This window comes from Lysinibacillus sp. FSL M8-0216, from assembly GCF_038595555.1.
GTDB classification, from domain to species: domain Bacteria; phylum Bacillota; class Bacilli; order Bacillales_A; family Planococcaceae; genus Lysinibacillus; species Lysinibacillus fusiformis.
Map to the genome: position 1 here is coordinate 1,614,285 of NZ_CP152007.1, position 57,671 is coordinate 1,671,955.

General features: G+C 38.2%; 52 protein-coding genes, 1 other RNA gene and 2 pseudogenes (2 of these 55 cut by a window edge). 46 read left to right on the forward strand and 9 right to left on the reverse strand.

Features of this window, described 5'->3' with window-relative positions:
• From MKX57_RS07575 to MKX57_RS07595, 5 genes are all read left to right on the forward strand, one after another.
• Window positions 1-160 carry the final stretch of a DUF1116 domain-containing protein gene (locus MKX57_RS07575; protein WP_107921785.1) on the forward strand. 1,268 nt of this gene lie to the left of the window's left edge, so only the last 160 of its 1,428 coding nucleotides appear in the window; its start codon lies beyond the left edge, outside the window; the stop codon is at window positions 158-160.
• A gap of 31 nt (window positions 161-191) precedes the next feature.
• Window positions 192-1,670: a cytosine permease gene (locus tag MKX57_RS07580; protein ID WP_342550878.1), complete on the forward strand. Its 1,479-nt coding sequence runs from the start codon at window positions 192-194 to the stop codon at window positions 1,668-1,670.
• Between the two features lie 2 nt (window positions 1,671-1,672).
• Window positions 1,673-2,623 carry a carbamate kinase gene (gene arcC / locus MKX57_RS07585; RefSeq protein WP_008176523.1) on the forward strand — a complete coding sequence of 317 codons (951 nt, stop codon included), beginning with the start codon at window positions 1,673-1,675 and terminating at the stop codon, window positions 2,621-2,623.
• Between the two features lie 18 nt (window positions 2,624-2,641).
• Window positions 2,642-3,100: a nucleoside deaminase gene (locus MKX57_RS07590; RefSeq protein WP_008176521.1), complete on the forward strand. Its 459-nt coding sequence runs from the start codon at window positions 2,642-2,644 to the stop codon at window positions 3,098-3,100.
• A gap of 163 nt (window positions 3,101-3,263) precedes the next feature.
• Window positions 3,264-4,499 (forward strand): M20 family metallo-hydrolase, encoded by a 1,236-nt coding sequence (locus MKX57_RS07595; RefSeq protein ID WP_089985131.1) that lies wholly within the window; start codon window positions 3,264-3,266, stop codon window positions 4,497-4,499.
• Window positions 4,500-4,739: 240 nt separating this feature from the next.
• On the opposite strand, the gene MKX57_RS07600 is transcribed toward MKX57_RS07595, so the two are convergent.
• Window positions 4,740-5,912, reverse strand: a complete 1,173-nt coding sequence (locus tag MKX57_RS07600) for an MFS transporter (RefSeq protein WP_089985130.1) — start codon at window positions 5,910-5,912, stop codon at window positions 4,740-4,742.
• A 127-nt stretch (window positions 5,913-6,039) separates the two neighbouring features.
• Between MKX57_RS07600 and MKX57_RS07605 the strand changes: the two genes are divergently transcribed.
• On the forward strand, window positions 6,040-6,918 hold the full coding sequence (locus MKX57_RS07605) for a LysR substrate-binding domain-containing protein (protein ID WP_089985128.1): 879 nt from the start codon (window positions 6,040-6,042) through the stop codon (window positions 6,916-6,918).
• A 190-nt stretch (window positions 6,919-7,108) separates the two neighbouring features.
• Complete coding sequence (locus tag MKX57_RS07610) at window positions 7,109-8,356, forward strand: MFS transporter (RefSeq protein ID WP_008176514.1); 1,248 nt, start codon at window positions 7,109-7,111, stop codon at window positions 8,354-8,356.
• 51 nt (window positions 8,357-8,407) lie between these two features.
• Here MKX57_RS07610 and MKX57_RS07615 read toward each other — a convergent pair whose 3' ends face one another.
• Window positions 8,408-10,267, reverse strand: a complete 1,860-nt coding sequence (locus MKX57_RS07615) for a multicopper oxidase (RefSeq protein WP_107921787.1) — start codon at window positions 10,265-10,267, stop codon at window positions 8,408-8,410.
• 286 nt (window positions 10,268-10,553) lie between these two features.
• Between MKX57_RS07615 and MKX57_RS07620 the strand changes: the two genes are divergently transcribed.
• From MKX57_RS07620 to MKX57_RS07650, 7 genes are all read left to right on the forward strand, one after another.
• On the forward strand, window positions 10,554-11,975 hold the full coding sequence (locus tag MKX57_RS07620) for a tetratricopeptide repeat-containing diguanylate cyclase (protein ID WP_043990148.1): 1,422 nt from the start codon (window positions 10,554-10,556) through the stop codon (window positions 11,973-11,975).
• A 344-nt stretch (window positions 11,976-12,319) separates the two neighbouring features.
• Window positions 12,320-12,802 (forward strand): DUF5590 domain-containing protein, encoded by a 483-nt coding sequence (locus MKX57_RS07625; protein ID WP_008176506.1) that lies wholly within the window; start codon window positions 12,320-12,322, stop codon window positions 12,800-12,802.
• Between the two features lie 16 nt (window positions 12,803-12,818).
• Window positions 12,819-14,012, forward strand: a complete 1,194-nt coding sequence (locus tag MKX57_RS07630) for a pyridoxal phosphate-dependent aminotransferase (protein WP_008176505.1) — start codon at window positions 12,819-12,821, stop codon at window positions 14,010-14,012.
• Between the two features lie 28 nt (window positions 14,013-14,040).
• Entirely contained in the window at window positions 14,041-15,336 is a 1,296-nt protein-coding gene (gene asnS, locus MKX57_RS07635) for an asparagine--tRNA ligase (RefSeq protein ID WP_089985123.1), read from the forward strand.
• Window positions 15,337-15,413: 77 nt separating this feature from the next.
• The gene (locus MKX57_RS07640; protein WP_008176501.1) at window positions 15,414-16,142 is read left to right on the forward strand and encodes a DnaD domain-containing protein; all 729 of its coding nucleotides are present in this window, start codon (window positions 15,414-15,416) and stop codon (window positions 16,140-16,142) included.
• Window positions 16,143-16,154: 12 nt separating this feature from the next.
• Window positions 16,155-16,817 carry an endonuclease III gene (gene nth / locus MKX57_RS07645; RefSeq protein WP_089985122.1) on the forward strand — a complete coding sequence of 221 codons (663 nt, stop codon included), beginning with the start codon at window positions 16,155-16,157 and terminating at the stop codon, window positions 16,815-16,817.
• The gene (locus tag MKX57_RS07650; protein ID WP_089985120.1) at window positions 16,814-17,128 is read left to right on the forward strand and encodes a YpoC family protein; all 315 of its coding nucleotides are present in this window, start codon (window positions 16,814-16,816) and stop codon (window positions 17,126-17,128) included. Before nth ends, MKX57_RS07650 begins: the two co-directional genes overlap by 4 nt.
• Window positions 17,129-17,197: 69 nt before the next feature.
• Here MKX57_RS07650 and MKX57_RS07655 read toward each other — a convergent pair whose 3' ends face one another.
• Both MKX57_RS07655 and recU read right to left on the reverse strand, forming a co-directional pair.
• Complete coding sequence (locus MKX57_RS07655; RefSeq protein ID WP_089985119.1) at window positions 17,198-19,879, reverse strand: penicillin-binding protein 1A; 2,682 nt, start codon at window positions 19,877-19,879, stop codon at window positions 17,198-17,200.
• A gap of 1 nt (window position 19,880) precedes the next feature.
• On the reverse strand, window positions 19,881-20,525 hold the full coding sequence (recU, locus tag MKX57_RS07660) for a Holliday junction resolvase RecU (RefSeq protein WP_008176494.1): 645 nt from the start codon (window positions 20,523-20,525) through the stop codon (window positions 19,881-19,883).
• 381 nt (window positions 20,526-20,906) lie between these two features.
• Between recU and MKX57_RS07665 the strand changes: the two genes are divergently transcribed.
• The 5 genes and pseudogenes from MKX57_RS07665 to MKX57_RS07685 form a co-directional block, all read left to right on the forward strand.
• The gene (locus MKX57_RS07665) at window positions 20,907-21,101 is read left to right on the forward strand and encodes a hypothetical protein (protein ID WP_008176489.1); all 195 of its coding nucleotides are present in this window, start codon (window positions 20,907-20,909) and stop codon (window positions 21,099-21,101) included.
• A gap of 209 nt (window positions 21,102-21,310) precedes the next feature.
• The gene (locus MKX57_RS07670) at window positions 21,311-21,703 is read left to right on the forward strand and encodes a YppE family protein (RefSeq protein ID WP_239354402.1); all 393 of its coding nucleotides are present in this window, start codon (window positions 21,311-21,313) and stop codon (window positions 21,701-21,703) included.
• Entirely contained in the window at window positions 21,678-23,948 is a 2,271-nt protein-coding gene (locus tag MKX57_RS07675) for a DEAD/DEAH box helicase (protein ID WP_342550879.1), read from the forward strand. The genes MKX57_RS07670 and MKX57_RS07675 overlap by 26 nt, the downstream gene beginning before the upstream one ends.
• 667 nt (window positions 23,949-24,615) lie before the next feature.
• The gene (locus MKX57_RS07680) at window positions 24,616-25,401 is read left to right on the forward strand and encodes a hypothetical protein (RefSeq protein WP_043990145.1); all 786 of its coding nucleotides are present in this window, start codon (window positions 24,616-24,618) and stop codon (window positions 25,399-25,401) included.
• A gap of 433 nt (window positions 25,402-25,834) precedes the next feature.
• Window positions 25,835-26,082, forward strand: a pseudogene (locus MKX57_RS07685) (IS3 family transposase); the annotation flags it as partial.
• Window positions 26,083-26,325: 243 nt separating this feature from the next.
• On the opposite strand, the gene MKX57_RS07690 reads toward MKX57_RS07685, so the two are convergent.
• A complete protein-coding gene (locus MKX57_RS07690) occupies window positions 26,326-26,991 on the reverse strand; it encodes a DUF5710 domain-containing protein (protein WP_008176477.1) in 666 nt (221 codons plus the stop codon).
• 131 nt (window positions 26,992-27,122) lie between these two features.
• Entirely contained in the window at window positions 27,123-27,689 is a 567-nt protein-coding gene (locus tag MKX57_RS07695; RefSeq protein ID WP_043990143.1) for a DUF5067 domain-containing protein, read from the reverse strand.
• A 501-nt stretch (window positions 27,690-28,190) separates the two neighbouring features.
• Between MKX57_RS07695 and MKX57_RS07700 the strand changes: the two are divergent.
• Window positions 28,191-28,658: pseudogene (locus MKX57_RS07700) on the forward strand (DUF1998 domain-containing protein); the annotation flags it as partial.
• Between the two features lie 136 nt (window positions 28,659-28,794).
• On the opposite strand, the gene MKX57_RS07705 reads toward MKX57_RS07700, so the two are convergent.
• Window positions 28,795-29,151: a hypothetical protein gene (locus tag MKX57_RS07705; protein WP_107921791.1), complete on the reverse strand. Its 357-nt coding sequence runs from the start codon at window positions 29,149-29,151 to the stop codon at window positions 28,795-28,797.
• Window positions 29,152-29,645: 494 nt separating this feature from the next.
• On the opposite strand from MKX57_RS07705, the gene MKX57_RS07710 reads away from it, so the two are divergent.
• The 26 genes from MKX57_RS07710 to MKX57_RS07835 all read left to right on the forward strand — a co-directional run bounded on the left by MKX57_RS07710 (window position 29,646) and on the right by MKX57_RS07835 (window position 55,930).
• Window positions 29,646-30,896, forward strand: a complete 1,251-nt coding sequence (locus MKX57_RS07710) for a ribonuclease H-like domain-containing protein (protein ID WP_239354405.1) — start codon at window positions 29,646-29,648, stop codon at window positions 30,894-30,896.
• Window positions 30,897-31,017: 121 nt separating this feature from the next.
• A complete protein-coding gene (gene gpsB, locus MKX57_RS07715; protein ID WP_036124847.1) occupies window positions 31,018-31,317 on the forward strand; it encodes a cell division regulator GpsB in 300 nt (99 codons plus the stop codon).
• A 60-nt stretch (window positions 31,318-31,377) separates the two neighbouring features.
• Window positions 31,378-31,757: RNase P RNA component class B (gene rnpB / locus MKX57_RS07720), an RNA gene on the forward strand.
• A 492-nt stretch (window positions 31,758-32,249) separates the two neighbouring features.
• The gene (locus MKX57_RS07725; RefSeq protein WP_342550880.1) at window positions 32,250-33,995 is read left to right on the forward strand and encodes an EAL domain-containing protein; all 1,746 of its coding nucleotides are present in this window, start codon (window positions 32,250-32,252) and stop codon (window positions 33,993-33,995) included.
• Window positions 33,996-33,998: 3 nt separating this feature from the next.
• On the forward strand, window positions 33,999-35,135 hold the full coding sequence (locus MKX57_RS07730) for a class I SAM-dependent RNA methyltransferase (protein WP_342550881.1): 1,137 nt from the start codon (window positions 33,999-34,001) through the stop codon (window positions 35,133-35,135).
• An 85-nt stretch (window positions 35,136-35,220) separates the two neighbouring features.
• Window positions 35,221-37,128, forward strand: a complete 1,908-nt coding sequence (locus MKX57_RS07735) for an ATP-dependent DNA helicase (protein ID WP_008176459.1) — start codon at window positions 35,221-35,223, stop codon at window positions 37,126-37,128.
• A 247-nt stretch (window positions 37,129-37,375) separates the two neighbouring features.
• Entirely contained in the window at window positions 37,376-38,815 is a 1,440-nt protein-coding gene (locus tag MKX57_RS07740; protein ID WP_342532435.1) for a sensor histidine kinase, read from the forward strand.
• A complete protein-coding gene (locus tag MKX57_RS07745; RefSeq protein ID WP_025115126.1) occupies window positions 38,808-39,386 on the forward strand; it encodes a response regulator in 579 nt (192 codons plus the stop codon). The genes MKX57_RS07740 and MKX57_RS07745 overlap by 8 nt, the downstream gene beginning before the upstream one ends.
• Window positions 39,387-39,469: 83 nt before the next feature.
• Window positions 39,470-40,711 (forward strand): ethanolamine utilization protein EutH, encoded by a 1,242-nt coding sequence (eutH, locus tag MKX57_RS07750; RefSeq protein WP_008176453.1) that lies wholly within the window; start codon window positions 39,470-39,472, stop codon window positions 40,709-40,711.
• 25 nt (window positions 40,712-40,736) lie between these two features.
• Window positions 40,737-41,078, forward strand: a complete 342-nt coding sequence (locus tag MKX57_RS07755; protein WP_008176451.1) for a BMC domain-containing protein — start codon at window positions 40,737-40,739, stop codon at window positions 41,076-41,078.
• A gap of 10 nt (window positions 41,079-41,088) precedes the next feature.
• The gene (locus MKX57_RS07760; protein WP_008176450.1) at window positions 41,089-41,589 is read left to right on the forward strand and encodes a EutP/PduV family microcompartment system protein; all 501 of its coding nucleotides are present in this window, start codon (window positions 41,089-41,091) and stop codon (window positions 41,587-41,589) included.
• Window positions 41,590-41,606: 17 nt separating this feature from the next.
• Window positions 41,607-43,031, forward strand: a complete 1,425-nt coding sequence (locus MKX57_RS07765) for an ethanolamine ammonia-lyase reactivating factor EutA (protein WP_008176448.1) — start codon at window positions 41,607-41,609, stop codon at window positions 43,029-43,031.
• Window positions 43,032-43,036: 5 nt separating this feature from the next.
• The gene (locus MKX57_RS07770; RefSeq protein ID WP_008176446.1) at window positions 43,037-44,407 is read left to right on the forward strand and encodes an ethanolamine ammonia-lyase subunit EutB; all 1,371 of its coding nucleotides are present in this window, start codon (window positions 43,037-43,039) and stop codon (window positions 44,405-44,407) included.
• Window positions 44,408-44,416: 9 nt separating this feature from the next.
• Complete coding sequence (gene eutC / locus MKX57_RS07775; RefSeq protein WP_089985108.1) at window positions 44,417-45,427, forward strand: ethanolamine ammonia-lyase subunit EutC; 1,011 nt, start codon at window positions 44,417-44,419, stop codon at window positions 45,425-45,427.
• A gap of 11 nt (window positions 45,428-45,438) precedes the next feature.
• Window positions 45,439-46,089 carry an ethanolamine utilization microcompartment protein EutL gene (eutL, locus tag MKX57_RS07780; RefSeq protein WP_089985106.1) on the forward strand — a complete coding sequence of 217 codons (651 nt, stop codon included), beginning with the start codon at window positions 45,439-45,441 and terminating at the stop codon, window positions 46,087-46,089.
• A gap of 15 nt (window positions 46,090-46,104) precedes the next feature.
• Window positions 46,105-47,595 carry an aldehyde dehydrogenase family protein gene (locus MKX57_RS07785; RefSeq protein WP_089985105.1) on the forward strand — a complete coding sequence of 497 codons (1,491 nt, stop codon included), beginning with the start codon at window positions 46,105-46,107 and terminating at the stop codon, window positions 47,593-47,595.
• Window positions 47,596-47,611: 16 nt separating this feature from the next.
• On the forward strand, window positions 47,612-47,890 hold the full coding sequence (locus MKX57_RS07790) for a BMC domain-containing protein (RefSeq protein WP_008176438.1): 279 nt from the start codon (window positions 47,612-47,614) through the stop codon (window positions 47,888-47,890).
• A 90-nt stretch (window positions 47,891-47,980) separates the two neighbouring features.
• Window positions 47,981-48,571, forward strand: a complete 591-nt coding sequence (locus tag MKX57_RS07795) for a phosphate propanoyltransferase (RefSeq protein ID WP_342532443.1) — start codon at window positions 47,981-47,983, stop codon at window positions 48,569-48,571.
• Between the two features lie 12 nt (window positions 48,572-48,583).
• Window positions 48,584-49,453, forward strand: a complete 870-nt coding sequence (locus MKX57_RS07800; protein WP_008176435.1) for a phosphate propanoyltransferase — start codon at window positions 48,584-48,586, stop codon at window positions 49,451-49,453.
• A gap of 36 nt (window positions 49,454-49,489) precedes the next feature.
• The gene (locus MKX57_RS07805; protein ID WP_008176433.1) at window positions 49,490-49,774 is read left to right on the forward strand and encodes a EutN/CcmL family microcompartment protein; all 285 of its coding nucleotides are present in this window, start codon (window positions 49,490-49,492) and stop codon (window positions 49,772-49,774) included.
• Window positions 49,767-50,135, forward strand: a complete 369-nt coding sequence (locus MKX57_RS07810; protein ID WP_342532447.1) for a BMC domain-containing protein — start codon at window positions 49,767-49,769, stop codon at window positions 50,133-50,135. Before MKX57_RS07805 ends, MKX57_RS07810 begins: the two co-directional genes overlap by 8 nt.
• Window positions 50,135-51,082: a malate dehydrogenase gene (mdh, locus tag MKX57_RS07815; RefSeq protein WP_239354408.1), complete on the forward strand. Its 948-nt coding sequence runs from the start codon at window positions 50,135-50,137 to the stop codon at window positions 51,080-51,082. Before MKX57_RS07810 ends, mdh begins: the two co-directional genes overlap by 1 nt.
• Window positions 51,083-51,382: 300 nt before the next feature.
• On the forward strand, window positions 51,383-52,207 hold the full coding sequence (locus tag MKX57_RS07820) for a MerR family transcriptional regulator (protein ID WP_107922002.1): 825 nt from the start codon (window positions 51,383-51,385) through the stop codon (window positions 52,205-52,207).
• Window positions 52,208-52,220: 13 nt separating this feature from the next.
• Window positions 52,221-53,201: a serine hydrolase gene (locus MKX57_RS07825; RefSeq protein ID WP_239354409.1), complete on the forward strand. Its 981-nt coding sequence runs from the start codon at window positions 52,221-52,223 to the stop codon at window positions 53,199-53,201.
• A 64-nt stretch (window positions 53,202-53,265) separates the two neighbouring features.
• Window positions 53,266-54,360 carry an AraC family transcriptional regulator gene (locus MKX57_RS07830; protein ID WP_342532450.1) on the forward strand — a complete coding sequence of 365 codons (1,095 nt, stop codon included), beginning with the start codon at window positions 53,266-53,268 and terminating at the stop codon, window positions 54,358-54,360.
• 73 nt (window positions 54,361-54,433) lie between these two features.
• Window positions 54,434-55,930, forward strand: coding sequence for a carboxypeptidase M32 (locus tag MKX57_RS07835; protein ID WP_342550882.1), 1,497 nt, complete (start codon window positions 54,434-54,436; stop codon window positions 55,928-55,930).
• A gap of 49 nt (window positions 55,931-55,979) precedes the next feature.
• Here the strand turns inward: MKX57_RS07835 and MKX57_RS07840 are convergent, their stop codons facing one another.
• On the reverse strand, window positions 55,980-57,641 hold the full coding sequence (locus tag MKX57_RS07840; protein ID WP_089985098.1) for a b(o/a)3-type cytochrome-c oxidase subunit 1: 1,662 nt from the start codon (window positions 57,639-57,641) through the stop codon (window positions 55,980-55,982).
• Window positions 57,628-57,671: the end of a cytochrome B5 gene (locus MKX57_RS07845; protein WP_312144378.1), read on the reverse strand. 448 nt of this gene lie beyond the right edge of the window; the window shows 44 of its 492 coding nt (coding positions 449-492); its start codon lies beyond the right edge, outside the window — the gene reads right to left on this strand; its stop codon occupies window positions 57,628-57,630. The genes MKX57_RS07840 and MKX57_RS07845 overlap by 14 nt, the downstream gene beginning before the upstream one ends.

Below are 57,671 nucleotides of genomic sequence, written 5' to 3' on the forward strand. Positions count from 1 at the left end.
TGATATCCGTAAAGTAATTCAAACTGGTATTCTTCCAATTATTAATACAGCGATCGCACACAAAGACGCGGGTATTGGTATGATTGGTGCCGGTATTACTCACCCTCCAATGGAAGCTTTTGAGAAAGCATTAATCACAATTAGTGAGAAGTGGGCTTAAGCCCGCTTCCTATAAGTAGGAGGAGCTTTAGATGGAACATGCAAAAATTGAACAGTCCTATCAAGACTATAGAGCACTAGGCTATTCGGAAGAACTATTACCAAAGGGTCCTCAGGAAAGAGACTGGGGAATCACTAACTACATCACAGTTTGGATGGGTGCAGTTCACAATATTATGTCTTATATGACGGTTGCAGGATTTTTTATCTTGGGATTATCTGTTAATCAAGTTTTCTTAGCCATCATGCTATCAGCAGTGATTGTTTCTGCAGGCTACGCCTTAAATGGATATTCTGCCTCTAAATATGGTATACCATTTGCCATATTATTGAGAGATACATTCGGAGTAAAGGGTTCCATTCTTCCAGCGTTATGTCGTGGATTAATTGCTGGGGTTGTTTTCTTTGGTACAACCACAGTAGTGGGGGCTCAATCTCTAAATGTTTTATTCACTAGATTTATTCCGAACTATATGTCTATTGGTGGGGACTTTACTCTTTTTGGCTTAGATGTTCCGACAATGATTTCTTATAGTATTTTATGGGTAGTTACAGTTTTACTATTTTTAGGCGGTATGAATATGCTCACTGTTTTTGGGAAATATTCTTCACCAATCGTTTATATTTTCATCATTGGCGCAGCGATTTGGGCAATCAATATTGCTGGTGGTATCGGTCCAATTTTAGAATACACACCGGCAACAAAAATGGAAAGTCCGCTAGTATTTATTGCTTGTGTCAGCGCATTGGTATCCAATTGGGCTGGTCCAATTGTTAATATTGCAGATTTTACAAATAGAGCTAAGTCACCAAAAGCTATGGTCTATGGTTTATCTATTGGCATGATCGGTTCGTATCTACTATTTGCCATCACTTGTATTAGTTTAATAGCTGGGACAGAAATTGCATTCGGACAACCAATTTTTAATATTGTCGATGCAATCGATAAAATCCAAAATCCATTTTCTGTTATTGTATTAATTTTAGCATTAAATGTTGGGGCAACTGCATTTGTCGTATTCGGTAATTTACTACCATCAGGATTACAAATGACAACGTTATTCCCTAAAGTATTTACAGTAAAAACAGCAGGAATTTTAACAGCCATTGTTGGAACAATGATTTTGCCTTGGAAACTAGTATCTAGTACAGAAACTTTATTCTTCTTCTATAGTTTTATCGGCTCTATGTTTGGTCCAATTGCAGGCATTATGTTGTCTAGTTTTTATATCGAACGTAAACGTCGAATTGAGTTATCTACAATTTATGTGGAAGACGGTAACAATGGGGCTTATAAATCTGGCTATAACATCGTAGCATGTGTCGTGCTATTGATTAGTTTTATGCTACCAATGTCAGGTGCTTTCCTTAAAGGTGTGCCTTTCCTAGTGAAGCTAAATGATTTCGCCTTCTTTAGCGGACTAATCGTATCGTTCATTTTATATACAGTGTTATATCGATTTAATAACCAAAAAATTCAAAATAATGTGGAAAATGAAGTAGGGGTGTAGTTGTGAGTAAATTAGTAATTGTAGCAATCGGAGGCAACTCGTTAGTAAAAGATAGCGGTAGTGAATCTATTCATAGCCAGCAGGAAGCTGTTGCTCAAACTGTCGAACATATTGCAGATATGATTCAAGAAGGCTATAAAGTGGTTGTCACTCATGGCAATGGTCCTCAAGTAGGTTTTACGCTACAAAGAAGTGAAATTGCTAATGAAATATCTGGCATGCCAGCGGTACCTTTAGTGAACTGTGTTGCCGATACACAAGGCGGAATTGGCTATTTAATTCAACAAGCCCTAATCAATGAACTGGCGAAGCGTCAAATTAATAAAAAGGTAGTTAGTGTGATTACACAAGTGGAAATCAATGAAAATGATCCGAACTTTGTTAATCCTACTAAGCCAGTAGGTTCATTCTTTACGAAAGAGCAAGCGGACGCTATGTTAGTGGAACATCCAGATTGGAAAATGATAGAAGATTCAGGACGTGGTTATCGTCGTGTGGTGCCTTCACCACTACCAATTGATATTGTGGAAAAGGATGCAATCAAATCACTTATTGACAATGACTATGTAGTCATCGCGGTAGGCGGAGGCGGTATCCCAGTGATTAGAAAAGAAAACAATATCTACGAAGGTGTAGATGCTGTTATTGACAAAGACTTTGCAACAAGTCTGTTAGCAGCTCAAGTAAATGCGGATTCATTAATTATTACAACAGGCGTTCCACGAGTATTCATTAACTTTGGGAAGCCAGAACAACAAGCACTTGAAGAAATTACAATTGAAGAAACAAAGAAACATGTTTTAGACAATCAATTCCCACCAGGAAGTATGCTACCAAAAATCGAAGCAAGTTTGAGCTTCTTAGAAAATGGTGGTCACCGAGTTATTATTACAAATCCTGAGAGTCTAAAAGAGGCAATCAATAATCAGGCGGGTACTCATATTATAAATTAACATAGGGGGAATCACGGTATGGATTATATTCAATTAGCAGTTGACAAAACTAAAGACGGTATCGATCAAAATATTGGTGGACCTTTTGGTGCAACGATTGTAAGAGGTGATGAAATCATCGCTGTTGTCGGAAATACGATGATGCGTGATACAGACATAACTGCACATGCAGAAATAGTAGCTATTCGCGAAGCTTCTAAAAAGCTTGGCACAATGGATTTATCCGATTGTGTCATCTACGCAACATGTGAACCATGTCCGATGTGTGTTTCAGCAATCATTTGGTCAGGAATTAAAGAAGTGCATTATTGCAATACAGCAGAAGATGCTCATGTACATGGCTTCTCTGATATGCATATACGTGATTACTTAACTGGAAAAGATAAAAGTGTGCTAAACATGCATAAAATGGAGACGCCAGAAGAATGTGATGCACTATTCCATCATTTCAATAACAAAATGGCTAATAGCAAATAATAGCCTATGATCAAGATTAGAGTAGGGATCTCGTTTTCGAGAATCCCTTTTCTACTTTTCATCCAATAAGCATGAAATAATTGGTACAATTAAAATAGATACAGGGCAAAAGCAAATTTGGTTTGATTTTCATCTTCGTAATTCTTAAGAAGGAGTTGTTTACATGGTTGGCAAAGAACGTTATCAACAATTACTAAATAAAATGAATCAATATAATTCAGGTGAGAAAGGAATTACGAGAGTTGCTTATACAAATGAAGAGCAGGCTTGTTTACATGCCTTCATTCGTTTATGTAAAGATGAACATCTTCAAATTCATATTGACCCATGTGGAAATCTTATTGCTCGAAGAGAAGGTAAAGTACCAGGATTACAGCCTGTAGTCATGGGCTCTCATTTAGACACAGTTTATCAAGGTGGAAAGTATGATGGAGTTGTTGGCGTAACGGCAGCCCTAGAAGTAATCAAACGATTAAATGAGAAGTCAATCGTGACCAAGCATCCAATTGAAATTATTGCATTTGCCTGTGAGGAGTCTTCTCGTTTTGGTGTATCAACGGTCGGCAGTAAAGCAATGGCAGGGCTTATAGATAAAGAAAAATATCGTCATCTCGTAGATCGCGATGGCATTTCCATGGAACAGGCTTTTGCCCACTGTGGGCTAGATTTTAGTAGTGTGGATCAGGCAAATAGAGCAGGGGAAGGTTTCCATGCCTTTTTTGAGTTACATATTGAGCAAGGTCCAATGCTAATTAGCTATGAGAAAAAAATTGGAATTGTTACGGGGGTGGCGGCACCAGTCCGTTTATTAATGACATTAAACGGGAAAGCCTCCCATTCAGGTACAACACCGATGAATATGAGGAAGGACGCACTTTTAGGGGCATCAGAATTGGCATTAGAATTGGAGAAAGCAGCGATAGCCGAGCAAGAGTTTGGAACAGTGGCAACAGTAGGTATTTTAGACGTTGTTGCAGGATCCATGAACGTTGTCCCAGGACAGGTGGAGCTTACAGTCGACATTCGTTCCTCCTCAGTACAATCAAGGGATCGAGTTCTTCAGCAATTCTATACTGCCATCGCAAATGTCCAACAAAAGCGACTGCTTGCTATTGACTATAAAGTCATTAGCTCGGAGGAGCCTGTCCTACTTTCACATAGTCTAATGAAAGGGTTGGAAAGTATTTGTATAGATAAAAATCTCTCCTATCAATATATGCAAAGTGGTGCGGGACACGATTCAATGAACATGATTAGACTCGGACCAGTTGGCCTTATTTTTATCCCATCAGTGGACGGCTTAAGTCACCATCCTGATGAACATACAGACCTTGAAGATATTTTATTAGGCATAGAAGTTTTAGAAGAAGCGGTTTTAAGATCCGCTATAATTATCTAGCATGATGCGTGATAGACAATAGCGGGAGCATGGTTTGTCGTTCAGGCATGTAATACCTATTTAATTTCCTAAGCTGATGCGTATGCGGTGACAGCTAATCGTCAGTAGAAACTCGGGTAAAAGAACGAATACTAAAGCGACACACCTTAAAATGACTGGACAAGATTCTAGGAATGAAGGAAATGAGGTCATTCGAAGAAAGACGACTTTTAATTATGTAGTCGTCTTTTTCGTATGAATTTAATGGGTAGCATGGGGCTTCTGATTACCAATTTTTAATTGGATCATGATCATGACGATTACGATTATCATCATGCCTATAATGGCAGCTGTAAAGTTCCCTGTGTAATCTCTTACAAGGCCCACAAATAGGGGGCCAAGAGCAGCAAATACGAAGCCGACAGATTGGGTCATAGCCGCTAAGAAACTAGCTTCTTGGATATCTTCGGCTTCATCTATTGGTAAAGTTAATCCTAATGAGAATAAGCCACCTGCCCCAATGCCAATAAGGACACTGCTTAGCCAAGGGTTAATGGAAAATAGCAGCATTGATAAACCGATTAATTCAAGTAATGAACAAGCTACTAGCCAAACAGCTCGATGCTGGAAGCGGTTATTTAAAATAGGGACTAAAAACGTTGCAGGCATTTGGGCAACCGTTAATAGGGTGAGCATCATTCCGGCATCATGTTTGCTATAGCCCATTTGCTCAGCTATTGGTGGTAACCAGGCCATAATCGTATAAAACATGAAGGCCATTAAACCAAAAAAACCTGTTAATAGCCAAGCTTTTTCACTTGTTAAAATTTGCTTGATAGAGATGGTATTTTTATTACCTGTAGTACTTGTCGAGTGTGTTTTCCGCTCGATAGGCTTCCACCAAAAAAACAAAGCGATGATCGCAAGTAAAGCCCAGGAAGCTGCAGAGATTTGCCAAGAATGAAAAATGGTGCTTAATGGGATGGATAGACCTGAACCTAAGGCAGCCCCTACAACTAAAGCGAGTGAATAAATACCGACGATACGAGAAGGGTTTGCAAACTTTGCTTTAATAAAACCTGATAGTAATGGACCAACAATGGCAATACCAATACCCGCAAATAGGGCTGTAACGTGCATGACCCAGGCAGAGTAAGCAAAGTACCTTGAAGTGGTTGCAAGCCCAATTAATATGAGGGAATAGGCAATCGCTCGTTCAATACTCCAACGATTAGCGAGCTTGAGCGCGATCGGTGCAAATAACCCCATACATAAGACAGCTAATGACGTTAATAAACTAGCGCTTGCCGCACTCATATGCAATGATTCTCGGATAGTTCCTAACAAAGGTGAAACGGAAGTAATGACAGGTCTTAAATTTAAAGAAGCCAAAATAATGGCCATGATAGGTAAAATCGTTTGCTTCATTTTCATGCTATATCAACTCCGTAAGTTTGAATAAATAAATCCTAAGTTGAAGTCTATAACAACATAAATGATTGGACAATACTATTATTACTATTACAATGATAGATACAAACTATGATTGGTTGTGATTCATATGGAAATACGTCATCTACACTATTTTATGGCAGTCTGTGAGGAGCTACATTTTACAAAAGCGGCTGAAAAGCTAGGTATTTCTCAACCAACGTTAAGCCAGCAAATACGGGTGCTTGAGGATGAGCTAGGAATGCCGTTATTTGATCGTATTGGCAAAAAAATAGTGGTGACGGAGGCTGGTGCCTTATTGTTTACCTATGCTACTGCAATGCTTAATACACTACAAAATGTCAAAGGTGCTATTAAAGATTTACAAGAGGTTCAAGGTGGTCAAATACGTGTTGGTATTATGCCATCTGATTTAGACTATCGAATTACACAACTTGTCATTGATTTTCATCAAAAATTCCCTAGGGTAAAGCTTACAATCCTTGCTTCTATCGATATTATGAGGCAAGTTCTTGAAAATGAAGTGGATATAGGTATTGGGACGAATGTTGAGCCCCATGATCGTTTAGTCATTATTCCTTTACGAAAGGAGGAGTACGTTGTAACGGTTTCAAAGGAGCATCCATGGGCGCATCGAGAAGCGGTCACTATTGCTGAATTAAAAGACCTTCCATTGGTCATGTATCCTGAAGGCTTTTTAGGAAGAGAAATAGTCGAAGAGACAGTGAAAAAGCATGGTTTCCAGCTCCATACTATTCTTGAAACAAGCTCTGTTACGTCAATTATGAATCTAGTACGCGCAAATATAGGAGCTACGGTGCAGCCCTATCCATTAATTCAGCAAATGAATGATTCAGATTTACGTATCATTCGTCTAACAGACGCTATTCCTAGTCGAAGTTTGTCAATTATTTACCGAGTGGATCGCTATGTAAGTCACGCCACCACAGCTTTTATAGAACAAATAAAAGCATATTTAAAAGAATAAGGATTTTGAAAACTTCCTAAAAATATAAGTTCCTTTTTTGGGGGAGTTCCCATATACTAATTATAAACCGACAGACGGTCTAAAGAGTGTGGTATAAGTTTTAGTCACAACGAACATCCAAACTTATTGCTACACTTTTTTTATACAAAAATAATGACCGACAGTCGGTCTATTAAAGGGGAGACAGTACATGGACACATTCGTAAAGGAAAAAGGATTTTCGAAAGATTTTAAAATTCTTGTATTTGGTCAGATTATTTCTATTTTAGGTTCTGCCTTATTAAGGTTTGCGCTATCACTTTTTGTTTTAGATATGACGGGCAGGGCCGATCTTTTTGCCGTGCTATTTGCCATTTCAAGCATACCTATTCTTCTTACGCCATTCGGTGGTGCCCTTGCCGATCGTTTTAATCGACGGCATTTAATGGTGTTATTTGATGTTATTAATAGTGTCGTTGTCTTGATATTCTATCTCACATTATGGACTGAATATCATTCAGTGTTAGGGATAGGCGTAGTTATGGTGCTCCTGTCCATCATTAGCGCTATGTATTCACCTGCAGTCATGGCTAGTATTCCGTTATTAGTAAGAGAACAGCATCTTGAGCAGGCAAATGGAATCGTGAATGGGGTGCAGGCTTTGGCTGGTGTTGCTGCACCAGTACTAGGTGGAATTCTTTATGGGTTACTAGGCATCAAAATTCTGGTCCTTGTAAGTGGTCTATTATTTTTCGTTACAGCCATCGTAGAAATGTATATGACTATTCCATTTGTAAAACGAGATGATGATGGACAATTAGTTATGACGTTATTCAAGGATATAAAAGAAGGATTTACATATGTTGTGAAGCAATCCTTTATTTTAAAATGTACGGTACTGGCCGCCTTATTAAATTTATTATTTACGCCGCTCTTTATCGTAGGAGTACCGATCGTCCTTCGTGTCACGTTAGAAGTAAGTGATTCGTTGTACGGAATAGGGATGGGCATTATTGATTTTGCAACCATACTTGGTGCATTATCGATGGGCTATTTCGCAAAAAAGCTCCAAATTAACAGGCTATATATTTGGGTATTGGTGACTGCTTTTTTGGTGATTCCTATGGCCATTGCTGTCATTCAGCCCATGCTTCAAATAGGCTATTATGCTTCATACTTATTATTTACCGGTTGTGCGCTTGTGATGGCGATGATGATGACGATCATTTCAATCTACGTAATGACACTTGTGCAAAAGGAAACACCCAATGAAAATTTAGGGAAAGTCATGGCGATCATGATGGCTGTTTCACAATGCATGGCACCTCTTGGGCAAATGGGCTATGGACTGTTGTTCGAGATCTTTCGTGCCAACCTCTTTATACCGATTTTAATGATTTGTGTTATGATGCTGCTTTTGGCGCTACTCACGCATAGATTATGGCGTATACATGCTTGAACACAAAAAAACTACCACTTAAACGGTAGTTTTCTTTGTGTGATTGGCTTGCTAAAATCTTCTAGGTCTACGAGGTCTAGGTCTATTTGTATCAGTGCGTGTAGATGGAGTTGGGAAAAGCAGGATGGGCCTATGTTGATCATTATTTCCTATATGTGTAGTCTCCTCTGCTAGTGAATCCACAATTTCTTCTTCCTCCGTGAAAGGAATTTGAGAAGCATTTAATAATGGTGCGGGTGACTCATTATGATGTGTCGTACTAGTAGTATTTGTCGTAGGGGTAGGGGCTGTCGTAGTACTAGTAATAGTAGCCTCATGATGGGTAGGCTGTTCTATTTCAGCATGCGGCTGTTGAACAGCGTGGACATCCTTCATTACAAGAATAGGTCGCATCATATCATGGTCCTCGTGCTCAAGGAAGTGACAATGCCACATGTAATTCCCCACATGATCCTTCCATTGCATAATAATTTTCGTAACTTTGCCAGCATCCACTTTGACCGTATCTTTCCAACCACGCTCATAGTCCCGAGGCTCCTCTGGTGGTCCTGTAAACGATACGATTCCTTCATTTTGATAGAGTTCTAAATCAAATGGCCGACGTTCAAGAATTTTAAATTGAATGAGATGCAAATGAATAGGATGTATAAAAGGCGTAGTATTAATAAAACTCCAAACTTCAATACTATCTAAGGAAGGTTTTTCTGTCGCTGGGTCGTGGTACATTCGGTTGTTCAATAACAGCATAGGTCTTCCAAATTCATCTGTTGTTGCTGTCAAAGGTAACTGTCTATCGATATGTGCATGATGTGGATGTAAATCCATTGTGACTGCCAGTCTCTCGGGAATTTCACTCGTATCCTCATATTTTAAGGGAAGTGATACTTTAAATTGCATAATGACGTTCGTATGCTCATCGATAAAATCTGTATCTGTGTTGAGTAAGGTGATTTCCTGTCCCTCGCAAGCTGAAAAATCGATGATGATATCTGTGCGTTCAGCAGGTAGCAGCTCTACAGATTGAATCGCTTGAGGCGCTGATAAAAAACCGCCATCTGTGCCTATTTGCATCATAGTCTGCTCATTTGACAAGCTGATGACATAGCCTCTTCGATTGGAGCCATTCAGGAACCGAAATCTATATTTACGAGGCTCAACATCTAAAAAGGGCCAAAGCTTTCCATTGACTACAATGGTGTTACCTACGAAGCCAGGGGTAATCGAAGGATGTACAGTAACTGGGAATGGTGGTTCATCAGGATAAAATAAAGAGCCATCCTCATTAAATGATTTATCTTGAATTAAAATAGGATATTCGTATTCTCCACATGGTAAATTGGAACGTTCCTCCAGGGCATCTCTTAGTAAATAGAAACCTGCCAAGCCTGCATAGACATTTAAACGTGTTAAAGCCATAGCATGGTCATGGTACCACATTGTAGTACCAGGCTGGTGGTTCGTATATTCATGGATTTCTTTATTAAATTTTGGACCAGTATGTCGATAATCTCTTGTGTACCATGCCTCTGGATGACCGTCGCTCTCCCAATCCACATTAGCTCCATGTAAGTGAGTGACGGTTCTTACCTCTTGGGAATCGTTGGCGGCATGTAGTGTAAAATCCACTGGTAAAAAGTGCTGTAGTGGTAATTGATTTCTATATTTAACGTAAATCGGTTTATCTTTCGTCGCTTCTATAGTTGGTCCTGGATAAAGTCCGTTGTACCCCCATATTAATGTATTAGGAAAATGCTTGTGAAAGCGGTGCTCGCCCTCCATCATGACTAGCTCGTAATAATCATGTTTCTTTTGTCCTCTACAGTACTTTGGTTTTGCTGTCACCGGCTTCTGTAGAGCATCTACAAATTTTGGAATGGTAGCTGGATCAGAAGGGTTAATTGGTAAACTCAAAACATCACATCCCTTTTCAATTACTTAACATGCCTAGTTATCACATCATATGGGTAAAAACAACAGTTGACTGGGACAAAAATGGAGAAAAATGTGTAATAGTATAAAAATTTAATGGGAGGGGAAAACAAAAGGACATTCAATAGCTGTCTTATAAAAGTTTTTTTGAAATCGAGGTAATAGTTGGTATATTGCTAAAAAGTCGGCCGAAGTAAATAGATATGTCTTATAATTGTTACAGAACAAAGTGAAGGATTAAATAGGGGCTTGGAAAAGTGGTGAGACAGTGGTGTTAACATTAGAGGAATTAAATAAGACAATCATGGAAATGCGCATAAAGGGGTATTTAACAGATGCGCTGAAACTGGCAGATCAGGGTCTTTTAGTAGCTTTAGAGGGAAACAACTATGAATATGTATTGGACTTGTACTATCAGAAAATTTTAGTACATCATTCTTTGGGCGATACGCTAGCCATTGTCAGCCTTATTTTCGAGTATGAGGCTATTTGTGAAAAATATGGTACTAGCAAAGATTTGATGCATTATTATTTGGTTATGTCGTTAATATACGATATGGTAGGAATCCGTGAAAAAACAGCAGAGATGACGAAAAAGTCAATTGCTTATGCTCAAGAATTACAAGATTTTATGATGCTTGTTCGTTGTCATAATAATTTATGCTATATAGAGGTAGAGAAGGGCTTTACGAAGGAAGCCCTTCAAGCGGGGTTGTTAGCAAGAGAATATAATAAAACGCTATATGAGACACAGCCAGATTTAGCAAGATTATTAGATATTCGCATCAATAATAATTTAGCAGATGTGTATATTTTGGAAGGGGATTTTTTAGCAGGAAAGGCATTGCTTGATGACTCATTAACTTCAAGCATAATTTCTCAACATAAACCTGAAAAAGTAGCAGCTTTGTTTGGCTATGGCTTTTTATATGAAAAGCAGCACAAGCTTGAGGAAGCGGTGCAATATTATCAACAAGCAATAGATCTAGCCAAATCCTATGGTGATAAGCCCATTACGAAAAAAGTGATGCGCTTATTGTTAAATGTCCTGTACCAATTGAATTGGCGAGATGAAATTTTTGATGTCCAAAAAGATTATATTGACCTTTCGGAACAGATGAGCGTTGATAATTTACTACAGCAAGTGTTGAATTTGGAATTTAAGCGTCAAAAAGAGAGATTAGAAAGAAAAGCACATTATGATCCATTAACAGGTGTTTTGAATCGCCACTTTCTAGATTACGAGCTAGATGAATGGTTACATGCTGCCAAAATGGCGGAATCCTATGTATGTATTACAGTTCTTGATATTGATAATTTTAAATTATTTAATGATACGCATGGACATTTGTTTGGCGATCGAGTTTTACAGCTTTTAGCTAATGGCTTGAGGGAGTTTTTGCGGGAGGAAGACGTAAAAATTATCCGTTATGGAGGGGATGAATTCATTATCTGTATACGCCATCCACAAAAGGATTACATGAAAGCACTTGTCCAAAATACACACGCTCATTTGCTTACGTTAACATTAGAAAAAGACCAGAAAAGCTATCCATTAAAGGTCAGTATGGGAGCTTGTATGAATGATCGAAAAAATTATCATTATAATGATTTATTTGATCAAGCTGATCGCTGTTTGTATGAGGCAAAAGATAAAGGCCGTGCCACCAATGTCATCTATGAACTATGATAATTTGAGTGATTCCTATTTACAGTGTTGAATAGGAATTTTTCTCCTGTTTCAGGGAATATTCTTGAGAGAAATTGGAGCGTCATCGCAAATTAGAACGAGGTAAAATGATACGGAATGAAAATTACTGTACCAATCAGTTGAAAACGTTATTCTAGCAACGTACAATATATGAAATTAAGAAACACGACAGCACAAAATTGTTGTATAATGTTGTGGTATGAGGAAAGAAAGCAGGTTGACAAAATGGAATGCAAAATGAATTGTTATGCAGTTAAAAACACACACAAACATCCGCTATGTGTTGTGCCAAAAAGGCACGATATGAAACAACAGGTGAATAGATGAAAAACTGGTTAATTTTCATTTCTGTCTTTATTGTTTCGTTGTCACTTGTCATTAGCATTTTAGTACTCTGGAAAGCCGAGGCTCCGTTCCGTTCAATTGAAGAGCAGGCTGAACAGTTGGCACTCGATGCCAAAGCCCTCGCAATTGTATCGGAGTCCTACACATATAATGGCAAACATTCGTATGTTACTGTGTTCGGGGTAGACGAATACGGTGATAAAAAGGCTGTCTTTGTTCCCACGAATCTAGACAAGGATTCCATTCAGGAAGTGTTATTAGAAGATGGTATTACGGAAAAGCAAGCATTATCGGTTTTTAAAAATGAAGGAAATGTACAAAAGGTCCTCCACATGAAATTGGGCTATGAGGAGCCGGGCGCTGTTTGGGAGATTACATACCTAAACGACCATGACAAACTCAACTATGTCTATATTATGTTTAAGGATGGCGACTGGTGGAAGCGCATTACGAATTTATAAGAGGAGTAGATCCCGGATGAAAAACTTATTAGCAACACGTGTAAAAACTTTAACACCATCTTCAACATTAGCTATTACTGCGAAAGCAAAAGCATTAAAAGAGCAAGGTATTGATGTCATTGGCCTTGGAGCTGGTGAACCAGACTTTAATACACCTCAAAACATTTTAAATGCTGCCATTGATTCAATGGAAAAGGGGTATACAAAATATACACCTGCTGGCGGACTTCCAGTGCTAAAAAAAGCTATTATTGATAAACTACAGCGCGATAATAATCTTACGTATCAGCCAAATGAAGTGATTGTTGGTGTAGGTGCAAAGCATATTTTATACACATTATTCCAAGTTATTTTAAACGAGGGTGATGAAGTTATTATTCCAATCCCTTATTGGGTGTCTTATCCTGAGCAAGTTAAATTAGCGGGCGGAGTACCTGTATATGTTGAAGGTACACGTGAACAAAACTATAAAATTACTGCTGATCAATTAAGAGCTGCTGTGACTGATAAAACAAAAGCGGTAATTATCAACTCACCTAGCAACCCATCTGGTATGATATATTCACGTGAAGAGCTTGCAGAACTTGCTGCAGTTGCAGAAGAAAAGGATATTTTAATCGTGTCAGATGAAATTTATGAGAAGCTTGTATACAATGGTATTGAGCATTTTTCAATTGCACAACTTTCTGATGCAGTGAAAGCACGTACAATCGTTGTAAATGGTGTAGCAAAATCTCACTCTATGACAGGCTGGCGTATTGGTTATGCTGCGGGTGATGCGGACGTAGTGAAAGCAATGACTGACCTTGCATCACATTCAACATCTAATGCGACTACAACTGCGCAATATGCAACTGTTGAGGCGTATAATGGACCACAGGACGCGGTAGAGGAAATGCGCCAAGCATTCGAATCTCGTCTTGAGAAAATTTACCCACAGGTAAGTGCAATTCCTGGCTTCCATGTATTAAAACCACAGGGTGCATTCTACTTATTACCAGATGTAGCAGAAGCTATGGCTCACACTGGCTATGATTCAGTAGACGCATTCGCTGCGGATATTTTAACAGAAGCAAACGTAGCTGTAATTCCAGGCTCTGGCTTTGGTGCACCAACTACTATGCGATTATCTTATGCAACATCTTTAGACTTACTAGAAGAGGCAGTCCGTCGTATTGATACATTTGTAAAATCAAAATGGCAAGACTAATCCCTCTAGACGACTTTGGAGGATTTCTATGAAAAAAATTATGATTAAAGATATGCCACAGCATATCGGTGAAACAGTCAAAATGGGCGCTTGGCTAGCTAACAAACGTTCAAGTGGTAAAATCGCCTTCTTACAACTTCGTGATGGCTCTGGTTTTGTTCAGGGTGTTGTCGTGAAAGAAGAAGTGGGCGAAGAAATTTTTGCTACAGCTAAAGGACTAACGCAAGAAACTTCTATGTATATTACAGGAGAGGTGAAAGCTGACGAACGTTCAAGCTTTGGCTGTGAGCTAGCTGTAACAGGAATTGAGGTTCTACATACAGCAACAGATTTCCCTATTACACCGAAGGAGCACGGTCCTGAATTTTTAATGGATAACCGTCATTTATGGTTACGTTCTCGTAAACAACATGCCATTATGAAGGTCCGTAATGAAATCATTCGTGCTACTTATGAATTTTTCAACAACAATGGCTTTACAAAGATGGACCCACCGATTTTAACAGGATCTTCACCTGAAGGTACATCTGAGCTATTCCATACGAAATACTTTGATGAGGATGCATTCCTTTCTCAATCAGGGCAGCTTTATATGGAAGCCGCAGCTATGGCACTAGGAAAAGTATTTTCATTCGGTCCAACTTTCCGTGCTGAAAAATCTAAAACGCGTCGTCACTTAATCGAGTTCTGGATGATTGAGCCTGAGATGGCCTTTGTAGAGTTTGAAGAAAATCTAGAAGTACAGGAGCAATATGTAACGCATATTGTACAATCCGTTCTGGCTAACTGCAAATTAGAATTAGAGCGACTTGACCGTGATACATCGAAACTTGAAAATATTAAAGCGCCATTCCCTCGTATTTCATATGATGACGCGATTAAGCTTTTACATGAACAAGGTTTTGACGATATCGAATGGGGCGACGATTTTGGTGCACCTCATGAAACGGCTATTGCCAATTCATTCGACAAGCCAGTATTCATTACATGCTACCCAGTAGGCATTAAGCCTTTCTATATGCAACCACATCCAGACCGCGATGACGTTGTATTATGTGCTGATTTAATCGCACCTGAAGGCTATGGTGAAATTATTGGTGGTTCTGAGCGTATCCATGACTATGATTTATTAAAATCTCGTCTTGAAGAACATAACCTATCATTAGATGCATATGCATGGTATTTGGAGCTTCGTAAACATGGTTCTGTTCCACATTCAGGCTTCGGACTTGGATTAGAGCGAACTGTGGCATGGATTTCTGGCACAGAACATATTCGTGAAACAATTCCATTCCCACGTTTACTGAACCGCTTATATCCATAAGCAAATCAATTTAAAAGTCGCGTAGTGAAATATCTACGCGGCTTTTCTACTTACTTAAAGAAGGAGTCTAGAGGAATATGAATGCAAATAATCATCGACTCCGTACATGGACTGAGCAGAGAATGATTCCCATTCCCCAGCTTTTTTTTCAGTTTTATAAGGAGTTAAATATAGAGGATGAAGAGGCGCTAATTGTTATGCACCTGTTAGCCTTTCATATGGAAGGCTATGACTTCCCTACACCAAATGATTTAAAGAATCGTCTCACAATGCCAGAAAATGAACTAACATCCCGTTTACAACGATTAATGCAAAAGGGCTTCCTTGAAATTACTCGTGATGTGGATACAGGTGGCAAGCTCTATGAAAAATATTCGGTTTATCCACTCTGGGAGCGAATTGTGCAGATGATCGAGATGAAAGAGCAACAAAAATCTGCTACAACACTTCAACAAGAAGAAGGAGAGATTTTCCGACTCTTTGAAGAAGAAATGGGACGTCTTTTATCTCCTTTAGAGCTTGAAAAAATAGGGTGTTGGCTTGATGAGGACAAGCATAGTCCAACACTCATTAAAGAGGCATTGAAAGAAGCTGTTTTTGCTGGGAAACTGAGCATTCGCTATATTGATCGTATTTTGTTAGAGTGGAAGAAGAAAAATATTACGACACCTCAAGCGGCACAAAAGCAAAGTGAGCAGTTCAGAGAGAAGCAAACATTTAGCAGGACTCCAGCACGGACAGTTCAGCAAGACACGCAACCGACTAACAAAGTACCTTTTTATAATTGGTTAGAAGAGAGAGAATAGGGGGCATCCAGTTTGTTAACAAAAAAACAGTGGGAGCATTGCCTAGAAGAAATGGATCGAATGTTTCCTAATGCACATTGTGAGCTTGTGCATGACAATGCCTTTGAGCTCACAATTGCGACATTATTATCTGCACAATGTACGGATGTACTTGTTAATAAGGTAACCAAAACATTATTTCAGAAATATAAAACGCCTGAAGATTATTTGGCTGTCCCGTTGGAAGAATTACAACAGGATATTCGCTCTATTGGCTTATATCGTAATAAAGCAAAGAACATTCAGGCTTTATGTCAACGTTTGCTAGATGAATATAATGGCGAAATACCAGCAACCCGAGAAGCACTTGTAACATTGCCAGGTGTAGGTCGCAAAACAGCCAATGTGGTGCTATCAGTAGCCTTTGATATTCCTGCGCTAGCAGTTGATACCCATGTAGAGCGTGTTTCCAAACGTCTAGGTCTATGTAGATGGAAGGATTCCGTACTTGAAGTGGAAGAAACAATCATGAAAAAAACGCCCATGGATAAGTGGTCAAAAACGCATCATCAGTTAATTTTCTTTGGTCGTTATCATTGTAAGGCCCAAAATCCTGGCTGCCATACCTGTCCTTTACTAAGTGATTGTCGTGAAGGTCAAAAGCGTTTGAAGAAAGGCTTGGTGAAGGAAGCATGAATAGAGAGGCGATCACAAAAGATCAGGTAGATGCTTGGTTTGCCCAATGGACAACCCTTCAAGCAACTATCCACGAAGCCCATGATGCTAGAAATGGTACAGCAAAAGACTTAATGGAAGAAGCAATCCAATTGTTTGAACAGCTTGTACAAGCGGCAGGAGATGAGGTGCTGCCGATTAATGGGGTTGAAAGACTTTCCTTTATCAAAGCGAAGCCAGGGCAATATGCTTGTTACCGTCAGTTGGATGAATTATTTAAGGAAACGAAAAAGCGTACAGCACGTTTACGAATTCAAGCTAGTAAAAAATAGAGTGGCAGAATAAAATACTTGTGCCGACAGAAAAAACCGAGAAGCATTATATGCTTCTCGGCTTTTTGTTTATTCTGAGCTTTGTTCTTCATTATTTGGGTCTACAGGATCTGTAGGAGGAGTTGGTTGCTGGCTTCCATCTGAACCGCCATTGTTTCCACCGTTGTTGCCGTTATTCCCATGCCCATTTCCATTATTATTGTTATTACCACCGTTGTTGCCATTACCGTTACCATTGCCATTATTATGACCGTTATCTTGGTCTTCTTCACCAGGATCTGTTGGTAAATCAATGTTCGGCTCTTCCGGCTCTTCCGTTTCTACATCCTCTTCTTCAGTTGTACTTGTAATTTGGAAAGTTGTGGTACCAGGCTCGCTTCGTGTACCATCCACAATGGCTACGACTGAAATCGTGTAATTGCCATCTTCCAACGTATTGGCAACTGATAAACCTTTGCTCTCTGTTTTACCAAGGTCAAACTTTTTACCGTCATCACGGGTTGCAGTTACTTCAAATGAAGTTGGTAATGGTTCATCTGTTTCTGGATTCAAGCTGGCATCATGTTCCCAAGAAATATTGATAGACTGTGCCCCTAAATCTAAGCTTGCAGATACGTTATATGGCGTAGCCAATTCTGGTGCTTCATAAACATTCGACACTTCTGTTGGCTCAGTACCACGAACGAATAGCTCTGTTTGACGTAATTCGCTTGGTGTAAAGTCACTTGCCAATTTCAATGGCTTAGAGCCCACTTCAATCGTTGCTTCTACAACTGTACTTGGCTTTTTAAAGCTTTCTGTTTCAACGTTTGCTGAAATGTCTTGCATAATCGATTTGAATAGATTTTGTGGTAAACGACGTTCTTCCCACGTTGTAATTGGATCAAAGTGTTTTTCATAGCCACTCCATATAGCGATGGAATAGTTTGTCGTATAACCAGCAAACCATGAATCTGGCACACTTGTGTTCGGTAAATTATATTTATTGAAATCTTCAGCTGAATAGTTGGTTGTACCTGTTTTACCTGCGATGTCTAGTCCAGGGACATTAGCCGCTGTACCTGATGCGTCAGGTTTGTTGCCAACTACATCACGTAGCATATCTGTTACCATATAAGCTGTAGCTTCACTCATCGCTACATTAGGCTCAGGTGTATAATTTTTAGATGTTTTCCCATCACGGTAAACAATTTTTGTAATAGCATGTGGGTCTGTGTAAACGCCGTTATTTCCGAATGCTGCATAGGAAGCCGCCATTTGAATAGGTGAGATAGTAATCGCTCCACCACCAATTGCGTCTGATTCATAAAGGTTTTCTGTTTCAATCCCTAAACGTCCAACAAATTCCTTCGCATTTTCAGTACCTACTTCTTGTAATGCTTTGACAGCTGGTACGTTTCGTGAAGCATATAATGCCTTACGAGCAGTCATGGCACCCATATATCTGCCATCCCAGTTTGTAATAGTTTGCTTTGAATTGGAATAGTTCATAGGTTCATCTACAAGTGTATGGCCAGTAGACCATTTTAAATATTCAATGGCTGGACCGTAGTCCACTAATGGTTTCATTGTAGAACCAGGTTGATTTTTTGTTAAATCATCTGCATAGTTCCAGCCACGTTCGGCACCATAATGTCGACCGCCACCAACAGCTTGGATAGCTCCTGTTTTCGTATCAATGACCGCTACACCTGACTGAATATCTTCTGTTGGGAAATTGCTGTCATCGTTCATCACATTTTCAACAACTTTTTGGGCATTTGGATCAAGTGTTGTATAAACTTTAATCCCTTCTGCCATGGCAGAACCATCGCCATTATTTTCTAATTCATTAATAACGACATCTAGGAAGGCATCGTATTTAGAGCCAGCAAATGATTGACGAGTTGCATCGTCAGCAAGACCTGCTTGGACATCAACGTTTTTAGCTTCTTCCATTTCTGTTTTCGAAATTTTTCCGTGTTGATACATTAATCCTAAAACTGTATTACGACGTTGCTTGGCAAGGTCAGGGTTTTTCAATGGATTATAAGCATTTGGTCTTTGTACGAGCCCTGCTAATAATGCTTCTTCATCTAATGTTAAATCTTTTAATTCTTTTCCGTAGAAATATTGGGCTGCTGTACCAAAGCCATAAATACGGCCTGACATTAGCATTTTATTGAAGTACATTTCAAAAATTTCTTCTTTTGAATATTTACGTTCTAATTGAAACGCTAGCCAAGCTTCCTGTGCTTTACGTTTTAATTTCTTTTCATTTTGTAAGAATGAGTTTTTCACTACTTGCTGTGTTAGGGTAGAGGCACCTTGTGCACCAAAGCCATCACGGAAGTTAGCAAGTATAGCACCACCTAGACGGTAGAAGTCCATGCCGTGATGTTTAAAAAAGCGTACATCTTCCGTTGCAAGAATAGCGTTCACCATATCTTCGGGAATATCTTCATATTTTATATATTTACGGTTTTCAGCACCGATTGTTGCGAATATTTCACCGTTTTTATCGTAGAATTCTGAAGACACAGGGTCTTTCAATAATTCCTCATCAAGCTTAGGAGCTGTGCTTGCATAGTAAGCAAATAATCCTGCTCCTCCAATGAAGCCTACCACACCGATGATTAATAACGTTAAGAAAATACGTTTTATCCACATTTTAGCGGGTGTAGACGACTTTGTTGTTGTTTTCTTACCTTTTTTATTTTTTTCAGCGAGAGCCTTTTGATGCTCTCCACGTGTTCGACGACGTTCAGTCATACTATTTCTCCTCACTTTCAAACCCGCAGCATTTTTCAACGATCAGTTGTTGGATGATGGGTAAATAATCGATCCGTGGATAATAGCTAGTGGGAATTTCATACGCCTCTTCTTCAATCGTTGAAAAGGGTATGGATTTACGATTGCCATTTTCCATTGCTTGCCAGGCCTTTTGTAAAACTTCATATGGCACAATAAAATATCGTTCAAAAGCTGAAAAGCGAACGATAATAAAAGCCACACCATTTTGTTCAGTCACTTGCTGCATATGGGTCATTTGATGCTCATGAATATTTTTTAAAGGGAAACTTGTTTTGGACGCAGTTTCCTTTGCATCAAAATCAATATAATGCCCATTCCAAACACCATTGTAGTCGGTTGTAGAGGGTGTTCGAAAATATGCTTCACGAATGACAGCAGCGCTTCGTGAAGGGTACTCTACTTTGACGATTTGTACAGGAACAGGTTTCTTATGAATGATAGCAAGTCGCCTTTTAATATAATAGTCGTTTGCTTCATTAATTTCATCTTCTAGTGTCTTTCCACGATTACTAAAAGACAAATCTTTACTTTTACTTTTTTTTTCTGTTTTCTGTACAGAAGTATGGGGGGTATACAATTTCCCATTTGGATAGCGAATTGTCATTTAGCTCACCCTTTATCAAACTGCTTTCCTATATATTAGTTTACCATGATTTGATGGCTCTTCTCTACCTCCATCCGTGTTGTCTTTGTTACAAGAGTAGTAGACAGTGGATGCAAAGAATAAACAAATTGCGTCGAAAAAAAGCTAATAATTGTCTTCCTTGAATCGTCAAAATAACTGATAAATTTAAACATAGAAACGGTTGAAGAATGGTGAATTATCTACACCTTTCATTCAGGACGCTTTTTTAGTTGGAAGGTTCATTTATAAAAATTTATCGAAAATCTTCTTCTTTCAGCTAACTTACGCTTATTTTGTCACGCATGAAGGTAATTCTATACATGCGAGGAATACTTTAAGTAAAGCAAAGGGGGCGTTATTTTGAACAAGTTAGAACAATTAGTTGCGCAGTTAGATCTGGTCAATCAATTACTTTTCACGAGAGTGTCGCTGGAGAACAATGCTCAGAATATGCACTTTTTTTTGCAGCTCAAAGCAGTTAGCCAGAAAGTAAGCTTAGCAGAAAAGAACTGGCAAGTAAAGAATGCTTGTTCGCCTATTAGTAGTGAAAAATGATAGACTTTGGTACACTTATCTCATAAGCAATTGAACTAACTCTATAGCATTAAAATTGATACAGTATTTACCACAAAACAAGTAGGGGAAGGTAAAGGTATCAGGAGGTGCCATATTTTCGTAGTTGAAATGATGGACAAGACATACTCATCATATATATGTACTTGCTACGAAAAATATTTGCTTACGAGTAATTGATGAGAGATGAGGTGCAAAAATTGTTAGTTATTCAGCAAACATCCCAATTAATAGATGAATGTGATCGATGTGTTTCACGTTTTTGGCAAATGCGTGAGGAGGACCGTACACCTGACTTTTTTCTAGAGGTGAAACCACACGCTGATAAAATTCATCAACTGTTGAAGGAATGGCAGCAAGAGGCCAATAAATGGATTCAAGAGAATCGACCGAAATATATGCATACACAACAAATTGCTTCAACGGTAGAATCGATGGAGCAATTTGTTGTGCAATCTTTTTATAAAGAAACAAGTAAAAAACGCTTCTTAGATGCGATTCATTCTACCTCCTTTACAATGAAAAACTTTGAACGACTGGTAAAGGAGGAGGCAGTAAATGCTATCGAAGAAACGAACGATTAGTGAGCTTTTGCATGAGTGGAGATATGATGAAGAATTAAAAGAACGTATTCTACATTGGCAAACACTTGAAGGACGACCTGCTAGCTATGCTCCTTTCCCAGAAAATTTACATCCTTCTTTAGTGAAGGCTTTGCAGGCAAGGGGAATCGAGCAACTTTATACGCATCAGCGAGAGGCCTTTGATTTGGCACAGAGTGGTACATCTTTTACGGCTGTTACACCAACCGCATCAGGTAAATCATATTGCTATCATTTGCCGGTGTTGCAAAAAATAGTAGAGGATAAAAACGCACGTGCGATCTATTTATTCCCAACAAAGGCTTTAGCGCAGGATCAAAAAAATGACTTGAATGAACTGATTGAACAAAGTGGTGAGGAAATTTTAAGTTATACCTATGATGGTGATACGGCTCCAGGCATTCGTCAGAAGGTTCGCAAAGCAGGACATATCGTTATGACAAATCCTGATATGCTTCATTCAGGAATTTTGCCACATCATACGAAATGGGTATCGCTATTTGAAAATTTACAGTATATCGTGATTGATGAATTGCATACATATAAAGGGGTATTTGGTTCCCATGTTGCCCATGTTATTCGTAGATTAAAACGCATATGTGAATTTTATGGTAGTAAACCTGTGTTTATTTGCACATCGGCAACGATAAAAAATCCTAAGGAGCTGGCCGAGCTATTAACAAATGAATCACATGCGCTCATCGCGGACTCTGGAGCACCTATCGGTAAGAAAACATTTCTGTTCTATAATCCGCCCATTATTCATAAAACTTTTGGGGTGCGTAGAAGTGCCGTGTTAGAGGTAAGTGATTTAGCAAAGCGGCTATATATAGCTGGTATTCAATCAATCATTTTCGCTAAAAGCAGAGTACGGGTTGAAATGATTGTCACTTATTTAAAGGAGCTCACTCGCAATAAGCTGCTGGATGAATCCGTGCGTGGCTACCGAGGTGGGTATTTACCATCTGAACGTCGGGTAATCGAAAAAGGCTTGCGTGATGGAACCATTCAAACCGTTGTCAGTACCAATGCGTTAGAATTAGGGGTCGATATCGGCCAGTTACAAGCATGTATTATGACAGGTTATCCAGGAAATATTGCAAGTGCCTGGCAACAAGCAGGACGTGCAGGAAGGCGACAGGATGAGGCTTTAATTATTTATGTTGCACAATCGACGGCACTGGATCAGTATGTGGTGAATCATCCTTTATTTTTACTTGGTAGTGCACCAGAGGAAGCACGTATTTATCCAGAAAATATGTTAATTTTAATGGATCATTTAAAATGTGCCGCTTTTGAATTACCTTTTTCTATAGAAGATACGTATGGTGAATATGATATACAAGAATTGCTAGATTATTTAGCAGAAGAGGGCGTTGTCTTTAAGACGAGCGATAAGTGGCATTGGATGAGCGATCGTTTCCCAGCACATGATATTAGCTTACGGTCGGCTTCCCAGGAAAATGTGGTTATAATTGATCTGTCTATTCCTGCCCAAACAAAGGTAATTGGAGAAATGGATCGTCATAGTGCCATGACACTATTACATGAAGAAGCGATTTATTTACATCAAGGGATTCAATTCCAAGTAGAGAAGCTCGACTGGGAAGAAAAGAAAGCTTATGTCCGTGAAGTCGACATCGATTATTATACAGATGCTAATCTTGCCGTTGAAATGAAGGTATTAGAGGAAGATCGAAGCCGAACTTATAACGGCGGTACGATTAGCTTTGGGGATGTAGGATTAGTTGCACAGGCAACTATTTTCAAGAAAATTCGCTTTGGCACGCATGATAATATAGGATCGGGGCCTATTCATTTACCTCCAGATGAAATGCATACAAGCGCATCATGGCTATCACTTCATCTAACAGAACAGTGGTCAGAGGCGGAATTGACAGAGGCAATGATTGGAGTAGCCTATGCCATGAATGCCTTTATCCCTTTATTTATTCAATGTGACAGCAGTGATGTAGCTGTTGTCCCACAAGTCAAAGCATCCCATAATGAGCTGCCCACATTTTTTGTTTACGATAAATACCCTGGTGGGATTGGTTTAAGTGAAAAGGTCTATGACTTATGGGAGGAGCTATTAATGAAAACGTTGGAGCATGTTTCAAATTGTCCTTGTGAATCTGGATGCCCATCATGTATTGGTGCCCAAGACAGTTTACAGGAAGGCAAGAAGAGAGTAGTAGTACTACTACGAATATTAAATCAAAAATAAATGAAGAAGGCTTAAGGATGATAGCGCTAGCTCCTTAAGCCTTCTTCATTTATTAATTTATAAATTGTTTTACGGTTAATTCCTGTTAAACGGTGGATAAAAAGAAAATTGATAAGTCATGGCTTGATAAATTTGATTCAGGAACTATGACAAGTGGGGATTTTGAAGGTTTAAAAATTATTATCTCCCAACGATAAAACTGATGCCCATTACCAATTGAGGTAATGGGTTTTTTTTATTTCCACAAATTTCACCTGTTACAGAATGAATGTTTATTTTGAAATAATGCAATTCAGTAGTTTGTATTAAAAAAATAACTGTTTATGAAATATTAGTTACTCCAAGGTAATTTCATTTTTTTCTAACATAGATCTTAAGAACAAGTATTGCATATAAAATAACACCTGAATAAATAACTATTTTTGACAAATCATACTGCCATCCTGATGAAATACCTCGTATTTGACAATCAACATACATTAACAATCCAATTATTATTATAAAAAAAGTAAGATAAATAAAATTTAATTTTTTTAGCAATATTAACACCTACCTTTAAATAAGGATAAACTAAAATTAAAAAAAATGCTAAAATTTTAAAAAATGAAATCTTATTACATTTATGGTATAATTTCCTACATGGGAGAAAAACAGGGGGTAGAGATTAGTGAAAAAATTTTTTATTAGAATTATTTGTATAGTATTTGCACTTTCTATGATAACACCATCTTTAGCTGTACCTGCTTCAGCAGCAGAAATTGATGATATTGAAGGGAAAATTATTTTAGAGAAAGATAATTACATATTTTCCTTATCTGAATCAGAAGATGGTAACAGTTTATTACAAGTAACAAATAGTCAAACAAATGAAGTTGAATACCTTGAGATTACCAAAAATGAAGAAAATACTATTGAAATGATTGCATCTAATGAAGATGGAAGCTATCAAGAACTAATAACTCTTGATAAAAATACTAAAGCAACTACATTAGAAAATTTAAATACTGGAGAGATAGAAGTATTAGAAGAAATTATAGTCGAAGAACCCACAATAGTTACTCCATTTCCTAAATATGGAGAGGATATAATTGCTCCGAGGGCATTACCTGGTGGAAACGGTGACTATGTTCTCTATATGACGTATAAAGGCAAGAAATCCATTGATACAACTTATCTTACAGGGGTTATCGGAATATTATTTGGGCTTTCTGTTCTAAATCTTCCGAAGTACACTAAAAAGGCAGAAGAAGCCGCTTTGGTTATAATATCTGGTATAGCACTCATTTATGTTTCCATCAAAACAAAGGAAGCTTACTATATAGGTGAATTGTACTTATATCGTGATTCATTTCATTATCCAGCTACATGGACAAGGTATTTTAAATGGGCTGATATAGATGATAACTATGCAGGATTAATTGATGCAACTTTTGTAAAATCTAATCACGAGTAGAACAAATTATGAAATATTAGAAAACTCCCATGAAAAATTAACGACCAACAAAGCTAATTTGATATGCTCCCTATTAGGTAGACAGATTAAAAAATAAAAATCTGTTTATCTAAGGGGGAGTATTTTTTATGGGTGAAGCAAACATCCACTTGAGTTGAAACTACATAACGTTCAATTGTTCGAAGAAGGTCACTATTCTATCAATGAATTGTGTGAAAGGTTTTCAATAGATCATCAAACTTTTCATAGATGGAAAATGAAATTTGAGGCAGGTGGACGTGAAGGATTACAAGAAGCTACTTCATGTAAATCCTATTCAAAAAAGTTAAAGTTAGCGGCTGTGAAGGACTACATTCAACGGAATTATTCACAGATGGAAGTGTTAGCGAAATATGGGATTAGTAGTACCTCAGTTTTAAAAAGGTGGGCAAAAAAGTATACTAGTCATCGAAGGAATTTAAGCGAATTGTTGAAAAAGCCAATATGACACAAAGTATGTCCCGTGTTGGTCGATGTATTGATAACGGACCAATTGAATCATTTTGGGGCACATTGAAGTACAATTCATATGAAGAGTTAAAACTAGCGATTGATGATTATATTCATTTTTATAATTACTATCGTTATCAGGAACGATTAAACGGCTTGAGTCCCTTAGAATTCAGGACTCAAGCCGCATAATACATTTTTTATTATTTCCACTGTCTACCTGACGGGGTGCAGTTCACAAATGAGTACCTGGTCTTTTTAATTTATTCACTTTGTAATTCCTGTACACGAGTCGAAAGGATCTCTTTTAATTCAGCCAAGTTATCTAAATCACAGTACTTATTAATGTAGCTCTTAGCAGAACTCTTTGCTGATTGTTTCCTTGTTTTTCTTAATTCTTTGCTGTGTAAGCCTTGAAGTTCTACTATTTTGGAATTACTCGGTAAATTGATGAAATTTAATTGAGTTAATAGTGATGTTTAAATCTTTTACGTTTGATTTGGAAAATCGGCGCAAAGTAGGTGAATACATTTCTTTACCAATAATATAGTCAATTGGTACATCGTATTTTAAGGTGAAGCAAAGGAATTCAATATTTGAAACATTTCTTGAAAAAGGAGAATCAAATTCTTCAAAAATAAAATTATTCCCTTGTAGAGAATTACAATGTAAACATACATTTGCGTAATAGTTGCTTTTTGTTGAGTTTGAATACATTACTTTGCACTTTGAATTTTCTTTTAAATACTTTGCAATTTCTGATGGAAAACCTAAACTTAAGGGTAGAATAACACAGTCTAATCCAATTAAATCTTCTGTTCCCTCACCGTGGTTTGTCGATCTATCCTCTAAATCTATTAAATTTTCCCCGTGTATAGCGATAGCATAAACTACTGTATGCTTCTTACATTTCCAACAATTTCTTTCGGTCTTTGCGAGATATACAAAATTTGTAGCAACAGTACTGTATTTTACCCATTTCTTAAATCTAAAATAAAATTTACGATTAGTGGTGGTCCATTTCTTAAATTCAGTATTCCACTTTGCATACATTTGCTTAGCTTCATCTTTATCAGAATAGGGCACATCTAAAAATAGCATATTTTATACTCCTTCCCGTGCTTTATAGTACTTACAATTTGGATTATGTATCTATTGAAAAAGTTATTTTGAATTGTATAAGAAAGGGAAGCCACTCACTGAAAAAAATAAATGAGTGGCATTTTCTGAATTTATTGTTTAACTTGGTAATCTTGTTTACCTAATTCTTTGCCACCAATACCTTGATTGGCAACTAATGTGACTGGAGTTTCTAAATCATCAAGTTCATAAGCAATTGCGTGTTCTACAGTTCCGCCTTTTTTAATATTTTCCATTTGTGTTTCTAAAAAACTCTCATCGGGTAATGACCCTATTTCTAATTTATTAACAGCATTCGGATTGTTATCCTGGATCACAGTAAATACAGCAAACCACGCTGTTCCAGGGTCAATTTCTTTATCACTTAAATTTGTAGTTTCATACCAAATTGCAAATACAGGTTTTTCACCATATTCGTTTCCTTTTTCTCCTGCTGGAATAACTTTTGTTTCCTTGATTTTTATTTTCAAATCTACTAGTTTTGCCTCACCATCTTTAAAGTAGACATCTTCACTTTGTTCTTCCTTTTCTGTTTTGTCAGCAGATACAGGTGTTTGAATTTCTTCTTTTGGTGGTTCTTCTTTAGCTTTTTCTTCACCACAAGCAGCAAGGCCAAGTGAAAGTACAAGTGCAGTGCTGAAAATTAGTTTTTTCTTCATTTGTAAAATAATCTCCTTTTTGTATATATTTTCATATAATAATACTATACTAAATTACCTAGATTATGTCATTATTAATTTGATTTCTCACTCCTTAAATGAACACATTTTTAGCTTTGTTTACATCAGATTTATTTCTTTAAAACTTCCATATTATAGGGTAAATAAAGTGCAGAAAAGTAGGGCAACAAAGTCCAAAAAGGCAACAAATGATAGTGCTTTAAATTACTAAAGTGGGTAAACGAAGGCAACGAGGGTAAACAGAGTTTGTTGCCGATTCTGTGAGGATAGAACCCTTGCAGTCAAAGGATTCCCTTATATAAGTAAACAAAGTAAACAAATAATATCTATTGAGTGTATTTATATAATATAGGTGTATATAACATATATAATATATACCTAATACGCCTAATACATATATACTATATACGTGGGAGCAAATTCGTTGCCCTAAATTTTAAAGTTATGGTGACCTAAATATGTTCACTTGCTTTTTACCTTATGTTTAATAAAATTCTCTTTGGCACGCATGATAATATAGGTTCGGGTCCAATACATCTACCTCCAGATGAAATGCATACAAGCGCATCATGGCTATCACTTCATCTAACAGAACAGTGGTCAGAGGCGGAATTGACAGAGGCAATGATTGGAGTAGCCTATGCCATGAATGCCTTTATCCCTTTATTTATTCAATGTGACAGCAGTGATGTAGCTGTTGTCCCACAAGTCAAAGCATCCCATAATGAGCTGCCCACATTTTTTGTTTACGATAAATACCCTGGTGGGATTGGTTTAAGTGAAAAGGTCTATGACTTATGGGAGGAGCTATTAATGAAAACGTTGGAGCATGTTTCAAATTGTCCTTGTGAATCTGGATGCCCATCATGTATTGGTGCCCAAGACAGTTTACAGGAAGGCAAGAAGAGAGTCATAATACTTCTTCAAAGATTAAATCAAATTAATTAACATGAAAAAAGAGGACTTGAGGAATAACTAAATTATTTCCTCAGGCCCTCCATATTTAATAGTGTGTAGCTCATCTAACGTTTAATGATAGTATGTTTTTCTAACTCACGTCCAGTAGTATTCTATTAAACTAAAGTTATTTAATAGATATTTTGTGTTTTTCGTTCAGTAATGTAGTACCATTTACTTTAACGACGATATTTAGACTGAGTAATCCACCGATTTTTACTTTTACGGTAGAGATTGTGCCATTTGCTTCTGTAATTTCACCTGTCAATGTAACATAAGGGTAGATTTGTTTGAACATACTATCTCTACTTTTTTTATCTACTACTTCATTATTAATAGAAAGAACTTCTTCAGTCACGGCATTTACAATTCGAATAATATGGCCTTTATAGTCTAATTGCCATACTTTAAATACTTCTTTTTCTAAATCCTCGGTTGTGTTTTTCCATTCTTCTTTTATTTCTTCACGTAAATTTTTAAACAAAGCATTTCCTCCAAAAAACATAATTTTATCACATTCTATTTGTAATTTCATTTTATAGGAAATACTTACAATAGTACACTGGCAATAGACAATAGCTTGAGCTTTCTATGTATCCAGGACATAAAAGGGACATACATCAAGAAATGCCGTATCTTTATTGAGAATGGATTGTTTAATGAATAGTTTTAAGCTAAAAGCATATCGGGGTAGTTTCTTTAAATAAAATATTGAAATTTCTCGAAAATAATCCAGAGACGTTTGAATCGGGGCTTTATTTTTTGCAGCTGTTTTACGCTTCCTCAGGCAGGGCGTGCTTTTTCCATTGCAACCGCAAAGACATACTCACATGTCCTTTACACTTTTAAGGTCATCAATTCAAGAAATAGAGTTTCTATAAACAAGAATTTCCTGCGATGAAAATTTTGAATGAGTCGAGCAATCATGGTAATCTTGCAAGAGAGTCTTATATTATAAGCAGAAAATGAGTGAAATACATGTCTTACGAAAATAAAATACTACAAATGAAAAAAATGCTTAGTAAAAAACCAGCGGCGACTCCACAAAGGGTAGAGGAACCGGCTTATCAAAAGCCAACTAGGCCTAGCTATACCGAGCGATGGGAAGAGGCTGGGCTTACGGTTGTAGAAAATGACTTTGGTATTGTGTTTAAGCGCCATGTACAGTATCCATTTTCTTTTCAGCATGGTCATTATCAGCTACAGTCATTTTTTGATGCGTTGAAAAAATGGCAGGATGCTTCGTTTGATCATCCATATGCACTGGATTTTCATGAACCTGTATTATTTTTTGATACAGAAACGACAGGCTTAAAAGGTGTGGGCACGCATATTTTTTTGCTTGGGTTTTTAGAGGTAGACGAAGAATGTTTTAGTTTAACTCAATATATTCTTGCAGACCCTGCACATGAGGCGGCGTTTCTGTTTGAATCAAAACTGTGGAAAAAATTAGCAACAGTCATCACCTATAATGGTAAAAGCTTTGATTGGCCGCAGCTTGAAACGCGCTGGACACTGCATCAAAAAACATTACCCAAATTAAGATCACAACGACAAATCGATTTATTGCATAGTTCCAAGCGTTTATGGAAAAATGATATGGAGCGCTTAAAATTAAAATCTGTGGAGGAAGAGAAGCTTGGTTTTTCTCGAAAGGGAGATATTCCTGGTCATCTTGCCCCTATTATTTATTTAGATGCTGTAAAAAGTGGCGTACCAGATGCTCTTATGAAGGTTTTGCTGCATAATGAGTGGGATTTGCTGTCTCTTATCACACTGTATAGTCATTCTACTCAGCTCTTGTTTGAAGAGGGATATGAAGAATCTGCAAAAACCTTTACCAATATTGGGAAATGGTATGGTGATTTAAAAGAAAGCACACAAAGTGTTAAGGTGTTAGAAAGGGTGACAACACAATTTGATGCACTGGAAGCGGGTAATGCTCAATATTATTTAGCACTACAGCATAAAAAGAGTAAACGCTATAGTGAAGCCATCGATGCATTTGTGGCCTCTCTCCATTTTGTCGAAGCAAGAACAAAGTTGCGTGTCCTTGAGCAACTAGCCATACTTTATGAGCACCAAATAAAAGATTATAAGCAGGCCCTTTATTATACGCAACAAGGCATACATCTCATTCAAAAGAATGAGCAATGGAGAGCAGAACAAAAACAAAAATGGGTAATTTCTTGGGAAAAGAGGTTGCTCAGATTAGGAAATAAGAAATAATTTCCCAGGTAATCGCATAAAACGACAAGTTTAGCCTTACAATTGGAGTTTTCAGACGATATAATGTGTTGAAGTATGCTATAATGTATTCGTGTATGTAGTGTGAGGAAGGGCGATGTGAATGGACATTAAATTAACGTCAAAAATGATCCTTGAAAAGGAATTTAAAAAGAACTTTAAAGGCTATAATGTGGAAGAAGTAGATTCATTCCTTGATGAAATTATTCAAGACTATGAAACGTTTGAAAAAGTGATGGCCCAACTACGTGAAGAAAATAGACAATTAAAAGAAGAAATTGAAAATACACCGAAGAGACAACCCGTTGCTTCAGCGGCAGCAGCAGGTACAACTAATTTTGACATTTTAAAACGTCTTTCTAATTTAGAAAAACATGTATTTGGTAGCAAGCTATACGAATAATTTTAGTCAATTATATTGTATTTAACATAAAACTCTAGTATAATCTTTCGTATCATCATGAAATTCTGGTAATCGCTGCGGCGCTAGACGTCGTAGAGGAAAGTCCATGCTCACACGGTACTGAGATGTCCGTAGTGTTCGTGCTTACTGAAAAAATAAGGTAAGGCAGCTGTTCAGGCTGACGGCGGAAGGAAAACCTAAGTCCTTGGATATGGTTGACACTTCCTGAAAGTGCCACAGTGACGAAGCTTGCTTGGAAACATGCAAGGTGGAACGAGGTAAACCCCACGAGTGAGAAACCCAAATTATGGTAGGGGCACTCTCTTGAAGGAATTGAACGGATAGAGGGACGGAGCTTGCTCTGTAGATAGATGATTACTACCTGGTCGTACGAGGCGCAAGCTGTTTGAGTACTCAGGAACAAAACATGGCTTATGGAATTTTTTTGATGCTTATTTACGAAATAACAAGCGCTCTCCAACTCGGTGGAGAGCTTTTCTTTTGAGTTTATGAGGAAAAAGTAACCTAGTTAATCAAGTCTTGGTATGCGCGATACGTTTGAGAATGGCTATTTGCTAGCCAAGCCTCTATCGCTACCGCTTCTAAGTCACAACATCTGAAAACGGTGATCGCATCAATGTGTATTATCTTGATTCAGCAAAAGTTTGGATACCTAGCAAAATGTTAGATACACATGACTCTCCTCTATAGGTAGTAAGAGTTTGCACATTTTCTTTCCATTCAGGTGGCGACAGGACGACTGCTGAATCAAGTATAAACCTCTAAGGATGTCACAGATTTTTAAGACGAGCTTACGAGTTACTCAAAAAAACTGTACACCATCTAAATGGGGTGTCATTGATTTACATACGAGTTGGCCTGACGTAAGTGCCCTTTAAAGGGGAGTATAGAGAGATAGGATGGGGCGGAACATGAACGGAGTAAATAATTGGGAAAGTATGGATAAAATGAAGTTGATTTCTCAATATCCTACTACCTTAATACTTAAAATCTTCGAAAATGTATCTGAAGGTATCATGATTACTGATGAATACAAAAAAATAGTAATGGTTAATCCTGCCTTTGAATTTGTCACAGGTTATAAACGTGATGATGTAGTGGGAAAAACACCTGCCGTTTTACAATCAGGTGTACATGAATTACCGTTCTATTTAGAAATGTGGGAACAGATACGACAAGAAGGAATTTGGCAAGGAGAAATATGGAATCGTCGTAAAACTGGAGACGTATATCCTGAATGGTTAACAATTGTTTGTGTAACCAACGATGAGGGTGAGGTTACAAATTATTGTGGTATTTTCACAGATTTGTCTGAAAGAAAAATAGTAGAAAACGAACTAGAAAAACGTTTACTGACTGATTCACTAACGGAAGTATCCAATCGTTTTGCTTATATCGAAAGAATGGATAATCTTTTAGAATCAACTTCTGCTATTTCTCATTCAGTGCAGCATGCGGTCTATTTTTTAGATTTAGATAGATTTAAGCAAATTAATGATACTTTAGGTCATGCTGTCGGAGATTCCATTTTAATAGAAGTCGCCAAACGACTAAAACATTTACTGAAAAACAAAGATATTATCGCAAGATATGGCGGAGATGAATTCGTCATTACATTAACGAATGTAAAAAACGTAAAAGAAGCTGCACAATTTGCTGAACAAATAATAAGTAGTATTGAAAAGCCAATGATGATAAACGGCCAGGAAGTGTTTATTTCTACAAGCATAGGCGTAAGTGTCTATCCAGTAGATGGGAAAAATACGGAAGAACTCATTAATTGTGCTGACAGAGCAATGACCTATTCAAAAAAGAATGGTTTGAATGGCTATTCTTTTTATTTTGATGAACTGCAAACAGATGCACAGCGTGTCTTATTGCTAGATTCAGAGTTAAGAAGAGCCATTGACAATCGTGAATTTGAGCTGCATTTCCAGCCGAAAATATACATGGACAATGAGCAAATTCAAGGATTAGAGGCATTGGTCCGTTGGAATAATGAAAGGCTAGGCTTTGTCTCTCCTGGAGAGTTTATCCCTTATGCTGAGGAAACAGGATTAATCATTCCTCTAAGTGAGGTCATTCTGGAAAAGGCGTGCGAGGCAGTTATTCAAATGCAACAATACGGGTGGAAAATACCGGTTGCCATTAATATATCAAGTATTCACTTTAGACAGCAAAATTTTTTAGAATCGATCCAAGCAATATTAGAACGCTATAATATGCCAGCAAACAATTTTGAAATAGAAGTGACGGAACGAACAGTCATGAACAGTGCTAACGAAACTGTAAGCAAATTAGTTCGTTTGAAACAATTAGGCTTTAAAATCTCCATAGATGATTTTGGGACAGGCTATTCGTCCCTGAGCTATTTAGTTCGCTTTCCGCTAGATTGTTTAAAAATCGATCGAAGCTTTATTCAACATATTGGGTCGCTCGATGAAAAACAGGCAGTTGTAGATGCTATTATTCAAATGTCCCATCGCCTAAAAATGAAAGTTGTGGCAGAAGGTGTAGAACAGGCACAACAAGTGGATATACTACGTAAAATGAACTGTGATATTATTCAGGGCTATTATTACAGCAAACCATTACCATTAAACGACCTAATGGAGTTTATGGAATATTGGGAAATTGAGCATCAAGGAAGGAAATAATCTATGGCAAATTATCAATTAGTAGCAACGTCAGCAATGGGTTTAGAGGCAATTGTAGCCCAAGAAGTAAAAGCACTTGGTTATGAAACAACTGTTGACAATGGTAAAGTATATTTTCAGGGTGATGAAACAGCGATTGCACGTGCCAATTTGTGGCTAAGAGTAGCTGATCGTGTAAAAATTGTCGTTGGACAATTCCCAGCAAAATCATTTGAACAATTATTTGAAAGTGTAAAAGCTTTACCGTGGGAAAAATATTTACCCGTGGATGCTGCCTTTCCTGTTTCAGGGAAGTCGGTTAAATCTAAATTATTTAGTGTACCTGATTGCCAAGCTATCACAAAAAAAGCAATTGTTGAACGAATGAAACAGCATTATAAGCGACTTGGCTTTTTAGATGAATCAGGTGCTACTTACAAAATTGAGGTTTCGATTTTAAAAGATGTGGCGACACTAACGATTGATACATCAGGCGCAGGTCTTCATAAACGTGGCTATCGTCAAGTACAAGGTGAGGCACCGTTAAAAGAAACCTTAGCGGCGGCGCTTATACAAGTTTCAAAATGGAATCCAAATCGTCCGTTTGTAGATCCATTCTGTGGTTCAGGAACCATTGCTTTAGAGGCAGCCATGTTTGGACAAAATATAGCACCAGGCTATAATCGTGAGTTTATTTCTGAAGACTGGCCATGGATGAAAGCGCAAATCTGGGACACTGTCCGAGACGAAGCAGAAAGCTTGGCCAATTATGATCAGCTGTTAGAAATTGTAGGTTCTGATATTGATCATCGCATGGTAAGCATTGCACAAGAAAATGCTACAGAAGCAGGATTTGGTGAGCTAATTACGTTTAAGCAAATGCAAGCACGTGATTTCACGACTCAGTTAACAGATGGTGTAATGATCGGTAACCCTCCATACGGCGAACGTATTGGTGATGTTGAAGTTGTAGAACAGGTTATCCGTGATTTAGGGCAAGTTATGAAAAACTATCCAACTTGGTCAGTATATATGCTATCCTCCATGAAAAATTTTGAAGAATTATATGGACGCCAAGCGACGAAAAAACGGAAATTATTTAATGGTTTTATTGAAACAAATTATTATCAGTTCTGGGGACAAAAGTCTAAAAGAGATTAACGAATAGTAACGGAAGATAAGATTTTTTCTTATCTTCCGTTTCGTCGCGTATAATAGCACCAGATAGTAAGAGGGGGAACATCAATTGCGTAAATCTTTACCATTTGCATTATCAAAGGACCGATCATTTTTTGATTCACTAGGTGACTGGATGGGTGACGTCCTTTATGATGAATTGCCTGAAAAAGGCTTTGAATGTCGTGATGAGCAAATCTTTATGGCTTATCAAATAGAACAAGCGCTAAAAGAAAAAAACGTACTCTTTGCAGAAGCGGGTGTTGGAACTGGGAAAACAATCGCCTATTTACTCCCAGCTATTTCTTATGCACGCTATACAGGGAAACCGGCACTTATTGCATGTGCTGATGAAACATTAATCGATCAGCTCGTTAAAGAGGGCGGAGACATCTATAAGCTACAAAAAACGCTTGGTCTGGAAATTGATGTTCGTTTAGCCAAATCCCGGGATCAATATTTATGCTTAAAACGCTTTGAGGAAGCAGAAAAAGTTGAATCGGATGAATGGATTGATGATATTTCCTTCTCCATTCCGGATGGTGTGTATGCCCAAGGTTCAATGATTGCTATTCATCCATATGGAGAACGTAGTAATTATCCAACTGTCAGTGATGAGGATTGGCAAAAAGTTAATTACAACTCGATTATGCAATGCTCTGTATGTGATCTACGTAATCGCTGTGGGCAAACATTGCATCGTTCTCATTACCGTAAATCAACGGATTTAGTTATTTGTTCGCAAGATTTCTTAATGGAGCATTTAGCTACAAAGGAATCTCGTGAACGTGAGGGACAGCTTGCCTTACTGCCAGAAGTGTCTATGATGGTATTAGATGAAGGACATCTGTTGGAATACGCTGCACAAAAAGCAATGACTTATAAAGTACAGGCAACAACGATTGTTCAGCTTTTAGAGCGATTAATGGTGGATGGTGTGCGAGAACGAACTTTGTATGCTATGGAAAAATTGCAAGATGATCATGAGTTATTTTTTGATCAGCTTCGTGATGATATCGTTGCTTCAGATGAGGATCGTAAACGTATCAATAAATCCAAAACATTGCTTGCTTATGGAAAACAATTGATACATGATGTGGAAGTATTGATGGAAGAATTTGTTTTTGAATCTGAAATGTATATGATTCCTGAATATGAGTTAAACATGGCAGAGGAATATTTAGAACAATATGAGGCTTCCTTACGTATTTTCATAGCTCAAGGAGATGCAGTGGATTGGCTGGAGGAAACAGATGGAGAAGAAACGTTGGTGATTATGCCTCGTTTAATTACAGAAGTTTTAGCAGAAAAACTATTCTCTAAAAAGCTTCCGATCGTCTTTTCATCTGCTACTTTATCCGTTAATAAAGACTTTTCGTATATCGCCTATAGTCTAGGTATTAAAGAGTCCCAATCATTTTCAGTCCCTTCGCCATTTGATTATGAAGAAGTAATGAAAATCTATTTACATGAGCTTGATCAACATGCTAAAACCGCACGTGTACAGCAATTACTACGTGATGGCGAGCAAACATTAATTTTATTTAAATCCAAGCAAGCCATGTTGAAATTTAAAGCCGATTTGCCATTAATGGAGCGCATGCATGTTGCCTTTGAAGGTGATCGAGAGCTCTCCGCCATTGTTCGTGATTTCCAGCAGGGAATCGTTAAAACATTATGCTCATATCATTTATGGGAAGGCTTAGATTTACCTGAAGAAGCATTAACACGCGTTATTATTTATGATTTACCGTTTCCTCCACAGGATCCGTTATTTGATGCGAAGCGTACGTTTGCTGAAAACCCATTTGAAGAAGTGGAGTTACCATTTATGCAATTGCGCTTGCAGCAAGGAATGGGCCGCTTAATTAGGACGTCAAACGATCATGGTGATATTCATATTTTGTTAAATGAAGAAGAACAAAAACAACGCGCAGCCTTTGAAAATATATTAGCTGTTGCACCTGAAATAAAGTAGAATTAAGAGAGTTTGCTTAATCGGCAAGCTCTCTTTTTATTATATTGAAATAGATATTTTTCCCTTGTTAAATAATGTAATAACAAAAATATGTTGAATATTTCTCTTTTAGGCTATATAGTTCTTTGTAATGCAATGAATTTTGATGAAAGATAATATTTTTTGTATTGAAAATAATTTCACAAAAGGTTTATAATAATGACAAGAATTTTTAAGAATAATCAAACTGATTGTTGATTATTCCGTGATGGGGGGCTTTAACCTGTCGAACATTCAATCATTGTGTAGAAACTATACCAATCTTTCGGCAACGGATATTGACAAGTTAATAGAAATAGAAGCTACGCTTAAGTATTATGCTGAGCTCACTGATTGTTATATGTTCATAGATTGTATGATGGATAATTTATCACATGCAATTGTCGTGGCAGAAGCATTCCCTAACAAGGAAAAAGGTTTATACGAAAAATCGGTTATTGGAAAATTCGTTTTTGAAAGTTTTGAACCAGCCGTATTTACTGCGTTTAAACAAAAAGAAAAATCATCGATTTCCAGAGCCGTTACACAAGAAGGCATTACAGTCGAACAAAATGTGATTCCGATCTTTAATGAACAACAGCAAGTAATTGCTGTGTTGATTCAGGAAAAGATGGTGAAGATGCAAACGACACCAAAAGATGATTTTCAAAATATGCCTTTTGCATTAATTGAACATATTGTAGAACCTAATTCTCAACCGATACCAGTTGTTTCTGATTTACTTGTAGAGTCAATTATTCTTACGAATCACGAAAACAAAGTTATCTATAGTAACCCTGCTGGCTATCATTTTATTTCAGAACTTTCGGGATTAGAAAACTTTGACAATGTTGCATTGGATAAAATCTTACCGTTTTTACAGGAGGTCTATGATAAAGGCGACGATGTCTTTTTCCTAGAGATTACGATTGATCGTAAATCCTTTATCGTGAAGAAAATCCCAATTCGTAGTCAAAATGACAAGGTTACACTCCTCATTATTCATGATCTAACAGAGCTAAAGCTGAAAGAAAATGAACTGATGATGAAAACATTTGCCATACGAGAAATTCACCATCGTGTGAAAAATAATCTTCAGACAGTGACAAGCCTATTACGCTTGCAAATGCGCAATGAATTGTCGGCTGTCAATGCAAGTGCTTTTCAGGAGGCATTAAATCGAATATATAGCATCTCATCTGTATATGAGCTTATTTTAGAAAATGAGGATAACGCTGAAGAAAGAGTAGACGTTATTGCATTGGCTAAAAAAATTGGACATAAAATGATTGGCACGTCCAATACAGCAACTATTCAACTAGCATTTCATCACGAACATTTGCAAGTATTTTGCCATTCCAAAAAGGCAGTATCCCTTGCACTCATTATTTGTGAGCTACTACAAAATGCATTAAAGTATGCTTTTGTTGGTCGTGATGAAGGAGCCATTGATATTCATTTCATGCAGGAAACTTCAACTATTTCACTTCATATTTCCGACAACGGCGTTGGAATGCAAGAAGTGAAGGCATCATTTGGCATGGAAATTATCACAAGGCTTGTGGAATATGATTTAGCTGGCTCATTTTCAATTATCCCTAGTGAAGAAGGTACACATACTCAAATTCAGTTCCCTGTAAGTGAGGAGGTATTTATCGTAAATGACTAGGAAAGTTATGATTGTCGAAGATGAATCATTGATTGCCATTGATTTGAAGTTTATGCTAGAGGATAATGGTTACGAAGTAGTGGCACAAGCTAATAATGGTGAAACCGCCATTGAGCTAGCCTTTTTGCATAAACCACAATTAATCTTAATGGATATTAAAATGCCTAAACTAGATGGTTTAAAGGCAAGTAAAATTATTGAACAACAGCTTGGCATACCTGTTCTCTTCATCTCGGCATATAGTGAAAAAGAATTGCTACTATACATGAAGCAGGATAATATATTAGGATATGTTATGAAACCGTTTTCTGAAAAAAATGTGTTGCCTGTGTTAGAGGTTGCTTTTCATCAAATTGATAAGTTCAACCGTCTCAATGGGGAGATTTTACATAAGCAAACACAATTAGATAAGCGAAAAGTCATTGAACGAGCGAAGGGCTTGCTTATGCAGGCTGAAAATATAAGCGAGGACGAGGCTTACCGCAAAATTCGCAATGAAAGTATGCAAACACAGCAAGAAATGGTGCATATTGCGGAGCAAATTATTTTAAACTTACAAGTTAATAGTTGAAGCAAAGGCGCTTTAAAGAGATTTCTTCTTTAAAGTGCCTTTTTTTATATAAATTTATTAATCATAAAGGGGTGATGAGTAAGATGGCAATGATAGGAACGATTATCGTTTATATTATTATGATTTGTGCTGTTTTAGGGGCAATCGGAGCAATCCGAGATGCTGAGTATGGAATTGGTAAAGAGTTTATGAATGGTATCCATACAGTTGGTCATATTTTCGTCCCAGCAGCAGGGATCATGGCAGCTATACCTTACTTAACATGGTTTATTAGTCATTTTATTAGTCCGATTTTTGAGTTAATTGGTGCAGATCCTGCGATTGCAGCGACGACTATTTTAGCTTCGGACATGGGTGGTTACCAATTAGCCAATGCTTTAAAAGAGTCATATGAGGGATGGGTAATGGCTCTAGTCGTTGGATTTATGTCAGGTGCTACTATTGTCTTCTCGATTCCAATGGGTCTTGCGATGTTAGATAAGCGTGATCATAAATATATGGCGCTTGGTATTATGGCCGGCGTATTAACAATTCCGATTGGTGCATTTATTTCATCAATTATGATTGTGCTATTTAACACAGAAGTGCGTGAAGTTATCAGTACAACAGAGGCGCCTACATATGTATTTGCCATTTCTGTTCTACAAATTTTAATTAATTTACTGCCTTTGTTCATCTTTGTTGTATTAATCGCGTTAGGCTTAAAGCTTATTCCAAACGGTATGATTGCAGGCTTCATGTTATTCGGCCGTGTGATGGATGCCGGAATCAAATTGGTATTAGTGTTCTCGATTGTTGAAATTTTCACAGGTATTTTTACAAAAATATTTGGTGCATGGGGCTTCGATCCAATTATGGCTGATGAGATCGATCAATTCAGAGCATTAGAAACAGCTGGTTATATAGGTATTATGCTAGCCGGTGCATTCCCAATGGTTTATTTAATTCGAAAATATGCATCGAAACCACTTGAAGCGGCTGGTAAGAAATTGGGCCTTTCATCTGTAGGGAGTGCAGGAATTTTAGCAACTATTGCTAATATCTTGGCGATGTTCACGCTTGTTCGTCATATGCCACCAAAAGATAAAGTTATTAATATTGCGTTTGGTGTATGTTCAGCATTTTTATTAGGCGATCACTTATCATTTACAGCTAATTTCCAGCCGACGATTATTTTACCTGTTATTGCCGGTAAGTTTTTAGCGGGTGTGATTGCGATTATTTTAGCGTATAAGCTTTCTGTACCGACTGCCTTAAGGTTAGAAATGGAAGATCGCAAAGCAGGCATTATAAAAGAAGGCGAATATTTAGATCAAAAATCTTAATCCATTAAAAGTGAGGTGATGATGTGTGAGTGAAGAAAAGAAACGATTTATTCAGGAGTTTGTGCCGGGTAAACAGCTAACATTGAGTCACCTTATTGCGAACCCTGACCCCGAGATGTTTCAAAAGCTGGGTATTCAAGAATCGGGTGCGCTAGGTATTATGACGTGTACTCCAAGTGAAACGGTTATCATCGCTGGGGATTTAGCGACGAAAGCTGCCAATGTTAGATTAGGATTTTTAGACCGTTTTACAGGCAGTCTCGTTATTGTCGGTAGTGTATCAGAGGTGGAAATGGCGATGTTAGAAATTAATCGTTTTTTATCCGAGGTATTAGGCTATACACCATCAAGAATAACAAAATCATAGGATGTGTCGTATGAAAAATCGAGTAATGATAATAGGCGGTGTGCAAGCAGGAAAGTCAACATTGATGAATACTTTGTTGGGCAAAGAAAGCAGTGCCAATAAAACACAAGCACTCGTTTATGAAGACTGGATTGTCGATACACCCGGTGAATATATTGAAAATCCCATGTATTACAGAAACATTATGGCCACTTCGTTGGAAGTAACACATGTCATTTATTTGCAGGATGCCACATCTTCAAGAAGTGTGTTTCCTCCGCAATTTAGCTTAGGGATTCCGAAAATACAAATCGGTGTCATTACAAAAATTGATGCACCTGATGCAGATGTTGAAAGAGCGACAGGTTTATTAAAAAATGTGATGACACAGGGCCCTATCGTGAAAACTTCTTCGTGGAAAAAGCTTGGCGTGGAATGGATTGCGCCACTTATTCAGCTTCATACACACGAAGAAATTCAACAATTCGTGAAGGATTGCGATAGTCCATATCTCATGTATTGCTCACAGTAGCGAGAGGGTGGTGTAGGGTGAAAACTGAAAAAATTTATAGTGCTGGCATTGATATTGGGACAAGCACGACCAAAATGGTAGTTAGTCGTTTTTTGTTAAAGAATGTGGCTGGCGTAACCCATGTGCCAAGGATTGAAATTATTGAAAAGACGGTGTTACATCAAAGTCCCATCATCAAGACACCATTTATCAATAAAGACATCATCGATATGAAAAAAATTGAAGAATTCATTTTTCAGCAGTACCAATTAGCTCAAATCGTACCAACTGATATATCAACGGGCGCAATTATTATAACTGGCGAATCTGCCACGAAGGAAAACGCAAGAGAGGTTGTCCATACCATTGCAGATGGCGCAGGTCATTTTTTAGTTGCTACTGCTGGTCCTGATTTAGAAGGCATTATTGCGGCCAAAGGGTCAGGTACTTTACAGCAATCAAAAAACTCTTCAAAAGTGATCGCCAATATTGATATTGGTGGTGGAACTGCCAATATTGCTGTTATGCAATTTGGAGAAGTCATCGGGACATGTACCTTACATGTTGGTGGTAGATTGATTGAATTTAACAATGGTAGGATTCAATCAATTTCTCCGCCACTCATGGAACTGATGGAAAAGTGGTCTAATCCGTTATCCGTCGGTGATGCGGCAGAAGATGCTCGAGTGACGCAATGTATAGAGGAAATGGTCGGTACACTTGCTTTAATTTTGAAGGGACAGTGTACGGATGACAAGCATCCATTATTACTTGGGCATTTGCCAAACTGGCATAAACCAGTAGATGCCATCGTCTTTTCTGGAGGAGTAGCTTCTTGTATTTATGAAAATGAATGTACTCAGCGTCAATATGATGATATTGGTGAACGATTAGCGAAAATGCTCGTTCAGCATGAGCAACTGCAATCATTTTTATGGCTCCAACCTAAAGAAACCGCTCGTGCGACCGTCACTGGTGCAGGTACACAAACTACGGAAATTAGTGGGGCAACCATCCAGGTGGATGCCGAGGTGTTACCACTCAAAAATGTTCCTGTGTTTAACTGCCATCTGGATGAAACAGCAATAGACTATAACAGCACGGTGAAAACAGCGGTGGAACGAGCAGATGATTTATTTGCGATACAGGATAATCGTGCACCATTTGCACTCTATTTTAGTGAATTGCCGTATTTAAGCTTTCAGGATGTACATGCATTGTGTGAGGCCTTATTGCAACATTTGGCAACAAGATGCTCCAAGGACATACCAATTATCATAGTCATTCAATCAGATTATGCAAAGATTATCGGACAAACCATACAAGCAATTAATCCGACAGTCCCAATTATTTGCATCGATCAAATCAAAGTGGAGACGGGAGATTATATCGACATTGGAGAGGTTCTGCCTTCAGGCGTTGTTCCAGTTGTTGTGAAAACTCTTGCCTTCCACTCAAAGTAAGGAGGATGAATGTGAATTTATCGGTGATATTTGGTGGAGAGAAATATAATTTTAAATCATTAAAAGATGTCATGGCCAAGGCCAATGAAGAAAAATCAGGTGATCAGCTAGCGGGAATTGCAGCTGAAACCGTTCAGCAACGTATAGCTGCGAAGGCAGTACTAAGTGAGCTTCTAGTGAAAGATATCCGTGAAAATCCATTAGTGCCGCAAGAAAATGATGAAGTTTCACGCATTATTGAGGGCGATATTAATGAGCAAATATATGGAGAAATAAAAAACTGGAGCATTGAGCAGCTACGCGAATACATCTTATCGAATGATACGGGTGATCGTGAGTTAAAGCGTTTAAGCAAAGGGATGAACTCTGAAATTATTGCAGCTGTCACGAAGCTAATGTCAAATCTAGATCTCGTTCATGCAGCCAATAAAGTAGAGATTTTATCGACATGTAATATTACTATCGGTCAAAAAGGTACGCTGTCATCACGTTTACAGCCAAACCATCCAACCGACAATATCGACGGTATTATTGCTTCCCTAAAGGAAGGTCTGTCCTATGGTATTGGTGACGCTGTCATTGGTATTAATCCTGTGGATGATTCAGTTGAAAGTGTCAAAAAGGTATTAACTGCTACAAAAGAATTTATCAATGATTGGTCAATTCCTACGCAGAATTGTGTATTAGCCCATATTACGACACAGATGAAGGCCATAAAACAGGGTGCACCAGCTGATATGATTTTCCAAAGTATTGCTGGCACTGAAATTGCCAACCGTTCATTCGGGATTTCAGCAGATTTAATACGAGAAGCAGAAGAGCTCATTAAAAAGCAGGGGACGGGTACTGGTCCGAACCTATTCTACTTTGAAACAGGCCAAGGTTCAGAACTATCAGCAGAAGCTCATATGGGCATCGACCAAGTAACACTTGAATCTCGCAATTATGGATTTGCTCGACACTTCAACCCTTATATCGTTAATACAGTAGTTGGTTTTATCGGCCCAGAGTATTTATACAACAATAAACAAGTAATACGAGCGGGTCTTGAGGATCACTTCATGGGCAAAATGCATGGTATCCCTATGGGTGTAGATATTTGTTATACAAACCATATTAAGGCAGATCAAAATGATGTGGAAGATTTAAGTGTGTTACTGACAGCGGCTGGCGTTAACTTTATTATTGCGGCGCCAATGGGTGATGATGTCATGCTCAACTATCAATCAATGAGCTTCCATGATGTAGCTACATTACTACAAACATTTGGAAAAAAACCAGCACCAGAATATTTAGCGTGGCTTGAGAAAATGGGCATTTATGAAAATGGTCGACTTTCAGCTAGGGCTGGCGATTTATCCATTTTTGAAAGGTAGGTGAGTCGAGTGAATGATCAATTAGTCTCTATGATTACACAACTTGTCATGGAAAAGATGGAGAAAACTACTGAGGGGCAAGCTCCAGAGGTAATCACAACACGAACAGAGGAGCCGCTTATTAAGTTCTATGATACAGCAGCAACTAAAGGTGCTACAGAATTAGCAAAACCTATGTCTACAACAAGTGAACCATTAATTCAGCTGTATCAGCAAGGAACTCCTCAGCAGGCACATATAGCTCCTGCAACTTTTGAACAACCGTTAAATGTAGCTGTACCCATTAAGCCTTTTCAGTTTGAGGCAGACACATTAACGGACAGTATACAGGCGGCTAAAAAACATACACCAGCTCGGATTGGAGTAGGTAGAGCGGGCACAAGACCAAAAACAAAAACATGGTTAAAGTTCCGTCTCGATCATGCCGCTGCAGTGGACGCTGTGTATGGTGAAGTGACAGAAGATCTTTTACAAAAAATTGATGTCTTTCAAGTGACAACGAAAGTAACAGATAAAGAGGAATACATTACAAGACCTGACTTAGGTCGTCGTTTATCAGATGAAGCCAAGTCATTAATTCAACAAAAGTGCAAGCAACAGCCGAAAGTACAGATTATTATTTCGAATGGCTTAAGTGCGAGTGCGATTGAGGAAAATGTACAAGATGTTTATTTAGCGCTTCAGCAAAGTCTTAGCAATTTAAATATTGATATAGGCACAACCTTCTATATCGATAAAGGCCGAGTGGCGCTCATGGATGAAATTGGTGAGTTGTTACAGGCGGAGGTAATTGTTTATTTAATTGGTGAGCGTCCTGGACTAGTATCAGCTGAATCGATGAGTGCTTATTTATGCTATAAACCTAGAATCGGCACAGTAGAAGCAGAGCGTATGGTCATATCTAATATCCATAAAGGAGGCATCCCACCATTAGAGGCGGGCGCGTACCTTGGAACAATCGTACAAAAAATCTTGCATTACGAGGCAAGTGGGGTAGAGCTTGTCGCAAAAGAAGGTTAGGAGGCTGAAATATGAATCCTCAAAAAATAATGGCCCAAATTTTGGCGATGCAAACTATTCCAAGAGTTAACAGTGAATTAGCAGAGCAGCTAGATTTGAAGCCGCACCATCATAGTATTGGGCTCGTGACGCTCACAATTGATGATGTAGGATATGTAGCATTAGATGAAGCAACGAAGAAGGCAGATATTGATGTTGTCTATGCGAAAAGTTTCTATGCAGGAGCGGCACATTCATCTGGCCCCTTGTCGGGGGAGGTTATTGGCATTATTGCTGGAAGCTCACCTGATGAAATCCGTAGTGGTCTAGATGCCATTCAACAGAAAATAGAGTTTGACACGTACTTTGAAGCTATTAATAACAATGTCAACCATGCTTTGTTTGCCCATACGGTGGCAAGCTGTGGGACGTATCTTGCCGAGCTAGCAGATGTAAAGATTGGCACACCTCTTGCGTATTTAATCGCACCGCCATTGGAGGCAGTTGTTGGTTTAGATGCAGCATTAAAGGCGGCAGAAGTAGAGCTAAAGGTTTTCTTTGGCCCTCCATCGGAAACAAATTTTGGTGGCGGTTTATTAAGTGGCAGCCAATCTTCCTGTGAGGCTGCGGCACACGCTTTTAGGGAAGCCATTGAAAATTTAGCAAGAAACCCAGTGATTTAGAAAGGAGGCGGCTTTATGGCCACATTAGACAAAGACTTATTAGCTATTCAAGAAATGAGAGATGCTGTTAAACATGCTAATACAGCACAAGCTGCCTATATGCAATTTTCACAGCAACAAGTAGACAGCATCGTTAAAGCTGTTGCGGATGCTGCCTTTAAGGAAGCGGATCGCTTAGCCAAAATGGCTGTGCAAGAAACAGGGATGGGTATCCCTAATCATAAAAAAATGAAAAACGAAGTTGCTTCACGAGATGTCTATGAAGATATTAAAGAATTAAAAACGGTTGGTATCGTAGGCTATGATCGTATGAAAAAAGTGGCAGAGATTGCAAGTCCTTTTGGGGTTATTGCAGGAATTGTGCCAACGACGAATCCAACATCTACAGCTATTTTTAAAACATTAATTTCTTTAAAAACGAGAAATGCCTTAGTGCTAAGTCCTCACCCATATGCTGTGAAATGTACAAAAGAGGCGTTAGACGTTTGCCGAGTAGCTGCTGAACAAGCAGGTGCACCAGAAGGTTTACTACAATGTTTAACAATGTCTTCTATGGAGGCAACACAGCAGCTAATGAAGCATCCTGATATTCATTTGATTTTAGCGACAGGTGGCGGCGCATTAGTGAAGGCGGCGTATAGCTCAGGAAAACCTGCTTATGGGGTAGGACCCGGGAATGTCCCAGCTTACATCGAAAAATCAGCAAATATTCAAAAGTCTGTACGTCAATTGGTGCACAGTAAATCGTTTGATAATGGCACAATTTGCGCTACAGAGCAAGCTATTATTGTAGATAAAGCAATTGCAGAGCAGGTACAAACAGAATTAAAGAAAAACGGTGCCTATCTTTTAAATGCTGAAGAAAAGGCTAAAATGGAAAAATTAATTTCACCAGTTCCTGGAAAGGTGAATCCACAAATCGTCGGCAAATCAGCAACCTGCTTAGCGGATTCTGTAGGCATCACTGTACCAGAGGATACTAAAGTACTTGTTGGCTTAGAAACGATGATTGGTAAAAACATCCCGTTTTCTCTTGAAAAATTATCACCTATCTTTGCCCTCTATACGGTAGAAAACAGTACAGAAGCTAAGCAAGTGATGATTGACCTTTTAAATATTGGTGGACGCGGACATACATGCTCGATTCATACTGAAAATGCAGCTTTAGCAGAGCAATTCTCCGTTGAATTACCAGTATCTCGTATTGTAGTGAATACACTATCATCTATTGGTGCAGTAGGTGGCACAACTGGATTAGCACCATCCTTTACATTAGGCTGTGGTACATTTGGCGGCAATATTACGTCAGATAACATTACAGCAAGACATCTTTTAAACATTAAACGTATGGCTTATGGCATTAAGGATGTAGAAGTGCCAAAACCAGAGTTTGAAGTACAGTCCGTTGTTGAGTCGGTTGTCTCACAGGAGCCTTCTTTAGACACAACAATGGTTCAACAAATCGTTGATCAAGTATTAAAACAAATCACATTACAAAATAAATAATTTGGAGGAATGACAAATGAGTACAGCATTAGGAATGGTAGAAACAAAAGGTTTAGTAGGAGCAATCGAAGCAGGAGACGCAATGGTAAAAGCAGCAAGCGTTAATTTAGTAGGTAAAGTACATGTTGGTGGCGGTATCGTAACGGTTCTTGTTCGTGGAGATGTAGGTGCTGTAAAAGCAGCAACAGATGCAGGTGCAGCAGCAGCACAACGTGTAGGGGAACTTTTATCAGTTCATGTAATCCCACGTCCACACCATGAATTAGAAATGATTTTACCAAAAGCAGAAGCTTAATATATCAGCAATGAGAGCTGATCCAACTAAAGGATAGCTCTCCTTCTGTCATCAAGTAACAACAATCCATTTAATATAGAGGTGGCTAACGTGACAACAGCAACAAAAACATTTCCAGTGGCCATTTCGGCTCGTCATATTCATCTAAGTGAAGCGGACTTACAAGCACTTTTTGGTCCACAAGCAACGTTAACAAAGGATTTTGACTTATCACAGCCTGGACAATTTGCGGCAAAGGAGCGTGTCTCCATTGAGGGACCGAAAGGCGTTATCCATAATGTCCGAGTACTTGGTCCAGTAAGAGCAGCTACGCAAGTGGAAGTCAGCCGAACAGATGCGATGAAACTAGGGGTAACCCCTCCGCTGAGACAGTCAGGAGATATTGACCATTCAGCAGGCATCAAAATTAGTAGCCAACATCATGAATTGACCATTGAGCAAGGAGTCATTATTGCACAGGCACATATTCATATGACTGAGGAAGACGCGAAAGCATTGGAAGTCCAAAATAATGATTTGGTTTCTGTAGAAGTAATCAGTGACCGCCCAGTTACATTCCGTGGTGTAGTTGTACGCATTTCCAATGATTTTAGTTTGGAAATGCACATTGATACGGATGAAGCAAACGCTGGTTTTATTGAACAACAGGCACAAGGAACTTTAGTAAAAGTAACAACGTAAGGAGGAGGCAAGATGCAAGAAAAATTAGTGCAAAAAATTGTTGAAGAAGTTCTGCAGCAAGTTTTAAAAAATCAATCTTCCCCTCCACATGACGGTAAAATTCCAATTGGTGTATCCGCCCGCCATGTCCACCTTGCACAAGCAGAAGTGGAACAGCTCTTTGGTGAGAATTATCAGCTTACACCAAAGTTTGAGCTTTCCCAACCTGGGCAATTTGCTGCGGAGGAAACCGTAGTCATTGCTGGTCCAAAAGGATCGATTGAGCGTGTACGTATACTGGGTCCAGCTCGTTCATTGTCTCAAGTGGAAGTTAGCTGGACAGATGCCATGAAACTAGGGATAAAACCCCCATTAAGAATTTCAGGTGATATACAAGGCTCTAGCCCAGTTACATTGATTGGTCCAAAGGGGAGTGTCGTGCTAAATGAAGGACTCATTATTGCACAAGCCCACATTCATATGTCCCCAGAAGACAGTGCGAAATTCAATGTAATGGATGGACAGTCTGTACAAATCAAGGTAGAAGGTATTCGCCCAATTATTTTATCGAATGTGGTTATCCGTGTATCAGAGCGTTATCGATTAGAGATGCATATTGATACAGATGAAGCCAATGCAGGTTTAATTCAGCAAGGAACAGTAGCAGAAATTGTTCAGCATCAAGTGAATGAGCAACCGATTCCAGTGAAAGAGCAGTCTCCAGTCGTAGCAAAGGTAGAAAAACCAGCTATTTATCATTATGACAAAAAGCTACTTTCACAACTGGAAGTGCTAGAAATAGATGCGCAAGAAATTGTCGTGCCAAAGAAAACCATTGTAACGGCGTTAGCCTATGATAAGCTGCGAGAGTTAAATAAAACGTTAACAATCCGTTCTGAGTAGCAAATTAATCTGTGTAACATAAAGAGGGTGAAGTTCATGCAAATGGGAAGAGTGATAGGCAGTGTATGGGCAACACGTAAGGAGGAAGGGCTGAATGGTTTAAAACTACTAATCATTCAACCAATTGACTCCAATCAACAGCCGATTCGCACTGAAATTGTAGCAGCTGATCGTATCGGTGCAGGGATTGGTGATGATGTCCTAATAACAAGTGGCGGTTCATCACGCTATATTATGAAAGAAAATCCGTTACCAATCGATGCAGTTGTTATAGGTATTATTGATTCTACTGAAGTGATGAGAGGTGAGGACAATGAGTAGCGCAATTGGCATGATTGAAACAAAAGGATTGGTAGGTTCTTATGAAGCGGCTGATGCGATGATTAAATCTTCTGACGTGACAATCGTCAAGCAGGAATTCGTTGATGGTGGCATTGTGACTGTGGTCGTGAAAGGTGACGTAGGTTCTGTACAAGCAGCAGTAGAAGCTGGAAAAGCGGCTGCTATGCGTGTTGGAGAATTATTAGGCGCTCACGTAATTCCAAGACCTGATGACGAGGTATTCCAAATGATTAATGGACCAGAGGTACCGAAGAAAAAGCCGGCTTCTACATCTACATCAACACGTGCTAAAAAAACAACCGAAGCAACACCAGCGACAGATAATCGAGGTGAAGCATAATGGCATTTCGTAAAAATAAAATCGCTGTGATTGGTGCCGGTCATACTGGTTCTACATTGAGTTTATTTTTAGCACAAAAGGAACTAGGCGATGTCGTGCTCGTTGATATACCCGAAGCTGAGAACCCAACTAAAGGGAAGGCATTGGATTTATTACAGACAGGCCCAATAGAAAAGTTTAATGTATCTATTAAAGGGACGAGTAATTATGAGGATATTGCTGGTGCAGATATCGTAGTCATTACAGCAGGAATCCCTCGAAAACCAGGCATGAGCCGTGATGATTTAGTGACAACGAATGCTAAAATTATTCAACAGGTTTCAAGACAAATAAAACACTATGCTCCAAATAGTATTGTCCTCGTGTTAAGTAATCCCGTTGATGCCATGACGTATGTATGTCACAAGGAAACAGGCTTTGCTAAAAATCGTATCATTGGTCAGTCTGGTGTGTTAGATACAGCTCGCTTCAACACGTTTGTTGCACAGGAGCTACAAATTGCACCTGAAGATGTCTCTGGCTTTGTGCTAGGTGGACATGGTGATGAAATGGTACCATTAATTCGTTATTCCTATGCAGGAGGTATTCCGCTAGAAAAACTCATCCCCCAGGATAGACTCCAGCAAATCGTCGAACGTACACGTAAAGGTGGCGGTGAAATTGTCGGTTTATTAGGCAATGGTAGTGCGTATTATGCACCAGCTGCTGCATGCGCGCAAATGGTCGAAATCATTATGAAAGATCAACGAAAAATTGTCCCTTCTATTGCCCTATTAGAAGGTGAATATGGGTACCAAAACCTGTATCTAGGGGTACCAACAATTTTAGGCGGCAATGGTATCGAATCTGTAATCGAATTGCACCTAACAAATGAAGAACAAGCAGCGCTTCAGCATTCTGCGGAGGCTGTTAAACAAGTAATATCCATTTGCCAAAACATAGAGTAAAGAGACTCTACTTTGATGAATAGAAAGAATCCCCATCTTTCTTTCGATTGAAAATGAATGGCAGCTCCTAAAAATGTTTGATTGGAAACCGAACATTACTCGAAAGCTAGTGAAAATTCTCCTAAATATATACCTCTCTTTGATTAAGAGAGGACGAGCTGTAGCAAGCGCATCGTTTGCTACAGTTTTTTTATTTTGTAAAAAGTGCTTTTATGCAAATAAGTTAAAGGAAGTTGACTTTGCCCTAAGGGGAAAGTGTATAACGGATATAAGACATAAATGAAAGGGAGAAGTGATGGTGTGATATCAATTGGTGAATTTTCGAAAATTTGTGGTGTATCAACGAAAACGCTCCGCTATTACAGTGAAATTGGTTTAATTCATCCTGAGGAGATAAATGAAGAAAACGGCTATCGCTATTATTCCATTAAACAATTGAAAAAAATGCTCTTTATTAATCGTTTAAAATCCTATCAATTATCGCTTGAGGAAATCAAAACGCTCGTAATGATGGAAGAACACGAGCAAGAAGAAAAACTATATGGTGTCCTCAGACAAAAGAAAAGGGAATTGCAGGAGCGTATGAAGGCTTATGATTTTACAGTGAAGCAAATCAATCATGATTTACTCCATATAAAGAAGGGTGTATCAATTATGTCTTATCTGGATGATATACCTATCAAACTCGTTGAGACGAAGCAGCAGACAATACTGACTAGACGGCAGTTGCTGACTGGTGAAGATTATAAAGAGGGATATCACCATTTTTTCCAAACACTCTATGAGAAAATCGCTAAGGAGCAATACACCCTACTTGGGAAGCCGATGACGATTTATCATAGTGCTGAATATGATCCTCTTGGTAATGATACTGAATTTGCTATTCCTATTAAAGAATCAGTGAACGGAACAAGAGATTTTCCAGGAGGACTTTGTGCAAAATCCGTGTTAAAAGGCGCTTATAATGAATTATCTGCAATTTATGCCAATTTACTAGAGTGGGTGAAAAAAGAGGGCTATGAGCTAGTGGATTCTCCTTATGAAATTTATATAACAGATCCCAATCAAGAGCAGCATACGGAAGACTGGCTAACAGAAGTTTATTTTCCAATCAAGAAAAAATAATAAGGAGGTTGAAATGATGGGAGTTAATTGGAATATACCTGCATCAGATAGATTGAGCTTGAATGAATCCTTTATAAAGGAAGCGTATCGTAATATAACAGGTATTGTAATTATCAGAAATGGAAAGCTAGCATATGAAAATTATTTTCAGAAGAACGACTCAGAGCAAGCACAGCATGTGGCATCGGTCACTAAGAGTGTACTATCCGCACTTATCGGCATTGCCATCGATAAAGGTTTTATTAAGAGTGTCGAACAACGGGTATTGGACTTCTTTCCTGAGTATCGAACAGATGATGACGTTAAACAAAAAATGAATATACGACATCTTTTAACAATGACAGTTCCCTATCCGTTTCAGGATTGGCATGAGCCACTCGATATTTTATGTCAGCAAGATGATTGGGTGAAATATATCCTCAATAGTATGGGGGAGGGAGGAGCAGTCGGCCATTTTAAGTATTCCTCAGCAGGAGCTCATTTACTTTCTGCCATTCTGACGCAGAGCACAGGAAAGACGGCCCTTGCATTTGCCAATGAATATTTATTTCAACCGATAGGAATAAAAGAAATCCCGAATTATCCAATGACTGGCTATGGTTTTGACGATTTATTCGGAAAAAACGTGAAAGGATGGGTGCATGATCCGAATGGGCTTTCTACAGGCGGCTGGGGATTAACAATGACGACAAGAGATATGGCCCGAATAGGCTCTTTATATATGAATAAGGGTTTATGGAATCACCAAAGAATCCTGTCAAAAGCATGGATTCAAGAATCTATCGCGGGAAATTCACATCATTATGGCTATTTATGGTGGCTACGAGAGGAGGAAGATTTCTTTTCTTATGCTGCAGTTGGCGATGGCGGCAATATAATCTGTTGTATTCCTTCACTGAACACAGTAGTTGCTATCTCTTCACTCTTTATGGTCAATGCTCCAGATAGATGGTCGTTTATCAAGGAACATATTATTCCAGCATTAATGCAATAATATCACAACCTATATCATAACAAACCTTATCACCTCTACTATAATCAAAGGAGGAGGGATGAGGGTGAATAACATCATACAGGAGATGATTGATTGGATTGAAGATCATCTCTTAGAAGGCTTTTCATTAGAACATTTAGGGAAGGATATGGGCTATTCCTCGTATTATTGTTCGTTTAAATTCCATCAAATAACGGGGATCACAATTAAAAAATATGTTTCATTACGCAAGGTATATTTGGCCTCTGAAGCATTAAAAAAGTCGGAAGAAAAAATGATCGATATTGCCTTACATTATGGCTTTTCAACACAGGAGTCCTTTTCTAGAGCCTTTAAAAAGGTCTTTGGTTTAAGCCCTCATGAATTCCGAAAGTCCCCACAACCTTTGCAAACATTTGTAAAAAAGAATTTAAAGGATGAAAGAGGATGGTTTACAATGGATATTTCTTCAAAACTAAAAATTGAAGCATTGCAAGAGAAAATACATGCGCAATATGATCAAGCGATATTGAATGTTTTAAATGGTCAAATGATGTACGAGGAGTTTTCGAAACAGCAATTAATGGGGAACAGTGATTATGTACCTTTTAATGAAGCCATGTGTACCAATCAAACAGCAAGCCCTATTTTGGGTGAAGAATTTAACAAAATTCGTGCCGCTGGACACCAAGTAGCGGTCCAGGACTATGAGCGTATAACAGTGAATCCTTTAAAGTCATTGTGGACCAAAAACTATCAATGTATCGTTTTATGGTTTGGGGATGATATGTTTTGTCAAATGAACTTGCTAACTGTACTTGCTTTTCTGGAGCAGCAAAAATACGAAGGCAAAGTTTATTTCCATATGGTACAGGAAGCGACCTATGATGTGAATGAAATTGAGATCGTGCTTGGAGACTATTTAAAGATTTATCAAGACGTTTTGATCCGCCATCGTATCCCAGAGGAAACGCTTTTACCAGTAATGTATCAGGGCATACAATTATATTTTGACTATTTAAAAGAAGAAAATGATATTTCTACTTATATTATGAAACATGTTGATCAGTCATCACAGGAATTGTTAACACAATTATTTCGCCTCTTTCCTCAATATGGGCTCGGAGATACTCAGTATTTAAAAATAATAGATAAAGTGAAAAATGAAAAATCTGAGTAAAACTACTAAACGGCCCACAATATACAAAATTTTCGAAAATATGATAAACTTATAGCACAAGGAGGATGAAAGCATGACTGTTCAACAATTTACTGACTATGTTAAGAAGATGCAGCATTATGAGGAAGCACTCAATGTAATTTATTGGGATATGAGAACGGGAGCACCTAAAAAAGGGTTAGCACAACGTTCAGAGGTAATAGGTACATTATCAGCCTCCTTATTTGATATGCAAACGAGTGAAGAATTAGGTGAGCTACTATTAGCCTTAGAGGCACAAAAATCAGATCTTGATTATGTGACACTTCGTTTAGTGGAAGAAGTAAGAAAGAATTACGATCAAAATAAAAAAATTCCTGCTGAAGAGTATAAACAATTTGTAATTCTACAATCAAAGGCGGAAACGGCATGGGAAGAAGCAAAGGAAAGCAATAATTTTGAACTATTCCTACCATTTTTAGAGGAAATCATTCAATGGCAAAAAAAATTCATTCAATATTGGGGCATTAAAAATGGATCTTCCTATAATACATTGCTCGATTTATATGAACCAGACATGACGACAGATGTATTAGACCAAGTATTTGGTGATTTACGAGAATCCATTATAACACTTGTACAAAAAATTGCTGATTCATCGAATAAACCGGACACAAGCATGTTATTTAAGCATTTTCCACGTGAAGCTCAGCGTGAACTATCACTAGAGATGCTAGCTCAACTTGGTTACGACTTTGATGCTGGCCGTTTAGATGAAAGTGTGCATCCATTTATGATTGGCTTAAACTATGGTGATGCTCGTATTACGACTAAGTATGATGAAAATGACTTCCGTTCAGCTATTTTTGGTACAATTCATGAATGCGGTCACGCGATGTATGAGCAAAACATTGATGAAAAACTTGCAGGTCTGCCATTAGCCACAGGTACATCAATGGGGATTCATGAATCTCAATCATTATTTTATGAAAATTTTGTTGGCAAAAATAAAAAGTTCTGGGAGCATAACTATGAGCGCCTTCAACACTTCTCACCAGCTCAATTTGGTGATGTTGCATTAGCCGATTTTTTACGTGCCATTAATATGGTCGAACCATCTTTTATTCGTATTGAAGCGGATGAATTAACGTATCCACTACATATCATGATTCGCTATGAAATTGAACGTGATCTGTTCAATGGGGAATTACAAGCGAAGGATCTCCCACAAGTATGGAATGATAAATATGAGGAATATTTAGGTATTCGCCCTGAGACAGATGCAATGGGAGTACTACAAGACATGCATTGGTCAGGTGGCATGTTCGGTTACTTCCCATCCTATGCGTTAGGAATGATTTATGCAGCACAATGGAAGCATGCGATGGATAAGGATATTCCTCATTTTGATGAGTTATTAGAAAAGGGCGAGCTTCTACCTATTCGTGAGTGGCTAACAGATAAAGTTCATCAATATGGAGCATTGAAAAAGCCATTTGAATTGCTACAGGAGGCGACAGGGGAAGGCTTAAATGCCAAGTATCTTGCAAACTACTTACAAGAAAAATATACAAAGCTATATCAGTTATAAAAAAAAAAGCGATTTCTCTATAATGAGAAATCGCTTTTTTTCTAAATACTTACCACAATTGATAGCCTTTGGAGCCGGCCGGTGAATTCGAAATAATATCGAAAATTGGCACGGTGTAAGCGAATAAAATTAAGGCTACTAAAATGACAAGCCACACTTTAAAGTTTTCTAAAATAGCCGGTGTCGGACCACTAAGCTCATGTACATCCCCAATAGGGAACTCTTCTTCACCCTTAGGAGCAAACCAAGCTAATTTCACGACGATATAAATAATGATTAGGATGGCGATAAAAAGAATCGTTCCTCCCACAGCCTGTGCAATTTGATAAGGAATCCAATCGTATGCCTGTGAAGCACCACCATATTCTGAGTAATCTGACCGACGGGGTGCACCGATAAGACCAGCAATATGCATAGCAGAAGACATAATAGTCATACCGACTGCCCATAAGATACCAGCGAAATTACTAAGATTGTTTAAAGCCTTTGTTAAAGTACGTCCTGTTAAATGTGGAATTAACCAGAAGGCCGCACCAAAGTATGTTAGAACAACAGCGGTTGCAATTGTTAAATGGAAATGCCCAGTCACCCAAATAGTGTTATGGATTAATTGGTTCATTTGATAGGAGGCATTGACAATACCGCCAGCACCACCAGGAATGAATGCCACCATACCGATAAATGGAACGAAGAAACGAGAATCTTTCCAAGGTAATTTTTTGAACCATCCGAACAGTCCTTTTCCACCTAATTCTCGACCACGTAATTCGAACATGGCAAACATCGAGAAGGCTGTCATTAAAGATGGAACGATTACAGCAAATGTTAAGACAACTTGAATGAACTTCCATGTACTATCTATACCAGGCTCTGTTAACTGATGGTGAATCCCAACAGGAATAGAGAAGAGTAAGAACAGCATAAACGAAAGTCTTGCTAAAGAATCGGAGAAAATTTTTCCGCCAATGACCTTTGGAATAATCACGTACCAAACCATATAAGCAGGTAATAGCCAGAAGTAAACAAGTGCATGACCGAAATACCAGAAAAGGGTACGAGATAGGGCAACATCGACACGTTCAATTAAACCTAATGACCATGGTAACAGTTGGATTAATACTGAAGCTGCCACACCAAGTGTTGCAACGAACCACATTAAATTATTTACAACTACCATAAATGATAATAATGGGCTAGGCTGACCGCTACCTTTATTTTCTTTGCGCCATTGAGCATAGCGTAAAATTTGACCTGCGCCGCCCACCCAAGAACCAACAACGACTAGTGTAAGGCCTAAATAGAAAATCCAGTGTGCCTTTAGCGGTGCATAAAACGTATAAAGAACAGTTGCTTTATTCAATAAAACCATTGTTGCCGCAGCGGCTGTACCGATTGTCATTAACCAAAAGCCAATCCAACCAAGTCTGCGTTGACTGTTAGTAAATGTACCAGAAGTACGACTTACACTGGCAATTTGGAAACCGTAAATAAAGAATGTAGTTAAAATAAGACCGAGTAATACTCCGTGTACGGTTAACACTTGGTAGTAGCCAATGCCCGCTGGTAAAGTAAATTGACCAGAACGTACAAATACTTGTAATAAACCTGCAAGACCACCTAATAGCAATGCGATAAATGCCACATATATATGCGCCATTGCTAGCTTTGCATCGCGACGATCTACTTTTGTCATTGAATTAGTGTGACTCATTTGAATCCACCACCTTTAGCATAGAGTGCA

Excerpts from the sequence above, each read along its gene's own strand:
- MKX57_RS07580 (WP_342550878.1), top strand. The coding sequence starts at position 192 with ATGGAACATGCAAAAATTGAACAGTCCTATCAAGACTATAGAGCACTA.
- MKX57_RS07785 (WP_089985105.1), top strand. The coding sequence starts at position 46,105 with ATGGCCACATTAGACAAAGACTTATTAGCTATTCAAGAAATGAGAGAT.
- mdh (WP_239354408.1), top strand. The coding sequence starts at position 50,135 with ATGGCATTTCGTAAAAATAAAATCGCTGTGATTGGTGCCGGTCATACT.
- eutL (WP_089985106.1), top strand. The coding sequence starts at position 45,439 with ATGAATCCTCAAAAAATAATGGCCCAAATTTTGGCGATGCAAACTATT.
- MKX57_RS07745 (WP_025115126.1), top strand. The coding sequence starts at position 38,808 with ATGACTAGGAAAGTTATGATTGTCGAAGATGAATCATTGATTGCCATT.
- MKX57_RS07810 (WP_342532447.1), top strand. The coding sequence starts at position 49,767 with ATGAGTAGCGCAATTGGCATGATTGAAACAAAAGGATTGGTAGGTTCT.
- MKX57_RS07840 (WP_089985098.1), bottom strand. The coding sequence starts at position 57,641 with ATGAGTCACACTAATTCAATGACAAAAGTAGATCGTCGCGATGCAAAG.
- eutH (WP_008176453.1), top strand. The coding sequence starts at position 39,470 with ATGGCAATGATAGGAACGATTATCGTTTATATTATTATGATTTGTGCT.
- MKX57_RS07595 (WP_089985131.1), top strand. The coding sequence starts at position 3,264 with ATGGTTGGCAAAGAACGTTATCAACAATTACTAAATAAAATGAATCAA.
- gpsB (WP_036124847.1), top strand. The coding sequence starts at position 31,018 with ATGGACATTAAATTAACGTCAAAAATGATCCTTGAAAAGGAATTTAAA.
- MKX57_RS07690 (WP_008176477.1), bottom strand. The coding sequence starts at position 26,991 with ATGCTATTTTTAGATGTGCCCTATTCTGATAAAGATGAAGCTAAGCAA.
- MKX57_RS07675 (WP_342550879.1), top strand. The coding sequence starts at position 21,678 with ATGCTATCGAAGAAACGAACGATTAGTGAGCTTTTGCATGAGTGGAGA.
- MKX57_RS07835 (WP_342550882.1), top strand. The coding sequence starts at position 54,434 with ATGACTGTTCAACAATTTACTGACTATGTTAAGAAGATGCAGCATTAT.
- MKX57_RS07610 (WP_008176514.1), top strand. The coding sequence starts at position 7,109 with ATGGACACATTCGTAAAGGAAAAAGGATTTTCGAAAGATTTTAAAATT.
- recU (WP_008176494.1), bottom strand. The coding sequence starts at position 20,525 with ATGACAATTCGCTATCCAAATGGGAAATTGTATACCCCCCATACTTCT.
- MKX57_RS07605 (WP_089985128.1), top strand. The coding sequence starts at position 6,040 with ATGGAAATACGTCATCTACACTATTTTATGGCAGTCTGTGAGGAGCTA.
- MKX57_RS07655 (WP_089985119.1), bottom strand. The coding sequence starts at position 19,879 with ATGACTGAACGTCGTCGAACACGTGGAGAGCATCAAAAGGCTCTCGCT.
- MKX57_RS07800 (WP_008176435.1), top strand. The coding sequence starts at position 48,584 with ATGCAAGAAAAATTAGTGCAAAAAATTGTTGAAGAAGTTCTGCAGCAA.
- MKX57_RS07695 (WP_043990143.1), bottom strand. The coding sequence starts at position 27,689 with ATGAAGAAAAAACTAATTTTCAGCACTGCACTTGTACTTTCACTTGGC.
- MKX57_RS07630 (WP_008176505.1), top strand. The coding sequence starts at position 12,819 with ATGAAAAACTTATTAGCAACACGTGTAAAAACTTTAACACCATCTTCA.
- MKX57_RS07770 (WP_008176446.1), top strand. The coding sequence starts at position 43,037 with ATGAATGTGAATTTATCGGTGATATTTGGTGGAGAGAAATATAATTTT.
- MKX57_RS07590 (WP_008176521.1), top strand. The coding sequence starts at position 2,642 with ATGGATTATATTCAATTAGCAGTTGACAAAACTAAAGACGGTATCGAT.
- MKX57_RS07650 (WP_089985120.1), top strand. The coding sequence starts at position 16,814 with ATGAATAGAGAGGCGATCACAAAAGATCAGGTAGATGCTTGGTTTGCC.
- MKX57_RS07640 (WP_008176501.1), top strand. The coding sequence starts at position 15,414 with ATGAATGCAAATAATCATCGACTCCGTACATGGACTGAGCAGAGAATG.
- MKX57_RS07600 (WP_089985130.1), bottom strand. The coding sequence starts at position 5,912 with ATGAAAATGAAGCAAACGATTTTACCTATCATGGCCATTATTTTGGCT.
- MKX57_RS07625 (WP_008176506.1), top strand. The coding sequence starts at position 12,320 with ATGAAAAACTGGTTAATTTTCATTTCTGTCTTTATTGTTTCGTTGTCA.
- MKX57_RS07730 (WP_342550881.1), top strand. The coding sequence starts at position 33,999 with ATGGCAAATTATCAATTAGTAGCAACGTCAGCAATGGGTTTAGAGGCA.
- MKX57_RS07725 (WP_342550880.1), top strand. The coding sequence starts at position 32,250 with ATGAACGGAGTAAATAATTGGGAAAGTATGGATAAAATGAAGTTGATT.
- asnS (WP_089985123.1), top strand. The coding sequence starts at position 14,041 with ATGAAAAAAATTATGATTAAAGATATGCCACAGCATATCGGTGAAACA.
- MKX57_RS07760 (WP_008176450.1), top strand. The coding sequence starts at position 41,089 with ATGAAAAATCGAGTAATGATAATAGGCGGTGTGCAAGCAGGAAAGTCA.
- MKX57_RS07740 (WP_342532435.1), top strand. The coding sequence starts at position 37,376 with ATGGGGGGCTTTAACCTGTCGAACATTCAATCATTGTGTAGAAACTAT.
- MKX57_RS07825 (WP_239354409.1), top strand. The coding sequence starts at position 52,221 with ATGATGGGAGTTAATTGGAATATACCTGCATCAGATAGATTGAGCTTG.
- MKX57_RS07710 (WP_239354405.1), top strand. The coding sequence starts at position 29,646 with ATGTCTTACGAAAATAAAATACTACAAATGAAAAAAATGCTTAGTAAA.
- MKX57_RS07805 (WP_008176433.1), top strand. The coding sequence starts at position 49,490 with ATGCAAATGGGAAGAGTGATAGGCAGTGTATGGGCAACACGTAAGGAG.
- MKX57_RS07790 (WP_008176438.1), top strand. The coding sequence starts at position 47,612 with ATGAGTACAGCATTAGGAATGGTAGAAACAAAAGGTTTAGTAGGAGCA.